Genomic DNA, 54,170 nt, shown 5'->3' with positions numbered 1-54,170 from the left:
GCAACCCGCCTCGAGCCTGGCCAGCATGGCCCGCTCCGCGGCGACCGCCGCCCTGGTGGCTGCGTCGTCCACAATGGACTGGAGGAGATGTTCGGTATCCACGTCGTCGACCCGGCACTCCACGGCCAGCGCTCCCTGCGCCGGCGCGGGAAGCACCTGGATCGGGTCGAGCACCTCGGTGATCACGTCGAGCCTGCCGAGCCGCGCGAGCCCAGCACGGGCGAGCACGACAGCGTCCAGCTCACCCTCGTGGACCTTGCGGACCCGGGTGTCGACGTTGCCCCTGATGGGCACGATCTCGAGGCCAAGGCCGAGCGCCTGGATCTGCGCCGCCCGCCGCGGCGACCCCGTGCCGACCCGGGAGCCGGGTGGGAGCTCGCCCAACGTGAGCGAGTCCCGCGCGACCAGTGCGTCCCTCGGGTCCTGCCTCGGTGGCACCGCGGCGAGGGAGAGACGGGGGTCGGGGGCGGTCGGCAGGTCCTTGTAGGAATGCACGGCCACGTCCACCGTGCCGTCGGCGAGCGCGTCGCGCAGCGCCGACGTGAACACGCCTACGCCGATCTCGGCGATGGGCGCGGACGACTTGTCACCCGGCGTCACGACGGTGACGATCTCGACCTTGGCACCCGCGGCCTCGAGCTGGGCGGCGACGGTGCCGGTCTGGGCGAGCGCGAGCGCACTGCCCCGCGTACCGATGCGGATCGTGCGGCTCACCGCGCGTCACCACCGAAGCTGTCGGTCGCCGGGTTGACGGTCTTCGCCGCGATGGCCTTCGGCGCGGCCGGGTCGAGCTGGAACAGCTCGCGCAGCGCCTCCGCGTACTCGACGCCGTTCGGGCCGGACGCGAGTTCCTTCACGCGCACGGTCGGCGTGTGCAGCAGCTTGTCCACCACGCGGCGCACGGTCTGCGCGACCTCGGCCCGGGTTGCGGTGTCCAGCTCCAGCCGGGTGTTCAGGCGCAGCAGTTCGGCGTCCACCACCTCGGCGGCACGGCGGCGCAGCGCGGTGACGGTCGGCGTGACCTCGGCCGACCGCTGGGTCGCGAGGTACGCGGCGACCTCGTCGGCGACGATCGTGGTCGCGCGGCGCGTGTCGAGGCCGCTCGGCGACTCCACCAGTCTGCGCTGCAGGCTCTCCAGGTCGACGATCGTCACGTCGTGCAGGTCCGCGACGTCGGCGGCGACATCGCGCGGCAGGCCGAGGTCGCACACGACCAGCGGGCGGACCCGGTCGGCCACCATGCTCGCGTCGATCACCGTGCCGGTCGCGCCAGTGCACGCGACCACGACGTCCGCGGCCGCGAGGTGCGCCGGCAGGTCGTCGAGACCGACCGCGCGGGCCTCGGTGCCCTGCTCGAGCTGCAGTTCGGCGAGCCGGGCGCCGGTTTGGACCGTGCGGTTGGCGATGACGATCTCGCCGATGCACGCGCGGCGCAGCGCGGCGGCGGACAACCCGCCCATCGAGCCAGCGCCCACGATCAGCGCGCTGCGGCCCGCGAGGCCGCCGAGCACGCGGCCCGCGTCGGCCAGCGCCTCGGACACCACGGAGCCACCGGCCGCGTCCAGGCCCGTCTCGGCGTGGACGCGCTTGCCGACCCGCAGCGCCCGCTGGAACAGCTCGTGCAGCGTGCGGCCCGCGGTGCCTGCCTCGCTCGCGACGTTGTAGGCGGAGCGGACCTGGCCGAGGATCTGCGCCTCGCCGACGACCATCGAGTCGAGGCCAGCGCTCACCCGGAACAGGTGCTCGGCGGCGGCCGCCGCGTAGTGCACGTAGAGGTGTTCGTACAGTTCGGCGACGTCGAGACCGGAGTGCCTGCCGAGGACGCCGACGACGTCGGCGAGCCCAGCGTGGAAAGCCTGCACGACCGCGTAGACCTCGACCCGGTTGCAGGTCGTGACCAGCGTGGCCTCGATGACGTTCTCACAGCGCATGAGCTCGTCGAGCACCTTGGAGACCTCACAGGCGGGCACCGTCGCGCGCTCCAGCACGCGTACGTCCGCCGATCGGTGAGAGACACCCACCGCCAGCACACTCATCGTCTGACCACCGCCCCATTCGGCCTGTTCTCGACACTGTGGCGCGGCGTACCGGTGACACGACCGTCACTTCTCGGCTGCGGCGCGGTCTCCCTCGGGGGAGCGCTGTCCGCGCGCCTGGCCTGGTGGAACGACAGGATCTGCAGCTCGACGGCCAGGTCCACCTTGCGGACCTCGACCGTCTCCGGCACCTGCAGCACCACCGGGGCGAAGTTCAGGATGCACTCGACTCCGGCCTGCACCAGCCGGTCGCACACGACCTGCGCGGCGGCCGGGGGTGTGGCGATGACGCCGATGGTGATCTCCTTGGCCACGCACACCGACGAGATGTCGTCGATGTGGTTGACCGGGATCCCACCGACGGGCACGCCCATCAGATCGGGGTCGACGTCGAAGAGTGCGGTCACGGGAAAGCCTCTGCCAGGGAACCCGCCGTAGTTGGCGAGCGCATGTCCGAGGTTACCGATCCCGACAACAGCCACGCTCTGTTCACGGGTGAGGCCGAGAACACGTTCAATCTGGTCGATGAGAACCTCGACCTCGTACCCCACGCCACGGGTGCCGTAGGTGCCGATGTAGGAGAGGTCCTTGCGGAGCTTCGCGGAGTTGACGCCTGCCGCGACCGACAGCTCCTCGCTGGACACCGTGGTGATGCCCTGCTCCTTCATGCCGGAAAGAACACGCAGGTAGACCGCGAGGCGCGCGACGGCGGCCTCGGGGATCGCCCGGGGGGAGAGCGCGCCCTGACCGTTGGTCAGGGGTGCCATGGGTGCGGTGACCTCCGCAGCGTTCTCAGCGGGAACTGGCCTTCTACCGTTCGCGCCAGTCTGGCCACGCTGCGCCACGCTGATACTCCTCGAAAGAATCGCCCATGGGAATGTTCATACGGTAGCCGCTTGTGAACGCAGGCACAAAGTCGCCGGTGAGCGGCTGTTTCGCGCCTCACCCGGTCAAGTCTGCTGCCGGCGGGTAACGCGCGACTGGATCGTTAGTCGACCGATACCCGTACGGAGTGCCATCCGGTGGCGCCGTCCGGCGCGGGCGGAGCCTCGGCATCGGTCTGCGTGTACCCGATGTTGTCGGTGGCCCGGACCCGGATCGTGCGCTCTCCCCGCTTCAGGTCAAGCGTGACCCGCCACATGCGCCACGTGTTGAGGCCGACCTCCGTGCCCAGCTCAGCGGGGTGCCACTCCCCTTCGCCGTCGTCTCCGTCGACGCGGACCTCGACCTGCCGGATCCCGATGGTCGGCGCCCACGCGACGCCCGCGATCGTGGTGCGGCCGCGGGCCAGGAGGAAGCCGTCGCGCGGGCTGTCGATGCGGGACTGGGTCTTGATCGGTCCCTTGGCGGACCAGCCACGCGGGATCCAGTAGCCCTGCTTGTCGGCGAACGTGGTCAGCTCCATGTCCACGACCCACTTGGTGGCGGAGACGTAGCCGTACAGGCCGGGGACGACCATGCGGGCGGGGAAGCCGTGCTCCTGCGGGAGCGGCTCGCCGTTCATGCCGATCGCGAGCATGGCGCCCCGGTTCGGGTCCAGTAGCGCGTCGACGGGCGTGCCCGCGGTGAAGCCGTCGGAGCTGGTGGAGAACAGCTGGTCCGCGCCCGGCCGCACACCCGCTTCGAGGAGCAGCTCACGGAGCGGGACGCCGATCCAGTCCGCGGTGGAGATGAGGCCGCCGCCGACCTCGTTGGACACGCAGGCGAGCGTGACAGGGCGTTCGATCAGGCGGCGGTCGCGAATGTCGGCGAAGGTGAACTCGACGGTCCTGCCGACCAGGCCGTGGATGCGAAGGCGCCAGTCCCGCGCGGTGAGGCGGGGCAGCGTGAGCGCGGTGTCGATGCGGTAGAAGTCGCGGTTGCTCGTGATGAACCTGGCCGTGCCGTCGGCCGCGAAGTCCGCGCCCCTCGGGAGCCTCGGCGCCGGGCTGGCGGGGGTCAGCCTGCCGACGTCGGCACGCGACGCCTCGACGTCGACGCGGTTGCCGGTCAGCTGCCCGATCGTGCCGAGCACTCCGGCGCCGAGCACCACACCCGCACCGGCACGCAGGAAGCTCCTGCGGCTCTCCCGGTCCTGCTCGGCGGGCCACGCCTTGCCGTGCAGCCACCTGAAGACGAGAAGGCCGACGACCATGCTCGCCGCGGGCGCGGCGAGCGCCAGCAGACCGAGGTCGGGGCGGGTGAGCACGGCGAAGAACCCGAGTACGCCCAGCACCGCGGCGAAGACGAGACCGGGGGTCGGCCGCGTGCGCGACAGCAGCCCGGCCACGGCGGTCACCCCGAGGACGACGACCGCGACGCCGATGAACAGGACGATCTTGTCGGCGGTGCCGAACGTGTCCTTGGCCCACTCGACCACGGCGTGCGGCGAGTTGTCCCGCACCCAGTTGCCGACCGCGACGAACGGGGACGCGCCGAGCCCGACGAACCCGGCGACCAGATGACCGGCGCCGAGCGCCGCGAGGAGCGAGACGACGGCGACCGAGATCGCGCGGCCTGCGGGCAGGCGGCGCGCGGGCGTTGGCACCGAGGACGAGCGGGTATCGAGCTGCACACCCATACGTTCGTCGCCGACGGCCGTGCGGTTCAACCCAAAACGGATTACGGCCTTCTTACCTCGTCAGCGCGGCGCGGAAGCGCTCCTCCTCGACGCGCCAGTAACCGTGCTCCCGGCCGTCGATCAGGATCACCGGCACCTGGTCGCCGTACTCGGCACGCAGCTCTGGGTCGGCGTCCACGTCCGTGACCTCCCACGGCACGGCCAGCTCACCACAGATGCGCGCCACGTCGGCCTCGGCCACCTCGCACAGATGGCAGCCCTGCCTGGAAACGACGGTCACCACGTCAGGCGACGCTCCCCCGCAGCGATGCGCGGCGGACCTTCCCCGTCGCCGAGTGGGGCAGTTCGTCGACGAACCGCACGGTCCTCGGCACCTTGAACCGCGCGAGCCGCTCCGCGCAGTGGTCGCGGACCTCGTCCTCCGACAGGGTCGCGCCGTCGCGCAGCACCACGACCGCGATCACCTGCTCGCCCGTGCGCTCGTCCGGCACGCCGACGGCGGCGGACTCCGCCACCTGCGGCAGCTCGTCCAGTACCCGCTCGACCTCCTTCGGGTACACGTTGAAGCCGTTCACGATGATCAGGTCGTTCGCGCGGTCGACAAGGCGCAGGTCACCGTCGGCGTCGAGGTAGCCGACGTCACCGGTGCGGAACCAGCCGTCCTCGTCTGGGCCGTGCGCGCCGTCTGGCCAGTAGCCGCTGAACAGGTTCGGGCCCCGGGCGGCGACGCGGCCGGTTTCCGTCTCGTCACCGTCGAACCACTCGGTCTCCTCCGGGTCCGACGGCACGCCGACCGGCCTGCCGTCGCTGTCGACCAGCCGCAGCTCCACGCCGGGTAACGGGCGGCCGACCGACCCCGCCTTCGCGATGCCGCCGACCAGCGTCGAGGTCAGCACCGGGCCGGTCTCGGTCAGGCCGTAGCCCTCGTACACGGGCAGGCCGGTGGCATGCGTGATCGCGGACAGGATCGCCGGGGCCAGCGGCGCGGCACCCGACGTGAGGAGGCGGACCGTGGACAGGCCCTCCGCGAGCCGCTCCGGGGTGGCGGCGGACAGGGCCTGGTACATCGCGGGCACGCCGACAAGGGCGGTCACGCGGTGCTCCGCGCACACCGTCAGCGCGCGTTCCGCGCTGAAGGTCTCCAGCAGCACGGCCGTCGCGCCCGCGGCCGCGACCTGCAGCAGGCCGGGGCCGAGGCCGTACAGGTGGAACAGGGGGACCACGAGCAGCACGCGGTCGTTCGCGGTCACCGGCGCCGGCTTGAGCTGGGCGCACTGGTCGACGTTCGACAGCAGCGCGCGGTGCGACAGCATCACACCGCGTGGCACGCCCGCGGTGCCCGACGTGTAGCAGATGACCGCGATGTCCTCGCCGCCTCGCGTGGCGGGCCGAGGGCCGGGTGCGCCGTCCGGACCAGCGTCCAGGTCCGGGGCCTCGATGTCGTCGCCCACCACGAACCGGGCGCCGCTGTCACTCAGCAGCCGGGGCAGCTCAGGGGACTGCGCGGCCGCCGGGACCACGATGCCACCCGCGCGCAGCACCCCGAACAACGCGACGCAGAATTCGGGACCGTTGGGGAGCACGATGGCCACCCGGTCGCCTTCTTCGAGGCCGGCGGCCGTGAGCCGGGCGGCGAACGCGTTCACCGCGCGGTCCGCCTGCGCCCACGTGAGTGTCCGGCCAGACCCGGTGTCGACGAAGGCGACCCGGCCCGGCACCCTCACAGCGGCGTCGGCAACCAGGCCGGCGACGTTGCCGGTCAGTATGTCGACCATGGGAAACCTCTCCTTCGACGACCCTTTGGGGCAGTGTGGCACGACTCACTCACGTCATGGTCGACCACGTCATGCGTCTCATCGAGGTAAGCATTACCTACTATTGAGTAACTACCCGTATGCTGCTCAAGTCTCCTCGGGCGGTGCGGCCCGGAGGAGGACCAGCCGAGGGAGTCGAGCATGCCGTCCGTGCGCCCAGTTCAACGGGACGCAGCGGGAGCGGAGGATGCCCGGGTCCCGCGACAGGAGTCTGCCGTGGAGCCACCGGAGGCCGGTGGGTCGTGGGAGCTCGTGCACGCCGCCCAGGAAGGGGACCGGTCGGCGTTCGCACTGCTCTACGACAAGTACGTCGATGTCGTATTTCGTTATGTCCTGTTCCGGGTCGGCGACCGGGAACTGGCGGAGGATGTCACCAGTGAGACGTTCCTGCGCGCCCTGCGCAAGATCGCGTCGGTCACCTACCAGGGCCGCGACGTCGGCGCCTGGTTCGTGACGATCGCCCGCAACCTGGTGCTCGACCACGTGAAGTCGAGCCGGTACCGCCTCGAGGTGACCACCGCGGAGGTGGACGACTCGCGGCCGGTCGAGGTCGGGCCCGAGCAGCAGGTGCTCGCGGGCGCGACGCGGGACGCGCTGCTGGCGTGCGTCCGCCAACTGGGTGATGACCAGCGAGAATGTATTGTGTTGCGGTTCCTGCAAGGGTTGTCGGTGGCCGAGACCGCGACCGTGATGGAACGCAACGAGGGGGCGGTGAAGGCGTTGCAGCACCGTGCGGTGCGCAGACTCGCACAGCTCCTGCCGCCTGAGCTGCGCTGAGGCGTAACTTCAACCACCACGGATTCGTTTCCCAGACGTGAACGGCGAGACTATGGATGAGCACGACCGCACCGTCGTGCGTGCCATGAACTCGCTCGCGCCACTGATCGCGCCGACCGGGGACGAGCGAAGGCGCATGCGCGACCGCGTCCTGCTCGCACTGGACGACGAGGACGCGCCGCCGCCCGCTCCGGTGATGCCGGACAGACCGGACAGACCAAGAACGGGCCGGGCCGTCAGAGCCGGGGAGAGACCCGGCGGCAGGAGACCGGCTACCAAGCCGGGGCCGTCCAGCCCCCACAGCCGAGCGACCGGCCGCGCGTCCCGCCGCGCGGCGTTGTCGGGGGTGCGCGGCCGGTTCGCCGTCGCCGCGGTGGCCGTGCTCGCGCTGGTCGGGTCGCTTGCCGGGATGAGCCTGTTGCTGGCGAGGGACGCACTCCCCGGCGAGGCCCTCTACGGCGTGAAGCGCAGTGCCGAGGCCGCGGCCATGGGCCTCACCTTCGGCGAGGAGTCGAAGGCGCTCAAGCACCTGGAGTTCGCCGCCGCGAGGGTCAGCGAGATCGAGTCCCTCACGCGCCGCTACCCCAACCCCGACGACGCACCCGTCGGGGCCTACCTCACCGCGCTCACCGACTTCGAGAACGACGCCACGGCGGGCTCCCGCCAGCTGATCGCACTCGCCACCGGTGCCAACGGCAGCCTGCTCGACGCCCTCCACGACTGGTCGGCGCAGCAGGCCGGCAGGCTGGCGGACGTCGCGCCCCGCCTGCCAGCGGCCGCGCGCAACCGGGAGAGCGCCACCCAGGCACTCCTCGACAAGATCACCGCCAGGGCACAGGCACTGTCCGCCCGCATGGGCTGCCTCCAGATCACCTCCGGCACCTACGACGACATCGGCGCACTCCCCGCCACCGGCACGTGCGAGCAGCCGCCGCCCGCACCCACCTCCGGCGGCGCGCCTGCCCCGAGCGTGCCCAGCCCCACCGGAGGTGCCGTGCCGTCGCCCGGCACAGGGACCCCCAGCACGGCGCCGCCGCCCGCCACACCGCCCCAGGGCCTGCCCCCGGTCCCCCTGCCGGGGGCGACCGTGTCCGTCCCCGCACCGGCGGACACCCAGGTCCCCGCGCCGGGCACCGAAACGCCGGAACAGCCACCACTCATCGAACTGCCCCCGCTCCTGCCCGGCCTCCCGGGCCTGAGCATCGGCTGACACCCGACCCGCCGGTCATGTCGGTGATCGCCGGTAGTGTCGAACCCGGGGGTCCTCCCTGACCGCGCGAATGGACCGTTCGTTCGGTGAATGCGGAAAGCGGGCACCGAATGAGGCGAAATTCCAGGCAGGCGCGCTCGCTACGCTGTTGGATGGAGTAACTGGTTTCGATCGATCGCGGAGGCGATGCCGTGTCCATGTGGCGTGGCCGTGGGAAAGGACCCGCGCTCGAGCAGATCGCCACCATCGCGGGTGAGGCGTCTGCCGAGGCGGCTGTCGCGCTGGAGCGCGCCGATCGCACGTTGGACCGGCTCCCGCCGCCGGTCGACCTGACCGCCGCGGCCTTCTTCGACGTGGACAACACGATGATGATGGGCGCGTCGATCTTCCACTTCGCCAGGGGGATGGCCGCGCGGAAGTTCTTCACCACCTCCGACCTGGCCAGGTTCGCGCTGCAGCAGGTGGCGTTCCGGATCGGTGGCCGCGAGACCCACGACGGCATCCGCAACGCCCGCGAGTCCGGCCTGTCGTTCGTCGCCGGGCACTCGGTGGCCGAGCTGATGTCGCTCGGCGAGGAGATCTACGACGAGCTGATGGCCGACAAGATCTGGCCCGGCACGCGTGCGCTCGCCCAGATGCACCTCGACGCTGGCCAGCGGGTCTGGCTCGTCACCGCGACGCCCGTCGACCTGGCCACGATCATCGCCCGCCGTCTCGGGCTGACCGGCGCGCTCGGCACCGTCCTCGAGAGCGAGAACGGCGTGTACACGGGCAGGCTGGTCGGCGAGATGCTGCACGGACCGGCCAAGGCGCACGCGGTCCGCGCGCTCGCCGCCCGCGAGGGGCTCAACCTGCGCCGGTGCGCGGCGTACTCGGACTCCGCGAACGACGTGCCGATGCTGTCGGTGGTCGGCACCGCCGTGGCCGTCAACCCGGACGGCAGCCTGCGGGAGGCGGCCCGCAAGCGGGGCTGGGAGATCCGCGACTTCCGCACGGGCCGCAAGGCCGCCAAGATCGGGGTGCCATCCGTGCTCGGCGCGGGTGCGCTCGCCGGAGCCGTCGCGGCTGGCCTCGCCTACCGGAAGCGGGCGACATGACCGGGTTCCTGATCCTGATCGTGGCGGTCGTCTGCCTCGGCGTCGGCTTCTACATGGGCCGCCGCAGCGGCATCGAGTCGGAGATCCGCAGGCAGCTACGCGAAGACCGCAGGGACTAATTGGGGCCTGTCCGAATGGTCTTTGTGCGAGGGTCTGGACCTGACCATCAGCGACCTCAGGGGAACGTGACGGCACCCAGCCACCAACCACCTCGATGACTGGCGCCTGCGCTGGGTCGGAACCAACACATTGAAATTCCGGGGAGGCGGGCTAGCGACGGCACCCAGCCACCAACCACCTGCGATCCGCAGGCGTCGCTGGGTCGGAACCAACACATTGAAATCCCGGGGAGGCGGACTAGAAGACCGACTCGCGTTCGGCGACCATGGTGTCGAGCGTCTTCTGGATCGTGGCGCGGACCTCGGCCGCCATCTCCAGCACGAAGCCGTGGTCGTCCGCGGCGTCCGGCGAGGCGAGGTCGGTGCGGATGGGCGAGCCGAAGTCGATGCGCCACTTGGTCGGCAGCGGGATCGCGCCGAGCGGGCCCAGCAGTGGGAAGAACGGCGTGACCGGGAAGTACGGCAGGCGAAGCAGCTTCGCGAGCGGCTTGAGCTCGCCGATCTTCGGGTGGATCTCCTCGGCACCCACGATCGAGCACGGGATGATCGGCACGCCCGCCTTCACGGCGTTGGCGACGAACCCGCCGCGGCCGAAGCGCTGCAGCCGGTAGCGCTCGCTGAACGGCTTGCCGATGCCCTTGAAGCCCTCCGGCCACACCCCCACCAGCTCACCGGACCGCAGCAGCCGCTGCGCGTCCGCGCCGCACGCGAGGGTCTGGCCGGTGCGGCGGGCGAGCGTGCCGAGCACCGGCACCTTGAACACCAGGTCGGCGCCGAGCATCCGCAGGTGCTTGCCGCGCGGGTGGTTGTCGTGGACCGCGATCGAGGTCATCACGGCGTCCCACGGCAGCGTGCCGGAGTGGTTGGCGACGAGCAGCGCACCGCCGTCGACAGGCAGGTTGTGCTTGCCGGTGACCTCGACGCGGAACCACTTCTCGTAGATCATCCGCAGCGGCGGCAGGACCACGGTGTCGGTGAGCTGCGGGTCGAACCCGAAGTCGTCGACGGGGTAGTCGCCGGTCAGGCGGCCACGGACGAAGTCGCCGAGCCGGTCGGCGAGCGACTCGGGCTCGCGGCGCTGGCGGAGTTCGGTGACGGAGGCGAGGCCGCGGCTCGGGCGCGTTGGCACGTCGCCCCGCGCCGGGCGCAGCGGAATGACCTGGGCTTCCTGGACCGGCACTGTCTTTCCCCTCAACGGTGCGTACTGCCGCGGACGTAGTCGTCGAACGCGGTGGTGGTGGTCCACTTCGGCGTGAACCCGAAAGCCGTCTTGAGACGGGTGGTGTCGATGACGCGGCCGTAGCTGAGCAGCCGGGACAGGCTCGGCGACAACTCGACCCCTCCGCCGGTGAGCCGGGTGGCGGGCCCGATGGCGGCCTTCGGCATCGGCAGCGGGATGCGACCCGCACGGCGGATGGCCTGAGACAGCATGAGTACCCCGTCCCCGCCGACGTTGAACACGCCGGGCAGGTCGTGGGTGGTGGCGCGCTCGAGCACGGCGAGCGCGTCGTCGATGTGCAGGAACTGCACGCGGGCGTCGAAGCCGAGCACGGTCGGCACGACCGGCAGGGAGAAGTACCTGGTCAGCGCGTTGTCCACGTGCGGCCCGATGATCTCGGCGAGCCGCATGATGGTCAGCACGACCTCCGGGCGCCGACGTGCGAGCCCCAGGGCGTAGCCCTCGATCTCGGCCGCGTCGCCCTTGGCGGCCGCGTCCTGCTCGGTGAAGACGGCAGGCGCGTCCGCGCCGCCGCCGTAGACCTCGGCGGTCGACTTCACGACGAGCTTGCGCACCGTCTCCGCGCGCTGGCAGGCGGCCAGGAGCTGCATCGTGCCGATGACGTTGCGTTCCTTGGCCCCCGGCCCGGGACGCGGTGCGGCGTGCACGACCGTGTCCACCCGCGCCGAGGTGAGCACCTTGGCGATCCTCGGGTCACGGATGTCGGCGCGCACGAACTCGACGCGCGTCGAGCGCGGCACCGAGGACGGAGCCGTGTCCACGCCCAGGACCCGCTCGATTTCCGGGTCGTCGGCCAACCGCGCGGCCAGCCGGCCGCCGAGCTGGTCGGCGACTCCGGTGACGAGAACGATTCTGGGCGCCATACGACTCCGATGACAGATCACGAACGGGAGGCGATCCGGCTAGCACAGTGGCGGACCCGGTGGCGACTCTACATCCAAATCGTGATTGTCTCGTCGCAGGCAACGAGTAGTTAACGCAGGTCACATGCCGTAATGGTGGATGTCACACTTGGCGGACATCCACCACGGCACCCGCGGAACTACTTCTTGAGCTTGCGACGCTGAACGCGCGTCTTGCGAAGCAGCTTGCGGTGCTTCTTCTTGGACATGCGCTTGCGGCGCTTCTTGATGACCGAGCCCATGCGGAACCTCAGCTTCATTCGGTGGTCGGTACAACCTGGAACGGCAACGACCACTCGACCAGTTCCGGCCACCGGACGCGCCCCATGACACCAGGCAACGAGCATCAAGATTACCTGGGCGTCACTGGGCGGTCGGCACCGGTGTCCTAGCCCGCGTCGAAATACGCGCTACGCAGGTAGTCGTGCACTGCTTGTTCCGGTACCCGGAACGATTTGCCCACTCGCACCGCGGGTAGCTCTCCGTTGTGCACCAACCGGTACACCGTCATCTTCGATACCCGCATCATCGTGGCCACCTCGGCCACAGTGAGGAACTGCACCTGTGCGAGGCCAGGCGGCTCCGGATCTTTCTTGTTCGCCGGCATGCTCACCGCGTCCTTCGACACGTGTCGCGCCGTCGGCTTCCCCACCGACGGTATCGACACGCACGTGCTTCTCCCGAGACTAGCGGGACTGGTGTGACGAATGCGATCCCGCGAGCGATATTCGCCTGGAAAGATCAACCGGCCTCGTGCTGGCGGCCAAGCTCCTGCGACCGGTCCCTTGCGGCCTCGATGGCGGCCAGCAGCGCGGCCCGCACGCCGTGTTTCTCCAGTTCGCGGATGGCCATGATGGTCGTCCCCGCCGGCGAGGTGACCGCCTCGCGCAGGATCACCGGGTGCTCCCCGGTCTTCGCGAGCATCGCGGCGGCGCCGACGGCCGACTGGATGATCAGCTTCTCCGACACCGCGCGCGGCAGCCCGAGCAGGATGCCGGCGTCGATCATGGCCTCGACCAGGTAGAAGAAGTAGGCGGGCCCGGAGCCGGACAGTGCGGTCACGGCGTCCTGCTGAGACTCGGGCACCCGCACGACCATGCCGACGACCGACAGCAGCTCCTCCACGATGGCCAGGTGGTCGCCGGAGGCGTGCCTGCCGGGTGAGATGGCCGACATCGCCTCGCCGACGAGCATCGGGGTGTTCGGCATGACCCGCACGACGGGCACCCCGTCGGGCAGCCGCCGCTCGTACAGCGAGGTCGGCAGCCCGGCGCACAGCGAGACGATGAGCGTCTTCGTGTCGATGTTCGGCGCCAGCTCGTCCAGCAGCGGCTCGATGTCCTGCGGCTTGACGGCCACCACGAGGACGTCGGCCTCCTTGGCCGCGGTGGCGACGTCCACCGCGCGGAAGCCGTAGCGCGTGGTCAGCTCGGCGGACCGCTCGGGATGGCGTTCGGTGAACATGAGCTCGTCGACCCGGCGGCCGCCGTTGAGCAGCCCGGAGAGGAGCGACTCACCGATCTTGCCGGCCCCGAGCACCGCGATGGAATAGGTCATGCGGGACAGCGTCCCACGCTAGCGTCTAGCGGCATGTCCACTGGCACGCAGATCCTGTACGGCGTCGTCATCGCCATTGGCCTGTTCCTGGGCCTGATGGCCCTGCGACGCCGCCGAGGGCCGGTCGAGCGACGCCCGGTGACCGGGGACCTCACCACCCGGCTGCGCGAGCTCGTGGCCGACGGCAAGACGGTCCTGGCGATCAAGGAGCTGCGCCAGGCGACCGGCATGGGCCTGCGCGAGGCCAAGGAGTACGTGCTCGGCCTGACCCCGGCCCCGCGCAGGCGCGACGACGACCGGGTGCAGGCGCTGGCGGCGGAGGGCAAGACGATCCTCGCGATCAAGGAGCTGCGCGAGCGGACCGGCATGGGCCTGCGCGAGGCGAAGGAGTACGCGGACGCCCTGACCGCCACCGGCGAGCCGCCCGCGCCACGCGGGGAGGTCAGCGAGGAGACCATGGCGCGGGCCCGTGAGCTGGCGGCGGCGGGCAAGGTCGTGCTCGCGGTGAAGTCCATCCGCGACGAGACCGGCTGGGACCTCCGGCGCTGCAAGGACGTCGTGGACCGCATGCCGAAGAAGAACAAGGGCGGTGGCCTGGATGGTTACTTCCGGGGCCTGAACTAGGCCTTCGCCGACAGGGCGAGCTGGCGGGACTGGCAGATCAGGCGGCCCGTGGCGTCCACGACGGTCGCGTCGGCGTCGAACCACGGGCCGTGCACCGCGCGGCATTCGACGTGGATGCGGAGCCAGCCGGGGGCGGGGCGCGAGCGGAGCAGCGCGGTGATCTGGACGGTGGGGGTCCAGCCGAAGCGGCCGAGGTTGAACGTGACCGGCATCGAGATGTCACCCGCCATGAGCGCGAACAGCGGGTCGACCTGTTCGCTGCGCGGGCGGGCCCACAGGCGCAGGCGCGGCGGGTCGTTGGTCTGGCCGTGCAGGAAACCGGCGCCGTTCGGATCGAGACGGATGTCGCAGCCCTCGGTCAGGCGGAACACCGACGCCAGCGGCAGGGCGGCCAGGTCGAGCGCGTTGCCCGGCGGCTCGGCAGGCTGGTTGGGCAGGTCCGACCACACCGCCCGCTCCCGGGGCAGGCGGCCGGTGGTCACCACACCCTCCACACACGACTGGCCGCGCTGCTCCAACTGCACCGCCACGACCGTCGCCTGGCGACCGATCTTGCGCACCTCGGTGCGTAACAGCACGGGGCCGGGTTCTGGCGCGCGAAGGAACTGCGCGCTGACGGACAGGGGGTCCGCGACGGGTGAACCGCTGCCCGCCGCCGCCGTGGCCGCGCGGGCCAGCATGGCGACGAGGAACCCGCCGTGTGGCTTGCCGCCGATCGTCCACGGGCCCGACAGGTTCGCGGCGAAGGTGCCGTCACCCAGCGACCGCACGCGCGACGCGGTCGTGAAGGGACCGGCGCCGCCGTGTCCCGGACGCGTGTCGCCCTGGCCCGCAAGACTGCTCATGATTATTACCCTGCCACGTCCGGGGATACTTGATCAGATCGCGGTACCCGAAGCGCGACTACTTGCGGGATACCAAGGCACGTAAGAAGAACGCCGTGTTCGCGGGCCGTTCGGCGAGCCTGCGCATGAGATAGCCGTACCACTGCACGCCGTAAGGAACGTACACGCGGACCGTGTGCCCGAGTCCCGCCAGCCGTAGCTGCTCGTCCGGGCGGATGCCGTACAGCATCTGGAACTCGAAGCCGCCAGGCTTGCGGTCCAGCGCCTCCGCGCGCGCGTTCACGATCTCGACCAGCCGAGGGTCGTGGGTGGCGAACATGGGAAAGCCCTCGCCGCGCAGCAGCGCGTTCGCGCAGCGCACGTAGCTCCGGTCCACCTCGTGCGCGTCGGCGAACGCGACCTCCGACGGTTCCGCGTACGCGCCCTTGCAGAGGCGAACCCGGGAGCCATCGGTCGCGAGCCGCACGCAGTCCTCCTCGGTGCGGCGCAGGTAGGCCTGCAGCACCGCGCCGACCCACGGCCAGGTGGCACGCAGTCCGGCGAGGACACGCAACGTGGAGTCGGTGGTGGTGTGGTCCTCCATGTCGAGAGTGACCGTCGTGCCGCACTCCTGCGCCTTGGCGCAGATGCGGGCGGCGTTCTCGGCCGCGAGGTCCTCGTCGAGCGCCTGGCCGACCGCGGAGAGCTTGACGCTCACCTCGGCGTACTTGGCGAGGCCGTCGCGGTGGAGGCCGTCGAGCAGTTCCAGGTAGGCCTGGACGGTCTGCTCGGCGAGCAACTTGTCGGTGGTGTCCTCGCCAAGGTAGTCGAGGGTGACGGTCAGCCCCTGGTCCACGAGGGTCCTGGTGGCCTCGATCGCGTCGGCGGTGGTCTCGCCTGCCACGAAGCGACGTACGACGTCCCGGCTCACCGGGGCGGTCGCGACCAGCCGACGGGTCACGTCGTTGCCGGCCGCGGCCAGGATCAGGCTACGAAGCGGGTGCACGTGCGGGACTTTACGGCCCGGCGGTTGTCGATGGGTGGCTTCCGGCTGGTGGCCGGCCAGTTATGACGTGATAGCGCGAGGACCGAAATTGGGCGGGTCCACTCGGGAGGCACTCACTGTCCAAGGTGCAGACGAGCGAAGAGCAGCGCCTCCGCAAGGTCCTTCGCGCGTTCGGCCGCCGTCCGCGCGCGACGGGTGTTGATCTCCAGCACCACCTGGCCCGAGAACCCGTCCCTGGTCAGCGACTCGCACACCTCGGCGCACGGCTGGGTGCCGTGGCCGGGGACCAGGTGTTCGTCCTTCGGCTGGCCCGTCCCGTCCGCGAGGTGGAGGTGCGTCAGGCCGCGTCCCATCCTGGACCGGAGCGCCATCGCGTCCTCACCGGCCGCCGCCGTGTGCGACAGGTCCAATGTGTAGTGCCGGTAGCCGACATCCGTGGGGTCGATCGACGGCTCGAACGCCGACACCTGCCCGCCGAACCGGCGCACCGGGAACATGTTCTCCACGGCGATCGCGATCCCGGACGACTCCTCCAGCTCCGACACGAGGTCCGCGAAGCCCTCCGCGTACCTGCGCTGCCACCGGAACGGCGGGTGGATCACCACGGTCGACGCGTCGAGGTCCTGCGCCGCCTGCACCGACCGGCGCAGCCGCTCCTCCGGCCTCGGCGACCACACCCGCTGCGTGATCAGCAGGCAGGGCGCGTGCACGGCCAGCACCGGCACCCGGTACTGCCGGGACCGCCTGCGTATCGCGGCCGGGTCCTGGCTGATCGGGTCGGCCCACACCATCACCTCGACACCGTCGTAGCCCAGCGTCGCGGCCAGCTCGAACGCGGTGGTCGCCGTCTGCGGCCACACGGAAGCGGTCGAGACGCCGACAGGAACTCTCACTTGTTCAGCAGCAGCAACGCGGCAGGCGACACGGTCACGACCAGGCCGACCAGCACCGCGAGGAACGTCGTCTGCAGGTCCTCCGCGCGGCGGATCTTCCTGACGATCAGCACGAGCCCGACGATGACGGCGAGCGCGACGACCAGTGCGGCCTGCGGCATGAAGCCCCACAGCCAGTTGAACCCGAGCCAGATCGCGGCACCGCCGATGACCCCCAGCGCGAGCTGGCCGCCCATGATCGCCCACTCCTTGGCGGGCGACCGGACGCGGTCGTCGTCGAGGTCGTCGTCCTCGAGGTCGTCCAGGTCGCTGTCGAAGTCGCGGACGCGGTCGTCGTCCTCGTCGATCAGGTTGTCGTACTCGGCCGAGTCGTACCGGTCGTTCTGGCCGGTCGCCGGGTAGGAGGACCGGTAGTCCTCCTTCTCGTCCGGTACGTCCGCGTACGGGTCGTGCGGCGGCGGGTACACCGGCGAGATGCGGGTGCGGCTGTCGGCACCGGGCACGACCGGGCGGCGGCCGGTCATCGAGCCGTCGACCGGGACGCGGCCCGACACCCTCGGCAGCTCCTCCGTCGTCGGCTCCTGCGACGCCGACGGCATCGGCGGCGGTGGCGGCGGGGCCGAGTCGGTCAGGCCGTCCAGGCGGGACCGGAGCGACGGCTGGATGCCGCTGCGTTCGCGGTTGCCGCCCGTGCGTTCGCGGTTGCCGCCCGGCGGTGGCGGCAACGGCATGCGCTGCGACGGCTGTGGGCGCGGCGGCTGCCGGTCCGGGGGCGGACCCTGGATCGGCCTCGGCGTGCCGCGGACGGGGGTGGTCGGCTCGTTCGGCCGCGAAATGGCGGGCAGGCGGCCCGACGACGGTGGCCCGACGGGCGGCGGCCCGGGATGGTGCTGCGGCGCGGGCCTTGGCAGCTGCTGGGACGGCTGCGGCGGCTGATGCGATGGCAGCGGCCTCGGCAGCTGCTGGGAGGGCTGCGGTGGCTGGCGGCGCAGCGGCGGCTCCTGCGGCTGCGGCGGCGGCTGCAGGCGCGGGTACTGGCCGGTCGACGTGCCCCGTCTGTGCGAGGTGCGCTCCGGCGGCGGCATGTCGTCGCGGATGGCCCGCATCTCGCCGGACTCCGACAGGACCCGGTCGATGATCGCCTGCGCGCCGGTGTCGTCCATGTCGTCCGCGCGCCGACGACGCCGCCGGGGGGCACGTTCGCCCGACTCGGCGCCGTACTTGGCGAGCAGCTCGGCGACCGTGCGCTGCGGCTGCTCAGGTCCGCCTTCGTGACTCATCGACTCCACCGTGCCTGGCGCCGGCCAAATCGTCCAGCGGCGACGCTTGACTGCCCTTCATGCTCGCAGGGATCGCCAAACATTATGAACTGCCTTCCGGCGGGGTCGTCGGCGAGCATCAAGACTCCTCCCCATCGGCGGTTCCGTCGACCGTGTCCAGCCGGCGCAGGATGACTCCCTCTCGCAAGGCCCACGGACAGATCTCCAGTTCCTGCCGTGACAGAGCACGCATCGTGGCCTGTGCCACCAGGGCACCGGCGACCAGCTGGTGTGACCGGCTCGCGCTCACGCCCTCCAACTCTGCCAGGTCGGCCGCGTTCATACGCGAGATGAACGCGATGAGCTGCCGTAACCCCGGTTCGGTCAGCACCCGGCGTACCCTTGGACCCGCCGACGACGGCGCGGCGCCGGTCAGCCGGGCGAGCGTGCGGAACGTCTTCGAGGTGGCGACCACCCGGTCCGGTTCGCCCCGTTTCGCGACCTTCTTCGCGACCGGCGCGAGCTGCTCGGCCAGCCAGTCGGCGGTCGCGGCCACCTCGTCCCGGTCCGGCGGGTCGGCCGAGAACCGTTCCCTGGTGAGGCGGCCCGCGCCGAACGGGACCGACTTCGCGTAGTCGGGTGCCTCGTCGATGCCGATGGCCAGCTCCAGCGAGCCGCCGCCGATGTCGAGCACCAGCAGCCTGCCCGCGGACCAGCCGAGCCAGCGCCGGGCGGCGAGGAAGGTCAGCTTGGCCTCGTCCGCGCCGGTGAGGACCCGCAGTTCGACGCCGGTCTCGGCACGGACCCTGGTAAGAACGTCGGCGACGTTGCCGCAGTCGCGGACGGCCGAGGTCGCGAAGGCCATCAGGTCCTCGCAGCCGAGCTTGCGCGCCGACTTCTTGGCCAGCGCGACCGTGTGCACCAGGTCGTCGACACCCGATGCGGACAGGTCTCCGTTGCTGGTCAGGCGCTCGGCGAGACGCAGCACGGTCCGCTCTGAGCTGGCCGGCATCGGGTGCGCGCCCCGATGCGCGTCCACGACGAGCAGGTGGACCGTGTTCGAGCCCACGTCCAGAACCCCAAGGCGCACGGGGCGCAAGGTTACCGGGCGGTCGCGTTATGGGAAGAGTTTCTTCACGATTCGAACTTGTAGCCGAGACCACGCACGGTGACGAGGTGCCTCGGCGATGCCGGGTCCGGTTCGATCTTGGACCGCAGCCGCTTCACGTGGACGTCGAGCGTCTTGGTGTCGCCGACGTAGTCCGCGCCCCACACCCGGTCGATCAGCTGACCGCGCGTGAGCACCCGCCCGACGTTGCGGAGAAGGTACTCGAGCAGGTCGAACTCCTTCAGCGGGAGCGGGACCTCGCCGCCGCCGACGGTCACCACGTGCCGCTCGACGTCCATCCGGACCGGGCCCGCCGCGAGCACCTGCGGCAGCTCACCGTCCGGGGACTCGCCGCCCCGGCGCAGCACCGCACGCACCCGCGCGATCAGCTCACGCGCCGAGTACGGCTTCGTCACATAGTCGTCTGCGCCGATCTCCAGGCCCACGACCTTGTCGATCTCGCTGTCGCGGGCGGTCACCATGATCACCGGCACGGCGGAGCGCTGCCGCAGCGCCTTGCACACGTCCGTGCCGCTCATCCCGGGCAACATCAGGTCGAGCAGCACGATGTCGGCACCGTTGCGGTCGAACTCCGCCAGCGCCTGCTGGCCGGTGCTCGCGACGGCGGCCGTGAAGCCCTCCTTGCGCAGCAGGAAGGCGAGCGGGTCCGCGAACGACTCCTCGTCCTCGACGATCAGCACCCTGGTCACTGGTTGCCTCCTGCACCGTTGGGGCTACTGCCATGGGAGTTCGGGTGGGCCGGTATGCGCAGCGTGAACGTGGAGCCGGTGCCCGGGCGGCTCCACAGCCTGACCTCACCGCCGTGGTTGGCGGCGACGTGCTTGACGATCGCGAGCCCGAGGCCGGTACCGCCGGTCGCGCGCGAACGCGCCCTGTCGAGGCGGTAGAAGCGCTCGAACACGCGCTGCTGTTCCTCCTCCGGGATGCCGATGCCGCGGTCGGTGACCGCGATCTCGACGAAATCGCCGGCGCGACGGCGGCTGATCGAGACGGGACTGCCCGGCGTGGAGTAGGCGACGGCGTTCTCCAGGAGGTTCGCCAGGGCCGTGACCAGCAGTGTCCGGTCTCCCTCCACGAGCAGGCTCGAGTCGGCGTCGGTCGCGATGTCGATGCCGGTGGTCTCCGCGGACAGCTTCGCGCGGCCGAGCGCGTCGCGCACGACGGCGTCGATCTCCACCGCGTTCAGCTCCGGCAGCCGCTCCGCACCCTGCAGGCGGGACAGCGCGATCAGCTCGGTGACGAGCCTGCCGAGGCGGGTGGCCTCGTGGTGGACCTTGCCGGTGAACCGGCGGACGGACTCGGGGTCGTCTGCCGAGTCCAGCAACGCCTCGGCCAGCAGCGCCATGGCGCCGACCGGGGTCTTCAGCTCGTGGCTGACGTTGGCGACGAAGTCGCGGCGGGTGGCCTCCAGGCGGACCGCCTCGGACTCGTCGGCGGCGTCCACGGCGAGGAACCCGTCGCCGAGCGGACGGATCTCGCCGCGGACCGCCTCCGGGCCTCGGCCGTAGGAGCGTTCCAGGGGGCGCAGCTCGATCTCGACCGGCTCACCGGTCTCCTTGGCCAGCTCCGCGGCCTTCTTGAGGTGGGCGTCGACCCGGCGGTTGCGGACCACCCCCAGCTCCTCAGCGCGCGGGTTGTGCTGCACGACGTCGCCGAACTCGTCGAGGATGACGACCGCGTTGTGCGAGGAGTGCACGAGCTTCTCGAGCAGGGCGGCAATCGTCGGGCCGGCCGGGGGCTGCGCCGCCGACCGCTGTCGCGCTCTGGTGATCGCTCCGCCGACGACGAGGCCGACGACCAGCGCTCCGGCTGTCAGGATGATCCAGACCAAGTCGGTCACCGGCGAATCGTAGGCAGGTCAGGGGTGGCGCGGACCAGTCCGCCACGGGCTTAGGTGATTGTCCTGACACCCAAATCGCCGTTGTTCGCCCGAGCGAAAGCCGGAGTTCACCCGATCGTGTCCAAGCGGGACAGCTCCTCCTCGCTCAGGCGCAACCCGGCGGCGGCCACGTTCTCCTCGAGGTGCGCCGGGTTGCCGGTGCCGGGAATGGCAAGCACGTTCGGCCCCTTGTGGAGGGTCCAGGCGAGCCGGACCTGCGCCTCGCTGACGCCACGGGCCGTGGCGACCTCGCTGACCACGGCCTGCTCCGTGCCGCTGGCGATGGCGAAGAACGGCACGAACGCGACGCCGTGCTCCGCGCAGAGGTCGACCAGCGCGTCGTCCTCACGGCGCACGGTCAGTCCGTACTGGTTTTGGACGCACACCACCGAAGCGATTCCCAGCGCCTCTTTCAGGTGGTCAGCGGTGACGTTGGAGATACCGAGGTGACGAATGAGACCTTCCCGCTGAAGCTCGGCGAGTGCGGTGAACGGCTCGGCGAGTGAGCCCTCACCACGATCGAGGGCCTGCCCGATGCGGAGGTTGACCACGTCGAGGTGGTCGAGGCCGAGCTGGCGGATGTTCTCCTCGACCTGCCCGCGCAGCGCCTTCATCGTGCTCACGTGGTGCCAGTCGCCCGCCGGGTCCCGTCCGGGGCCGACCTTCGTGGTGATGACCAGGTCCTCCGGGTAGGGCGCGAGCGCGGAGTTGATCAGTTCGTTGGCGGAGCGGACCGGGGAGAAGTAGAACGCGGCGGTGTCGATGTGGTTGACGCCCAGCTCGAGGGCCCTGCGGAGGACGGTCATCGCCTGGTCGCGGTCGCTGGGCGTGCCGTCGGCGTGCTGCATGAGGCGCATGGCCCCGAAGCCCATGCGGTTGACGGTGCGGTCACCCAGCCGCCACGTACCCGCGGCGGTGGCGTCGATCGAAGTGGTCATGGCGCCAGCTTGTCCGCGCCGTGTTTTCGCTGCCGGCATTGGCAACTTCTTGCCTGATTCGGCCGCCCGGGTTGCGGTTTCGGGGACACTGGTGGCATGAGCTCCGACCAGGTGACGGTTGTCCGCGGCGAGGAGGAACTGTTCGCCCGCACGGCCCACCTCTTCGCGACGGCGAGCGAGATCACGTGCGCGGCGCGGGACCTGAACACGTGGGCGGCGACCAGACCGGCACCGGACACGCCGGTACAGGAGAAGAGGCCACGGCTGCGAAAGCTGTACCAGCCGGCCGCGCTGCTGAACCCGTCGACCGCGCAACACCTGCGCACGGTTGCCAGAACCAACGGCGCGACCGTCCGCATCACACAGGACGACGTCAACGAGACGATCATCATCGACCGCCGCTTCGCGATCCTCGCGGGCGACCTCGCCGACGGGCGACGCAGCTACGGCGTGGTCACCGAGCCGGCCGTGGTCCAGAACGTGTCGTCACTGTTCGACGCGGCCTGGCGCTCGGCAACGGACCTCGCCGCATACGACGCCCAGCACGCGGAACTGACCACCTTCGCCCCCCGCGTACTGGAACTACTGGCGACCGGCTGCAAGGACGAGACCGCGGCACGCACCCTGGGCCTCGGCGTCCGCACCTACCGCCGCCGCGTGGCCGAACTGATGACCGCCCTTGGCGCCGAATCCCGCTTCCAAGCAGGCATCCGAGCCCACGAACTTGGCCTGATCTAAGCCCTGAGAACGCCAAGCCCCACCACACCGGTCCCGGGGCTGCCTGCCATCCCGGAGTCCTGTCCTCCGGCGAGGAGCCCCCGGAGGACAGGACCCGCGTGCCAGTTCGACTCGCAGGTCGTGCGAGTCGAACTCGCGGGTCGTGCGGGTTGGACTCGCGGGGTTAGCGGCCTTGGTTGGCTACCGCTTTCGCGGCGGCTTCCGCGGCCGTCGGGTCGAGGTACTGGCCGCCTGGTTTGAGGGGTTCCAGCTGGTCGTTCAGGTCGTAGCGCAGGGGGATGCCCGTCGGGATGTTCAGCGACGCGATCGCGTCGTCCGAGATGCGGTCCAGGTACTTGACCAGGGCGCGGAGCGAGTTGCCGTGGGCGGCGAGGAGCACCGTCTTACCCGCGCGCAGGTCGGGGACGATCTCGTCCTCCCAGTACGGGAGCACGCGCGCGACCACGTCCTTCAGGCATTCCGTGATCGGCGCGTCGATGCCCGCGTAGCGCACGTCGCCGTCCTGGCCGTACTCGGCGCCCGGCTCGATCGGCGGGGGCGGGGTGTCGTAGGACCGGCGCCAGAGCATGAACTGCTCCTCGCCGAACTCCGCGAGGGTCTGCTTCTTGTTCTTGCCCTGCAGCGCGCCGTAGTGCCGCTCGTTCAGGCGCCAGTCGCGCTTCACCGGGATCCAGTGGCGGCCCGCCGCGTCGAGTGCGATGTTCGCGGTCGAGATGGCGCGGCGCAGCAACGACGTGTGCACCACGTCCGGCAGCAGGCCCGCGTCACGTAGCAGCTCGCCGCCGCGCTCGGCCTCGGCCTTGCCCTTCTCCGACAGCGCCACGTCCACCCAGCCGGTGAACAGGTTCTCCGCGTTCCAGAGGCTCTCGCCGTGACGGAGCATGATCAGCGTTCCGACCGAGGGGTCGTGCATCGATCCAGACATGTCGAGCAGACTGCCAGAGAATTCGGAGCTACACGGTCCGGGCCACCCATTCGGGTCAACCTGAGTGCTCCAAACAACCCTGTGTCGAGATTACAACTAAGGGTCGTCACCAAATTGTTACCTACGGAGTGCAATTACCCCGTCGCGGCCCGGTTCGTGGCCTTGTGTAACCGCCCGACTTCTGACAGGTTGACACCGCCCTTGCGGATCAGCTCCCACGCACTCCCTGATCCGTTGGGGCAGCAGTACGGCTCGACTCCCCTGCCGAGCCGTACCCCGCCCGGATTCCCATGGGTGCCCCCCGCTCAGGGCTCCGACGCGGCGGGAACCTAACGCGGGGCGGCTCGGGATCGCGACTCCCCCCTCGCCCGAGCCGCTCCGCGAACCTGCATACAAAATCAAACCTCGGGGGTCGAGGGCGTCAGCATGTGCTCGAACGCCTTGAGGTTCGCGAGCGACTCGCCGCGAGACACCCGCCACTCGTACTCCCGCCGGATCGACGACGCGAAGCCGATCTCCAGCAGCGTGTTGAAGTCGCCGTCCGCCGTCTCGAGCACCTGTCCGAGCAGCCGGTCCAGCTCGTCCGGCGTCACCGACTCGTGCGAGACGCGCCCCACCAGGTAGATGTCGCCGAGCTGGTCGATCGTGTACGCGACCCCGTAGAGCTTCGCGTTGCGCCGCAGCATGAACCGGTACACGTCCTCGAACGCCTCGTCCGGCCGCCTGCACACGAAGGCCTCCAGCACCAGCGCGTGCGGGTTCACCCGCAGCCACACGTTGGTCTGCAGCTTCTTCGTGCCGGGCAGCGTGACGAAGTACCGCCCGGCCGCGGGGCTCTGGTACGTCAGCTCCCGCTCGGCGAGCGTCGCCTCGATGACGTCGCTGACCTCGGTGTTCAGCCCACTCACACCGCCACCCCCGTCTCGAACAACGCGCGCCGGAACGCGGTCGCGGCGTCGGCGTACCCGGACACCAGCGCGTCGGTCGTACGGTCCCACGAGAACCGGTTGGCATGCTCGACGGCCCCGAGCGACAGCCGCGCCCGCACGTCCGGCCGCAACGCGGCATGTGACAGCGCCGACGCCCAGGTGCCAGGGTGGTGCCCGGTCACGAGCAGCCCCGACCTGCCGTTCGCCACCGCGACCGGCAGCCCGCCGACGGCCGCCGCGACGACGGGCGTGCCGCAGGCCTGCGCCTCCAGCGCGACCAGGCCGAACGACTCGTTGTGACTGGGCACGGCGACCACGTCCGCGGCCTGGTACACGTCACGCAGCGCGGCGCCCCCGCGTGGCGGCAGGAACCGCACCACGTCGGCGATGCCCAGCGTCGCGGCCAGCTCCTGCAGCGCGGTCGGTGCTTCGAGCCCGGACCCCGACGGCCCGCCGACGACCACCACGACCAGGCGGTCCCGTGCCACCGTGCCCCTCGCGAGCAGCTCGGCGGCCGCACGCAGCAGCACGTCGGGGGCCTTCAGCGGCTGGATGCGGCCGACGAACGCGAGCACCGTGTCGCCCGGCGCGACGCCGAGCGCCTCCCGTGCCGCGGCCCGGGAGCCCGGCCGGAACATGTCCAGGTCGACGCCCGGCGCGACCGTGCGCACCGTGCCCGGCGCCGCGCCGTACAGGTCGATGAGCTGCGCGGCCTCGACGTCGGTGTTCGCGATCAGCTGGTCGGCCTCGTCCACCACCTGCTGCTCGCCGAACTCGCGGGTGCGTGGCTCCGGGGTGTCACCGTCGGCGAGCGCGGCGTTCTTGACCTTCGCGAGCGTGTGCGCGGAGTGCACGAGCGGCACGCCCCACCGGTCCCGCACGAGGTAGCCGACCTGGCCGGACAGCCAGTAGTGCGAGTGCACGAGGTCGTAGTAGCCGGGCTCGTGCCGGGCCTCCGCCCGCAGGACACCCGCGGTGAACGCGCACAGCTGGGCAGGCAGCTCGTCCTTGCCGAGACCTTCGTACGGACCCGCCGTGACGTGCCTGACCAGCACACCCGGCGCCAGCTCGGCGACCGGCGGCAGGTCGGACGAGGTGGCACGCGTGAACACCTCGACCGCGATGCCTCGGCGGGCCATCCGGGTCGCGGTCTGGGTGATGTAGACGTTCATCCCACCCGCGTCGCCGGTGCCCGGCTGTTCCAGCGGCGAGGTGTGCAGTGACAGCACCGCCACTCTGCGTGGTAACTGCCGCATGCGCAGCACCGACCCCACGGAATCCTCATCGACCGTCAACATCCACTCCCGACTAGTGGTTGGCGACCGGCCCCGCGAACTCGAGCAGGGCCGCGTTGAACTCCGCACGGCGTTCCACGAACGGCATGTGTCCCACCTCTTCGAACCAACGCACGATGGAGGTGGAAATCTTCCCCGCCGCGTATTCGGCACTCGCCGGGGTGACGACCGTGTCGGCCGTCCCGTGCGCCACCAGCACCGGGACGTCGATCGCCGCGAGCACCTCCGCGCTGCCGATGTCCCGCCTGAACAGCGCTTTCCGCACCGAAGGCGGCACGCGGAGCATGTCGCCGACGTACCGCTGGATGTCGGGTCCGGACAGCGGCTCCTCGGTCATCCGCCTGGCGAGCGTGGTCAGCGCCGGGATCGCCTCGTCGGGGTCCTCGGACAGCGCGGGCCGCATGATCCCGTCCCACGCCGAGCCGACCCCGCCACCCGGCCGGTCCCGGCCCATCTCGGTGAGCCCGCCGACGAGCACCACGCCCCCGACCCCGTCCGTGCCGCGTTCCCGCAGGTAGTCGGTGACGACGAGGCCGCCGTAGGACCATCCGACGAGCACCGGGGGACGGCCGCAGTACGCCAGCACGGCGGCGAGGTCCGCCGCCCACACCGCAGGCTGGTCGTAACCGTCCTGCGGAGTGTCGGAGGCGCCGTGGCCGCGCAGGTCGACGGCGACCAGCCGGTGCCCGGCGAGCGCGGGGTCACCCAGCTGGCCGGACCACACCGCACTGGACGCGGCCCAGCCGTGGACGAAGACGATCGGCGGCCCCTGCGGATCACCGGCGGTGCGTAAGGCAAGGCGCGTGCTGCCCGCGCCGGTGACGCGCGCCATTCAGTTCAGCGCCGACATCGACTGCCACTGGCCCCACGGGATCAGCCAGTCGAACACGTCGGAGGTGGTCGGGTAGTTGGCCCTGGAGCCGGTGACCTCGACCGGGTCACCGATCAGCGCGCTGTCGAAGTACGCCTTCGCGTCGGCCTCCAGCAGGTTGACGCAGCCGTGCGAGCTGTTCTTCTTGCCGATGTTGGCGGCGTTGTCGTTGTTCTCGTGGATGAACTCGCCGTGGTTGGAGATGCGGACGGCCCACTTCTTCATCACGTTCGTGTACCCGTAGCGCGGGTTGGAGAAGTCGCCGACCGGGTCCTTCGCCATGACGATGACCGTGCCGTTGGGCGTGTTCAGGTTCGGGTCGTTGTCGTCGCCGTTGCTCGACGGGTAGGCCGCGAACAACTGACCGTCGCGGTAGACGTTCATCACGTGGTCCGGCGTGTTGATCTTCACGACCTGGTTGCGGCCGATGCTGAACTGCGTCGACAGGTCGGACTTGCCGTACGCGCCGCCGCCGTAGGCCAGGCCGTAGAGCTTCGCGTTCACCGTGACCTGCGTGTTCGCGGGCCAGTACTCCTTCGGCCGCCAGTCGACCTGGTTGTCGCTGATCCACGCCCACGAGCCCTCGACGGGCTGGGAGGTCTCCACGACCAGCGCCTTCTCGACGGCGGCCTTGTCCTCGGGGCCGCCCTCGGGGAACTTGACGCTGACCGGCATGCCGACGCCGACCGTCGCGCCGTCGCCGGGGTTGATCGTGGCGCGCGGGGTCGCGGCGGGGGCGAGGGTGTTGAAGGCGCCGGTCTTCTCGGTCACCCTGCCCTCGGAGTTCTTCGCCTTGACCGTGTACGTGTAGGCCTTGCCGTAGCCGAGGACCTCGGCGCTGGTCCAGCTCTTCTTGTCCTCGGCGAGCTGCCCGGTGAGGGGCGCGCCCTCGGGATTGGCGACAGCCGCCTCGGTCAGCTCACCGTCGGCCACGGTGATCTTCACCGGGGTGGTCGGCGGGACGTCGACCGCGCCGATCTCCGGCGCGAACACGAGCTTGGCAGCGGGCGCCTTCTTCTCGAACGGCCCGCTGCTCTTCCCGTCGTCACCTTCCGACGTGCACGACGCGAGCAAAGTGAGGGCGGCGACCAGGGTCGCGACCGTACCGATTACCCGCCGTCCGGATCTCACCGTTCAAACCTCCGCCTGGCTCGAGTCCCTCTTTGTATTGACGCCCCAGCACCGTCACGGTGCGCGGATGCGAGTGTGACACTCGTCACCCGACACCCTCTCACCGGCTGGGTTACCCGCGTGTGCAGGATCGGCAACATGAACAACCTCGGCACAGCGATTGTTACCGGCGCCAGTTCCGGCATCGGCGCCGCCACCGCCCGACACCTGGCCGATGCCGGATTTCGGGTGGTTTTGGGCGCCCGCAGGCTCGATCGGCTGACCGAATTGGCCGATTCCGTGGGTGGTGTGGCGCTGCCGCTGGATGTGACGGATCCCTCGTCAGTTCACTCGTTCGTGGCCGACGCTGGCCCGTGCCGGGTGCTGGTGAACAACGCGGGCGGCGCCCGTGGCCTCGCGCGGGTCGCGGACGCGGACGAGGACCACTGGCGCTGGATGTGGGAGACGAACGTCCTCGGCACGCTGCGGATGACCAAGGCGCTGCTGCCCGCGCTGGTCGAGTCCGGCGACGGGCACGTCGTGACGATCACGTCGATCGCGGCGACGGAGGTGTACGACAACGGCGCCGGCTACACCAGCGCCAAGCACGCGCAGTCGGCGCTGCACCGGACGCTGCGCGGTGAGCTGCTCGGGCAGCCGGTGCGGTTCACCGAGGTGCTCCCGGGGATGGTGGAGACCGAGTTCTCCCTGGTCCGCTTCGACGGGGACACCGACCGCGCGTCGTCCGTGTACGACGGCATCGAGCCGCTGACCGCCGACGACGTTGCGGAGGTGGTCGCGTTCGCGGTGACCCGGCCCGCACACGTGAACCTGGACCAGATCGTCATGAAGCCCCGCGCACAGGCCTCGGCTTCACGAGCGTTCCGGGCCTAGAGCGCGCAGCCCACCAGCACCGGTTCCGGATGGAGGGCCACGCCGAACCTCGCGTCGACGCCGTCGCGGATCTCCTTGGCCAGGGCCAGCACGTCGGTGGTCTTCGCGGCGCCCCGGTTGGTCAGGGCGAGGGTGTGCTTGGTCGACAGGGTGACCGGGTTCGCCGCGTCGGGGTAGCCCTTCGCGAAGCCAGCGCGTTCGATCAGCCAGGCGGCCGACAGCTTCGACGTGCCGACACCCGCCGGGTACCTCGGCACCGGGGTGTCCGCGCCGACCACCGACGTGATGCGGGACAGGACACCGGTCAGCTCGCTGTCCGCGACCACCGGGTTGGTGAAGAACGAGCCGACGCTCCACGTGTCGTGGTCGTCGACGTCGAGGACCATGCCCTTGCCGCGCCGCAGTTCCAGCACCGCCGCGCGGGCGTCGGCCGCCGGGACCTGCCGCCCCTGCCGGACGCCGAGGAGCCGCGCCAGTTCGGTGTACCGGATCGGCGCGGACATGCCGCCGTCCGCCAGTTCGAAGCGGACGCGCAGCACCACCGCGCGTTCGGTGTTCTTCAGCATGCTCGTGCGGTAGCCGAGGCCCAGCTCCGCCGAGGACAGGGTGCGAACCTCGCCGGACGCGCGGTCGAGCAGGTCTACCGAGATCAGCAGCTGCGAGATCTCCACGCCGTACGCGCCAACGTTCTGCACGGGGGTGGCACCGACCGAGCCCGGGATGCCGGACAGGCACTCGAGACCGCCGAGTCCCGCCTCGACGGTGCGGCACACGACCGTGTCCCAGTCCTCGCCTGCCTCGACGGTCAGCGCGACGCGGCCGTCGCCGAGGGAGTCGATCTTGCTGCCGGTGTTGGCGACGCGGACGACCGTCCCGTCGAACCCGTCGTCGGAGATCACCAGGTTGGAGCCGCCGCCAAGGACGAGCAGGCGGTCCTGCGCCGCCCGTACGGCGGCGACCACGTCCTCCGCCGACTCGGCCGACACGAACCGGGTTGCGGGGCCGCCGACGCGCAGCGTCGTGTAGCCGGACAGCGGCACGGCGGCGAGGGGGAGGCTCGTCATGGGCGCCAACGGTAACCTCCCGGTCATGCCCAGCCGCTTCGAGCACCGCGCCACCTTCGCCGCGAAGGCCGACGACGTCTTCTCGACCCTGGTGGACAAGGCCTTCCTCACCGCGCGCCTGCGTGACATCGGCGGCAAGTCCGCCGCGCTGCTCGACCACCGGCTCGATGGCGACACCGCCGCCTTCCGCCTCCGCCAGGGCGTGGACGCGAGCAAGCTACCCAGCGCCGTGCGGTCGATCCTGAACGGCGACCTCGTGGTGGAGCGCGAGGAGCGCTGGCGAGGGCACGAGTCGGCGGGCAAGGCGACCATCAACGGCGTGCCTGCCAACATCACCTCGCGCGGGAGGCTGACCGAACGTGGCGGCGGCAGCACGGAGCTGCTGGTCAGCGCCGAGGTGAAGGTCAGCATCCCGCTGATCGGCGGGAAGATCGAGAAGGTGGTCGCCGAGCAGGTCACGAAGCTGCTCGCCGCCGAGGCGGAGTATGCCGAGAAGTGGCTGGCCGAGCACTGAGGCCACTCGGCACCCCCACCCGCGGCACCACCAACCCCAACCGGCTGCGGCGCTCCGACCGCTGGGCCGCTTCGACACCACGAGTACGCGACGCACTCCTCGGGGCGGCCGACCCGCTGGTCGTCGACCTCGGCTACGGCGCGACCCCGGTCACGACCGTCGAGCTGGCGCGCCGTCTCGGCGGAGTCCGCGCGGATGTCCGGGTGCTCGGGCTGGAGATCGACCCCGAGCGGGTCACGGCCGCCGCACCCGCCGCCGACCCGCCGCGGCTGGAGTTCCGGCGGGGCGGGTTCGAGCTGGCCGGCACGCGGCCCGCGCTGGTGCGGGCGTTCAACGTGCTGCGCCAGTACGACGAGGCCGAGGTCGCGGCGGCCTGGACCGCGATGCGGAAGCGGCTGGCACCCGGCGGCCTGATCATCGAGGGCACGTGCGACGAGCTTGGCCGCCGCTGCTGCTGGGTCACCCTCGACGCCGACGGGCCCCGCACGCTCACGCTGGCCTGCCTGCCGAGCGACCTCGATCAGCCCTCCGACCTGGCGGAACGACTGCCGAAGGCGCTGATCCACCGCAACGTGCCCGGCGAGCGGGTGCACGCGTTGTTCGCCGCGCTCGACCACTGCTGGGCCCGCGCGGCCCCGTTCGCGATCTTCGGCCCCCGCGCCCGCTGGACGGAGGCGGTGGCGCTGCTCGCACGCGAATGGCCTGTTCAGGACCGGCGCAAACGGTGGCGCCTCGGCGAAGTGACGCTGGACTGGGCCGCCGTCAGACCCAGCTAGTGTCCCGAACCGGAAATCTGGCACCCGATTCGGCGGCCCAGCTTCCTTCTGGCGGCGTTGCCGATCCACCCAAGTACAACCCGGTACGAGAGAGGATCGGCGCCTTGCCGGCAGAAACCTGGATCCACCGACTCACGCACCGCATTTCCAGTTCGGGACACTGGGCAGGGGCTCCACCGACTCACGCCACAGCTGGGGGATGCCCGCCTCGCCGACGCGGGCCGCGATGATCCCGCCGACGATCGCGCACAGCGTGTCGACGTCCTCGGCCAGCGCGGCGACCTCCCAGACGGCCTCCTCGTAGTCGGCCGGGTGCCGGGCCACGACCCACAACGCGAGCGGCACGGTGTCGGGTGCACTCACCCGGCCCCCGGTGCCCAGCTGCGCGGCGGCGTCCTCCGGTGTCCCGGCCAGCGTCGCCGCTTTCTCGATACCGGACCGCACCTCGCCGGGCGGAGTGTGCCGCAGCACTTCGGCGAACAGGTTCTCCGGCGCCACCGCGGCGGCGACCGCGACGGCCACGGCGCCCGCGACGCCCTCCGGGTGCGTGTGCGTCACGGCGGCGGCGACCGCGGCCTCCGCCGCCGCGCGTGCCGGGTCACCGGCGAACCACGCCCCGAGCGGCGCGATCCGCATCGCAGCGCCGTTGCCCCACGAACCCGTGCCGCCGAACGCCGACGCGGCCAGGGTGCGCAGGTCCTCGCCCCGGGCCACCATGCGCATCATCGCGTCGATCCCGGCGCCGTAGCCGCGGTCGACGTCGTAGCGCGCGACGAAGCTCGCCGCCAGCGCGTCCGGCTCGACGCGGCCGTGCGTGGAGAGCACGTCGTACACCGAGCACGCCATCTCCGTGTCGTCGGTCCACCGCCACGGCGCGGCCGGCAGCCGCCGGTGGATCGCGTTGTCCCGCAGGTGGAGGCCATCGCCGAGAGCGTCTCCGACGGCGGTGCCCACCAGGCTCGCGTAAGCGTGTTCGCGCACGCCGTGCTTCTACCACACGACGAGTTCGGGCTAACCCCTTCAGCAAAGACTGCATTCTGTACCCGCGTCGCGGCCTTAGCGTTACCGTCGCTTCCAACATGTCGGCCCACAGGTGCTTCTCCTCGGTGGTGAAATCTTGGGGTCCTTGTTCACGACGTGTCCATGCCGACCGTGGGCGGAGTGGGCTCCGTTCACGGTGGACAGAGAAGAACCCACCCCCAGCGGTTGAAGCCGCGGCTAGCCCCGGCTTGATCTAGCTACCGGCTGAAGCGCGACTAACCCCGCTGGGGGTGGGTCCTACCGGCCCGGTCCAACTGGGGTCTGTTCGGAACCCGGGCCTTCCGAACACGCGCCTCATCGGGGGGTTAGGTGCGCGTCCGGGGCATCGTCAGGTTCTCCCAGCTCGGGCAGCTAGGGGAGGGGACACCTTAGACAAAGGCCGAACTACGAGGGGCTTCGGAAGATCCGTGGGCACCAAGCATGCGCGAGACGGGGTCTGGATGCGTGTAGGTGCATCTGGGTGCCCTGGCGGATCCATGATGAGGATCATTCGGAGTGCCCACAGCCAAGAACTCTCGAACTCGAACACCACTGCGTCAGGCCGGAACGGGTCCGGAACCTTGGCCGGACATCTGTAGGCACACCCGAGCCCGTTGGAGCGGAGGAGCACCGTGTCAAGGACGTCAGCCCAGCGGTATTGCCCTGCAACCAGATGCGGGGCGTTCTGGGGTCCCCACGTGAACAGGGTCCACTTGCGCGCCCGCAACTCGTTCATCATGTCGTCGAGTCCGAGCTGGGCTACCACCACTGCGCACCTCCTCTTTGTCCTCAGGTTTCAGGCCGACGGGGTGCGGAGCGGCGGTAAGAATGATCAACCGTCGTACCGACGACTCATGTGGAAGACACACCCCGTCGACATCTGCAACAGTAACTTACAATTGTAGGTTGTAGTTGTTGAACATGGTGGATTACATCAAACGGAGTAGGACAGTGCACGTTGCGTGACCCGGACGGCAGAATGCCGCGCATGACAGACCCTGATCTCGGCTCGGCAGTACAGAGAGTCATCCTCGGCGCGGAGCTGCTCGCAGCCAGGACGTCGGCCGGGTTGCTCACCACCGCGGCTACCGCTGCGCTTGGTTGGCACGCGGGCAAGCTCACTCGCGTCGAGCAAGGCGCTGTGCCAGTGCGTGACGCCGACCTTGATCAGTGCTTCAGGATCTATCAGATCCCGGAGTCAGAACAGCAGCGGTTGCGCGACCTGGCGGCTCTGGGTCGCGCCAAGCTCCCGCCGTCACGCGTGCAGGAGTGGGCAGCTCGCTACGTGCACCTGATCTCGGGCGCTGCCTCGCTGAAGCTGTTCTCGGAGTCCTCGTGGCCTGGCAGCGTTCAGACCGTCGACTACGCACGGGCGCAGTTGGGCAAGTCCGCGACTGTGACGCTGGTCGATGTGGACAGGATGGCTGAGGAGCGCTGGGAGCGGGTTGAGCGTCTAAAGTCGACTGGCCGCCCGCATCTCTGGCTGATCGTTGGTGAAGGCGCACTTCAGAAGGAGGTCGGCGGACCGAAGACGCTCCGTGGCCAGCTCGAACTGATCCGTGACCTCCACAATCTGCCCAATGTCGACATTCAGGTGATCCCTAACGACGCGGGCACGCACGCCTCGGACAACATCTCGTTCTCGGTCATCAACGTGATCGAGGGCCTGCCCGGCATCGTCTACGTGGGGCATCTGTCAGGTGCTGACTACCTTGGCGGGGAGCACGTCCGCACCTACAACGCGGTGTTCGACAACCTCCGCGCCACCGCGCTGAGCCCGGAGCGGACAATCGACCTGATCAACCGTCGTATCGATGAGCTGTGAGGAGGTGCACTCCGTGCGCCCTCTGGAGCCTGATATCGCTGAGTGGCGCAAGTCGTCGTTCAGTCAGGATGGTGGGGAGTGTGTCGAGCTGACCTGGCAGGGTGGTCAGGCGTTCGCTCGGGACTCGAAGAACCCCGCTGGACCTGTGGTCCCGGTCGACTTGCTGGGACTGGCTAGGTTCGTTGCCAAGGCTGGGCGTAGCGACTGCTGAGCCGTGCGGGAAAGCCCCTGGTTGGCTCGCTGACCAGGGGTTTTCTACGTTGTGGGCGCTCGACCGTAGGCGGCAAACGGTTCGTCGAGGTCTTGGTGGTCGGTATGGCGTGGTCGATCGCGCAGGTCGCGAAGATGTCCAAGGTGACGTCCCGCACCCTGCGGCACTACGACGAGATCGGGTTGCTGCCGCCTGCATGGGTCGGCGGCAACGGCTACCGCTACTACGAGCAGGAACAGCTGCTGCGGCTGCAGCAGATCCTCGTGATGCGGGAGCTGGGCGTCGGGCTGGACGCGATCAAGGAGATCGTCCAGCAGGGCCGGGACCGGGTCGAGGTGCTCGAGGATGCACCGTCGTTGGCTGCGGGCGGAGCGGGACCGCTTCGCGCGGCTGGCGCGCACCGTCACCCGCACGATCGAGGAACTGGAGGAGGGTGACAACGTGACACAGGGACGATCGATGGACCACTGGTTCGAGGGCTTCGACGCCGCCAAGCAGGAGGAGTTGCAGGAGGAGGCGCGGCAGCGGTGGGGCGCCGAGCAGGTGGACGCCGCGGGCGCACGCGTCAGGGACAAGTCCAAGGAATGGTGGCAGTCACAGGGCAAGCAGTGGGCCGAGCAGCTCGACGCGCTCCTCGCCCTGATCGACGCTGGGCACGAGCCGGGCGACACCGAGGTGCTGGACGTGCTCGACGGCCACTACCGCTGGCTGTCCTCCGGGCACTGGACGCCGGACCGCGAGTCCTACACCGGTCTCGGCGACCTGTACGCCGACGACCCGAGGTTCCGAGGGAACTTCGACAGGACGGACCCGCGCCTGGCGGAGTTCCTGCGCACGGCCATGGCGGCCTACGCACAGGCCCGCTTGTAGATCCCCCGACCGCGCCGCCTGCCACTAGGGTATTTCCCGTGGAGTTTCACTATTTCCTCGAACAGACACGGCAGCAGGCAACGGCGTTGCGTGCTGCGGCGGTGACCGCCGGGCCGGACGCCGGGGTGCCCACGTGTCCCGGGTGGACGGTGCACCGGCTGGTGCGGCACATCGCCCGCGTGCAAGCCCAGGTCGTGCTGGCATTGGACGCCGAAGCGTCGGGTGACGCGCCGAGGACCGAGCGCCCGCCCGAGGACTGGGACGAGCTGCTCGCCTTCTGGGACGAGCGGCTGGACACGATGCTCACCGAGCTGGCGGAGCGCGGGCCGGGCGCACCAGCGTGGGCGTTCGCCGGCAACTCGGGCACCGGGTTCTGGGCGCGGCGGCAGGCCCACGAGACCGCGATCCACCGGCTCGACGCCGAACACGCCGCCCACGGCAACGAGGTGCCACACCTCGTGTTCGACCCGGAGTTCGCCGCCGACGGCGTCGACGAGGTGCTCACGATCATGGTCGCCCGCTTCCCCACCGACGTCGCGGGCACCGTGCTCGTGCACGCCGCCGACGCGGGCCGCGCGTGGCTGGTCACGCTCTCCGAGGACGCCACGCCGGAGATCGGCAAGCCAACGGAGCTCGACACGACCGCGTCCCTGGTCGGTACCGCGGACGCGGTCTACCGTGCGTTGTGGAAGCGGCCGAGCACCGCGGTGGTCAGCGGGGACCCGGCGTTCGTCGCCGCACTGCGTACTCCATGAGAGGACGGCCATGGCCCGCCGATACGTGATCACCTTCGGCTGCCAGGACCAGATCGGCATCGTCGCGACGATCGCGTCCTTCCTCGCCGAGGCGGGCGGCACGATCGTCGAGGCCGCCTACCACACCGACCCGGACACCGGCTGGTTCTTCACCCGCCAGGAGGTCGCCGCCGACTCGCTGCCGTTCGAGGCGGCCGAGCTGCGCGACCGGTTCGGGGCGGCCGTCGCGGCGCTGGGCGGGGAGTGGCACATCCTCGACACGGGCAGGCGGCGCCGGGTGGTGATCCTCGTGTCGCGGGAGGGGCACTGCCTGTACGACATCCTGGGCCGGGTCGCCGCGAGGGAACTGGACGTGGAGGTGTCGGCGGTGATCGGCAACCACGCCGACCTCGCCACGATCACCGAGGCGCACGGCATCCCGTTCCACCACGTGTCATTCCCCAGGGAGGACAAGGAAACCGCGTTCGCGAAGGTGGCGGAGCTGGTCGACGCCGCGGCCCCGCACGCGATCGTGCTGGCGCGCTTCATGCAGATCCTGCCCGCCGACCTGTGTGCGCGGTGGTCGGGCCGGGCACTGAACATCCACCACAGCTTCCTGCCGTCGTTCGTCGGCGCGAAGCCCTACCACCAGGCGCACCGGCGCGGCGTGAAGCTGATCGGCGCGACCTGCCACTACGTGACCGCGGAGCTGGACGCGGGGCCGATCGTCGAACAGGACGTGATCCGCGTCGACCACGGCGACTCGGTGCCGGACATGGTGCGCAAGGGCCGTGACATCGAGAAGGTCGTCCTCTCCCGCGGCCTGCGGTGGCACCTGGAGAACCGGATCCTGGTGCACGGCAACAAGACGGTGGTGCTGTGATGCTGCCCGTGATCGACCTGGCCGGACCGGACGTGCCGGAGAAGATCGAGGCGGCGTGCCGCGAGACGGGGTTCTTCTACGTCGCCGGGCACGGTGTGCCTCAGGTGCTGCAGCACTCGCTCGACGCCGCGGCCCGCGCGTTCTTCTCCTTGCCGGACAACGAGAAGGACCAGATCTCGATGGCTCGCGGCGGGAAGGCGTGGCGGGGCTGGTTCCCGGTGGGCGCCGAGCTGACCTCGGGTGAGCAGGACCGCAAGGAGGGCCTGTACTTCGGCACGGAACTGCCCGCCGAGCACCCGCTCGCACTGCACGGGCCCAATCTCTTCCCGCGCCAGGTACCGGAGATGCGCGCGCTGGTGCTGACCTACCTGGACGAGATGACCCGCGTGGCACAGGAAGTCCTGCGTGGCGTGGCATCGAGTCTCGGCCTCGCGGACGACTACTTCTCCGCCGGCTACACCGCGAACCCGACCACGCTGTTCCGGATCTTCCACTACCCGCCCGCACCGGCTGGCGACCCGGGCTGGGGCGTCGGCGAGCACACGGACTACGGGCTGCTGACGTTGCTGCTGCAGGACGACAACGGCGGCCTGCAGGTCCACACGCCGGACGGGTGGATCGACGCGCCGCCGCTGCCGAACACGTTCGTGTGCAACATCGGCGACATGCTCGAGCGGCTGACCGGCGGCTGGTACCGGTCCACCCCGCACCGGGTGCGGAACACGTCCGGCCGGGACCGGCTGTCGTTCCCGTTCTTCTTCGACCCGGACTTCGGCGCCGAGGTGCCGCCGCTGCCCGACCGCGCCGCGGTCGCCGGGGACGGGCGGCGCCGGTGGGACGGCCAGTCACCGCTCGCGTTCGAAGGCACCTACGGCGACTACCTGACCGCGAAGGTGGCGAAGGTGTTCCCGCAGCTGCGATCCGAACTGGATCGGCAACCTTTCTGACCGTTGCGACGTCTTACTTCCTGGGCCCTTTGAGCAACTCATCCAGGGCGGGGAGTCCACACACGCGGACTCCCCGCCCGTCCATTACCGGCCGAGACCGAGCGTGCTCTGCCTCGGCAGCAGACCGGTCTTCACCGCCGCCATGGTGACGGGCATGACGAGCTGCGCGAGCCGTCCCACCTGTTCCGCGCCGAGCGCCCGGTAGGCGGGCGCGGCCAGTTCGTCGGTCAGCCTCTCGACCTCGTCCCGGCCCGCGTGGCCCGCCTCGGTTGCGGTGCCGTCCTCGGTCAGCCAGCCCCGCTCGACGAGCCGCCGTGTGGCGGCGTCCCACTCGTGGTCCGACCAGCCCCGGCTCGCGAAGACCTCGCGTGAGGCGGCGCCGACCCCCGCGAACGAGACCAGCGACTCGACCGGGTCGAGGCCCGCGGTGAGCAGTGCGGCCACATGACCGTCGCCGCGGACCTCGCGCATGATCGTGGCCGCGTGCCACAGCGCGAGGTGCGGCTCGTCCGGCCACGGCAGGTCGGCGTTCGCCGCGCCGAGTGGCCTGCCGACCGTGCTCACGCCGTCGACCAGGCGGCGGGCCAGGTCGACGGCCTCCCGCAGCTCCAGGTCGGCGGTGATCGCCCCCAGCGCCTCGTCGACCCCGTCGCGGCGGGCGGCGAGAACCTCCTCGGGGGTGGCGGTCTGCCAGACGGCCGGGACGTGCGCACGGACCATGGCCGGGTCGAAGCTGTAGAACACGGCGGCCACCAGCTCCGGGCCGACCGCGCCGAGCGGCGCCGCACGAAGCGGGAAGTAGCTTGGCCAGCGCGTCTCCGTGTCGAAACCAAGCTTCGCGACGCGCGCGAACACCTCGGGCGCGTAGTACAGGATCGCGTGGACGGGCTCCATGAGCCGCCACATCTGCCGGACCAAACCCAGGTCGACACTCATCGGTCACGCTCCAGTCTTGTCATTGACAAGATAGCCACACGGATAGCCGGTGGCAAGATCGCGGAGGCCGGATCAGCGGCCGAGGCCCTCGATGACCTCGGCGTTCGGGAGCATGGCCAGCGTGGCGCCGGTGACCAGGAGCTTGCTGCCGCGGACGCCGCTGCCGATGACCAGCTCGGGCGCGGCCGCGACGGCCGCGTCTACCAGCACGGGCCACTCCGGCGGCAGGCCGAGCGGTGTGATGCCGCCGTACGCCATGCCGGTCAGCTCGACCGCGGTGTCCATGGGCGCGAACGACGCCTTCCGGACGTCGAGTCGCTTGCGCACCACACCGTTCACGTCCGCACGCGTGGTCGCCAGCACCAGGCACGCCGCGAACCGTTCCTCACCGGCCCGCTTGCCAGCGACGACGACGCAGTTCGCGGACGCCGTCAGCGGCGAGCCGTACGCCTCGCAGAACGCGGCCGTGTCGGCGAGTTCCGGGTCGATCGCGGCGACACCGACATCGGCGGGATCGGGCAGCGCGGCGAGCGCCTTCACGACCGGGTCGGCCAGCAGGCCGGGATGCTCGGCGGCGGGCTCGACGGTCAGCGAGCCGGCGACGGTCCATCTCACCATCGGTTCCCGCGTTGCACCTCGATGAGCCGCGGCCGCACGTCGACGATGTAGACGAGCACGGCGACAAGACCGGCGATCCAGAACATCAGTCCGATACTCGCCGCGTCGAAGAGGATCAGCGCCACGGTGCCACCCGCGGTGATGCCGAGCCAGGCCGGTTTCGTCATTCTGTCGATCGCGGCGTAGGCGTCCGGTCGCTGCATCAATGCGTGGATGAACGCGTAGACCCCGACGGGGACCGCGAGCCACTTGATGATCCAGAGGATCCACAACGCTTCTGCCGGCACGCGCCCCAGACTACGTGCGGAGGCACGGGTGTTTCCAGCGGACTACCCATACGCCGCTTTGCGGACACGAAGAACCCCCGGCGCCGCAATGGCTGTCCGGGGGTTCTGACCTGCGTTGTTACTTGGTGGTCTTGGTGGTCTTGGCGGACCCGTTGGTCTTGCGGGTCGTCGACGCGGTGCGCGGCGCGGCCTTGCGGGGAGCGGTCCGGTTGGCGGCCTTGCGGCTCGCGCTGCGGACCTCGTGCGCGACGTCGTCGCCGAGCTCCTCGACGGCCACGGCGGCCTCGTCGGCGGCCTGGGTGACCTTGCGGGCGGTCTTCTCGCCGACCGAGCGGGTCCGGCGGGTCACCTTCGAGAGCACCTCGTCGGCGAGCTCGCGGGCGTCACCGGCCGCGTCGCCGACGCGGTCCTGCAGCGCGGCGATGGCCTCCTCGAGCTGGTCGATCGCCTTGCCGACACGCGGGTCGGACTTCAGCTTCGTCAGCGCGTCCTCGCCTTGACCGGCCAGCTTCTGGTAGAGCTTCTGCGCGGCCTCGGCGTACTCGTCGACGAGCTTGCGCAGCTCGGCAGGGTCGACCTTCTCGCGAAGACCCGCCAGGTCCTTGGGCAGCGTGTCGACGGTCTCCCTGGCCGAGGTGGTGCCCTCGTTGACCCTGGTGCGGGCCTTGTTGACGGCGTCGATCACGGCCTGCGTGGCGAGGTCGCCCGCACCGAGCGCGGCGAGCAGCGGCGTGCGGATGCCGTCAGCGGCGGTGTTGAGCACGGCGACGGCCTGCTCACGGGCCTTGCGTACGTCATCGGTCTTCGGCATCGAAACCATGGGTGTTCACTCCTTGTTGTCAGGCTCAGGCTGTTCGGTGGTGGCCGCGTCCTCGGCCGTGCTTGCGGCGTTCTCGCGGCGGAACGACTCGTAGACGTCGAGCAGCACCTGCTTCTGACGTTCGGTGAGCGTCGTGTCCGCGCGCACCGCGTCGACCACCGGTCCGCCCTGCGGCAGGTCGAGGATCCCGGCCTGTACGTAGAGCGCCTCCGCCGAGATCCGCAGACCCTTGGCGATCTGCTGCAGGATTTCCGCGCTCGGCTTGCGCAGTCCCCGCTCGATCTGGCTGAGGTACGGGTTGGAGACCCCGGCGAGCTTCGAGAGCTGGCGCAGCGAGATCTTCGCGTTGCTGCGCTGCTGTTTGATGTAGTCGCCGATGTCCCGTCCGAGGTCGGCGACCTTGTCCATCGGGTTCTCGTTCACCGGGCCACCTCCTCGTGACGTCTTCGACCGTACGCCCGAGTGCTAGCAGTTGCAAGCGCTCTGCTTGCGGTCGTGGCGCACGTCGCAAGTAGGACCTGATCTGACCTACATGCCCGGTAGCGTGGTCGTCATGAGCGAAGTGAACGAGCGCCAGCCGCTGGGTACGCCCACGTGGCTGGACCTGCGGGTGCCCGGCGTGGCCGAGTTGGCCAAGGCCAAGGACTACTACGGCGGGGTCTTCGGCTGGACGTTCGCCGACGGCGAGCTGGGCACCATGTGCTTGCTGAGAGGCGTGCCGGTGGCCGGGATGCGGACTGGCGACGGCGGCTGGACGGTGCACCTCGCCACCGACGACTGCGACACCACCGCGAAGGCCGTCGTGGCGGCGGGCGGCACGATCGTCGAGCAACCGCACGACGTCGGCGACCTCGGCCGGGCGGCGCTGGCGACCGACCCGACGGGTGCCGTGTTCGGGTTGTGGCAGGGCGGGACGTTCCCCGGCTGCCGCCTGGTCAACGAGCCGGACACGTTGGTACGCAACGACCTCGTGACCGGCGACCCCGGGAAGGCCCGCGAGTTCTACCCCGCGGTCTTCGGCTTCACCCTCGATCGCAACCCGGACCTGCCGGGGTTCGACTTCACGTTCCTGCGCCGCCAGGACGGCCACGAGGTCGGCGGCATCATGGGCATGCCGGGCGCGAAGTCCGCGTGGGGCACGTGTTTCGAGGTCGCCGACACCGACGCGACGCTCGCGAAGGCAGGCGGCGGCACCGTGGACGACACGCCCTACGGCCGCTCAGCCGTGTTCCGCGACCCCTTCAGCGTGGAGCTGTCGATCATCGCGCGTCCCTAGGCGGGACCGGACCCACGCCTCGACGTCGGCGGCCGTCTCGGACACTGGCCGCGTCGTGGTGTCCAGCCTGGTCATCATCGGCTCGGTCCGCGCGGTGCGCATCCACTCCGCGAACTCGATCATCTCGTCGATGCGGCCGGCGTCCCAGCCGCGCCAGGCCGGGCGGGCCATCAACCGCGCACGCAGCACGTCCGCGTCGCACACCAGGGCCAGGTAGTGGATGTCGTCGAACAGCACGCGTTCCGGCCAGGTCTCGAACTGCGGTGGCGCGACCGTGCCGCACAGCACGACGGGACGGCCCGACTGCTGCAGGCTCGCCGCGAGCCGCAGCCACGTCTGCCGGAACGCGGCGGAGTCACCCGTCGGGTCACGCAACGCGCCGACCCACAGCAGATCCTGCTCTGCCACCACGCAGGTGTCGGCGAGCCGGGCGGCCAGCACCCGCCCCACCGTCGACTTGCCAGTGCCGCTCGGTCCGGTGACCGCGAACAGAGGCAGGCGCCGGTACGGCTCTCGGTGTCCACATGCGACACACACGAGAACCGTACCGGCGCCGTCGGTCTCGACCCGCGGTTCGTCGGTCCAGCGACCGCATCCCGCGCAGATCATGGGATTCACGGACGGGACATCAGTCGAACAGTTGCTCGATGAAGCTCTTGCGGCGCCGGTGGCCGTGGCCACCGTGGCCACCGTGCCCGCCGTAGCCGCGCGGGGAGTCGGAGTACCCGCCGCCTTGGTAGCCACGCGGGGAGTCCGAGTAGCCGCGAGGCGAGTCGGAGTACCGCCCCGGCGGCGCACCCTGGTACGGCTGCGGGACCGCACCACCCTGGTACGGCGGCGGCGCGGCCTGGGCCGAGTACTGGCGCTCGGCGTTCAGGATGGCCTCCAGCTCGCCGCGGTCCAGGAAGATCCCACGGCAGCTGTCGCACTGGTCGATGTGGATGCCTTGGCGGTCCACGGTGCGCATCGTGTTCTGACACTTCGGGCAAATCACGCTCGCAACAGTAGCCAGATCCGGTGCACCCAAGCCACCTGTGGCCCCCGTCACCACTTAAACGCCACGTGATATGTCCAGTTCACACATGGTTCACGGGCCGGTGCGAAACCTACCGTTTTTGTTCATGACCAGTGGCCCTGCGCACAATCCCCGCTCCCTCGCCAGGATCGTGTCGGCGAGCCTCGTCGGCACGACCGTCGAGTGGTACGACTTCTTCCTCTACTCCTCAGCCGCCGCGCTGGTGTTCAACAAACTGTTCTTCCCCACCGCCGACCCGCTGACCGGCACGCTGCTCGCGTTCACCACCTACGCGATCGGCTTCCTCGCCCGGCCCATCGGCGGGCTGATCTTCGGTCACTACGGCGACAGGATCGGCCGCAAGAAGCTGCTCGTGATCAGCCTGCTGATGATGGGTGGCGCCACGTTCGCGATGGGCCTGCTGCCCACCTACGCGACGATCGGTATCGCGGCACCGATCCTGCTCACCCTGCTGCGACTGGTCCAGGGCTTCGCGCTCGGCGGCGAGTGGGGTGGCGCGGTGCTCATCGTGTCCGAGCACGGCGGCGCCTCCCGGCGGGGTTTCTGGGCGTCGTGGCCGCAGTGCGGCGCGCCGGGCGGCAACCTGCTCGCGACCGCCGTGCTCGCGGTGCTGGCCGCCGTGCAGACCGACGAGGCGTTCCTTTCGTGGGGCTGGCGGATCCCGTTCCTGCTCTCCTCGGTGCTCGTGGTGATCGGCCTGTGGATCCGGCTCGCCGTCGCCGAGTCGCCGGTCTTCCTCGCCGCGCAACGGAAGGCGGCCGAGCGCGGGGTCGAGGAGAAGGCACCGATCGTGCAGGTCTTCAAGCACAGCTGGCGCCAGGTGCTGATCGCGATGGGCGCGCGGATGGGCGAGAACGTCTCGTACTACGTGATCACCGCGTTCATCCTCGTGTACATCACCGAGTCGCTCGGCCTCGCGAAGTCCGTCGGGCTCAACGCGGTGCTGATCGGCTCCGCCGTCCACTTCGTGTCGATCCCCTTGTGGGGCATGCTGTCCGACCGGATCGGGCGGCGCGTGGTGTACCTGTTCGGCGCGGTCGCGATGGGCGCGTGGGGCTTCGTGTTCTTCGCGTTGCTCGACACGAAATCGTTCGGCGTGATCGCGCTGGCCACCACGATCGGGCTGGTGCTGCACGGCGCCATGTACGGCCCGCAGGCGGCGTTCTTCTCGGAGCTGTTCGGCACGCGGGTGCGCTACTCGGGCGCGTCGGTCGGCTACCAGCTCGCGTCGATCCTCGCGGGCGCGCTGGCGCCGCTGATCGCGGTGGCGCTGCTCGACGCGTGGGACTCGACCCTGCCGGTGTCGCTGTACCTGGTCGCGATGTGCCTGATCACGGTGGTGGCCGTGCTGGTGGCCAAGGAGACCAGGGGCTCGGCGCTCGACGACGACGACGCCAGCCCGCCTGTTCGTGCGGAGGTGGCGCAAGTGACACGATGACCAGCGTGGATGTGGCTGTCAACGACGCGGTGCGCAAGCTGCTCGACCTGCTCGCCAGTGACGCGAGCAGCGAGCAGCTCGCGCACGTGCCGGTGGCCGCGCGCTCGGCGGGACTGTCCGACGAAGAGCACACGGCGCTGGCGCGGGCGACCGAGGTGGCGCTGCGGATCCGGCACACGCTGACCGAGCACCGGCGCCGCGAGGCCGAGCTGCGGGCGTTGTTCGACACGGCGAGCGACCTGTCGAAGCTGCGGGACCTCGACGCGGTGCTGCGGTCGATCGTGCACCGCGCGCGGATGCTGCTGCGGGTGGACCTGTCGTACCTCTCGCTCAACGACGAGGCGGCCGGGACCACGTACATGCGGGTCACGGACGGTTCGGTGTCCTCGCTGCTGCCCCGGCTGCGGATCGGCCACGGCGAGGGTCTCGGCGGTCTCGTCGCGCAGTCGGCCCACCCGTACGCGAGCGCCGACTACCTGTCCGACCCCCGGTTCGCGCACACGTCGTCGATCGACGACGCGGTGTCGGCGGAACGCATGGTCGGCATCCTCGGCGTGCCGCTCATGCTGGGCAGCAAGGTGATCGGCGTGCTGTTCGCCGCCGACCGGCAGCGCCGCGAGTTCACGGCGGAGGAGGTCGCGCTGCTGTCGTCGCTGGCCGACCACGCCGCGATCGCGATCGACAACGCGCAGCTGCTGGACGAGACCCGGCGCGCGAACGAGACGATCAGCGCGGGCAACGAGTCGATGCGCCGCGCCGAGGACGCCCACGACCGGCTCATGGAGCTGGTGCTGCGCGGCGGCGACGTCGCGGAGGTGGCGGCCGAGGTGGCCGTGGTCCTCGGCGGCGGCATCGTCTTCTTCGACGCGACCGGCGCGGAGCTGGCGCGCGTGCCAGCCGCCGCCCCACCGGTCGTCGGCACCGGCAATGCCGCCACCCGGTCCGGTTTCGCGGGCGCGGTGGCGTCGGCGATCTCCTGGCCGGAGGAGGCGGCCGCCGCCTCGCGGGTGGCGGGCCGGGCGGTGCGGGTCGGCGACCAGTGGGTGTGCGCGGTGCTGGCGGGTCCCGAGCTGCTCGGCAGTCTCGTGCTGACCGGCCGGGCGGCACTCGACGAGGCGGACCGGCGGCTGTTCGAGCGGGCGTGTGTGGTGGCGGCGCTGCTGTTGCTGCTGCGCCGGTCCGTCGCCAAGGCGGAGGACGAGGTGCGCGGCGAGTTGCTCACCGACCTCCTCACCACGCCGGACCGCAACCCGGCCGCGCTGCTCGCCCGCGGCGCCAGGCTGGGCATCGACCTCGCGGCGCCGCACGCGGTGCTGATCGCGCACGTGGACGGCGTGCCGAGGCGCAGGCTGGCGATGGCGTGCGGCCGGTTCGCGACGCTCGTCGGCCTGCACGCCGAGCAGGTGGTGCTCCTGGTGGCGGACGGCGACCCGTCCGAGCTGGCCGGACGGCTGGCGACGGCGCTGAGCACGTCCGTCGAGGCGCCGGTGACGGTGGGCGCGTCCGGCCCCGCGGCCGGCCCGGCCGCGCTGGCGTCGGCGGCCGACGAGGCACGCCGGTGCGTCCGGTCGCTGCTCGCGCTGGGCCGGTCCGGGCACGGTGCCGCGCTGGCGGACCTGGGTTTCGTCGGTCAGCTGATCGGCGACCGCACCGACCTGGCCGGGTACGTCGGCGCCACGCTCGGGCCCGTCCTCGACTACGACCAGCGCCGAGGCACCGACCTGGTGACGACGCTGCAGGCGTACTTCGAGTGCGGCACCAACCTGACCCGTGCCAAGGAGGTGCTGCACGTCCACGTCAACACGGTCGTCCAGCGCCTCGACCGCATCGCGTCCCTCCTCGGTGAGGACTGGCAGACCCCGGCACGCGCACTCGAGATCCAGATCGCGCTGCGCCTGCACCAACTCCACGGGTAAAGCGCTCAGTCGGTGAGCACTTTGACCGGGAGCATCGGCCGCATGGACATCATCGAGGTACGCGACGCGGGCGAATGGCGCGAATGGCTGACCAGGAACGGCCGCTCGGCCGACGAGGTCTGGCTTGTGCTGCCGCACAAGGGGATTCCCGGCGTGCGGTACCAGGAAGCCGTCGAACAGGCCCTGTGCTTCGGGTGGATCGACGGACTGCACCGCAAACACGACCCCGGGCACTCGCGGCTGCGGTTCACGCCCCGGCGCAGGCGCAGCTCGTGGAGCGCGCTGAACCGGGCACGCGCCACCCGCCTGACCACGGCGGGCCTGATGACCGACGCCGGTCAGGCGGCCATCGACCAGGCAAAGGCAACCGGCGCCTGGTAGCGCCGCGCCCGGAACTGATCATGCGGTTCCGGACCATGGCCGGTGCGGGAGCTGGCACAGTGGCCGGGTGCTGCCGCTGTTGATCGCATTGGGGGTCGACAACTTCGGGTCGGGCCTGTTCCTGCCGCTCACCCTCGTCTACGTGACCCGCGAGGTCGGGTTGCCGCTCGCCGTCGCCGGCGTGACGGTGACCGCCGGGACCGTCGTCGGGCTGCTCGTGCCGCCGGTGGCGGGGCGGTTCGTCGACCGGGTCGGGCCGCGGCCGGTGGTGATCGCGTCGCAGGTGGTGCAGGCCCTCGGGGCAGCCGGGTTCCTCGTCGCGGACGGCGTGTTCACGGTCGCGGTCGCCGTCTGCCTGCTCGCGGCCGGGCAGCAGCTGTTCTACAGCTCGCTGTTCGCGTTGATCTCCGACGTCGTCGGGGACCGCCAGAAGGACCACCCGTTCGCGGTCGTCGGCATGGTGCGGTCGGCGTGCTTCGGCGTCGGCGCGCTCGCGGCAGGCGGCCTGCTGACGTTCGGCGGGCTGCGGGCGGCGGTGGCGCTGAACGCGGTGAGCTTCGCGGTCTGCGCGCTGCTGCTCGCGTGGCGGGTCCGGGCGCCGCACACGCCCGTGGCCCGCACGTCCGGCCGGATCTCCCGGCGGTTCGTCGGGATCGTGGTCGTCACCGGGCTCGTGGCGCTCGGCACGGACTTCTTCCTCGTCGGCATGCCCGTTTACGTGCTGGACCTCGGCAGCCCGGTGTGGCTGCCGGGCGTGATCCTGGCGCTGCACACGGCGGTGACGAGCACGTGCGGGACGTTCGCCGTCCGTGTCACCGGGCACCTGCCGCGCACCACCACCCTGGCGAACGCGGCGGTGCTGCTGGCCGTGTGGTGCGCGCTGTGCCTGGTGGCCGTGGCACTGCCCGCGGGCTGGCGCCCGGCGTGGTTGCTGGTGACGGCGCTGGTGCTCGCGGCGAGCAGCACCCTGTTCGGGGCACGGTCGAACGCTCTCGCCGTGGCGATGGCACCCGCCGAGTCGCGGGGCCGTCACCTGGCGGCGTTCCAGTACGCGTTCACCGTGCCCGTTGTCCTTGCCCCCGCGGTGGTGGCTCTGTTCGCGGCGGGAGTGTGGGTGCCGTGGGCCGTGGTGGCCACGTGCGCGGCGGCGGGCGCGATGGCGTTCCAGTGGCTCGGCACGCGCCTGCCCGAGGAGGCACTCAGCACACGGTGAGCATTATTCCGTGGCCTTCGGATGACCCGTGCCGGCCGCCTGAACCCACACCGTGTGGCGCTGCTCGTCGTCCTCGCGCTGGGTCACGACGTGGGCGGAGCGGGCACCGGCCCGCGGTCTTCACCGTCTTCGGTGAGCGCGGCGAACAACTCGGGATCGGCGTGGACCTCGGCGGTGTGCCGCCACTCGGTGATCACCTGGACCACCGGGGCGGGGCTGTCCAGCTCCTCGATCGCGCGCAGGGTGCCGATCAGCTCGATGAGGAACGCCTGCACATCCTCCCTGGGGAGGAACCGCACCCACGGGAACGCTTCGGGCATCACGTCGAGCAGCAGCGACCGCGCCTGCTCGTCGTGCTGCATGAGCGCGACGAACATGCGTGTCGTCGCCGAGATCATCTCGGTGTTCTGCTCGGCTCGGGCAGCAGTGGTGAGCATGAGATCCTCGTCGTCGCGGCGACGCAGCCGCAGGTCCCGCGACCGGCCCAGCTTGGCCACGGTGTCCTTCGGCTTGTTCACCAGTTCAGAGAACAGCACCTCGGTCATGACTTTCAAAGTACTTGAAAAGTCTGCGGGTGTCCACGCCTCAGCGGAGCCAGTTCTCCAGTTCGGTGACCGCCTTCTGGAACTCCGGGGCCAGCGGGACGAGCTTGTCCGGGAAGGTGTCGACCAGGCCGTCGGTGTGGTTGCCGCCTTCGATGCGGTGGTAGTGGTGCAGCCGGGAGCGGCCACGGTCGCGGATCATCTCGGCGTACACGTCGCTGCTCTGGCTGATCGGGAGCAGGGTGTCGAGGGTGCCGTGCAGCGTGATCAGCGGCTTGCCGATGCGGCCGGTCAGCGCGACCTTCGCCACCGCGGCGTGGACCGTCCTCGGGACGGACGCGTAGTCGTAGTCCGCGTCGCAGGCCGGGGTGCCGCTCGCGCAGTACGGGGTGCCCGCGTCCAGCGCGCCGTCGAAGGCCGGGTCGAACTCCTCGCGGTACGTGCGTTGCGTGAGGTCCCAGTAGACCTGGTTGTGGAACGGCCACAGGAACTCCGAGCCAGGCGCGTACCCCGCCGCCAGCATCGCGTCGTGGGCCTGCGGCGAACCGGCCGCGTAGGCCGGGTAGTTCCGCAGCGCGGCGGGCAGGAACGTGAACAGGTTCGGCCCGTCGGTGCGCCACAGCGTGCCCTCCCAGTCGATGCCGCCGTCGTACAGCCACGGCACGTTCTCCAACTGCCAGCGCACCAGGTAGCCGCCGTTGGAGATGCCCGCCATCACGGTGCGGTCGGGGAGGCGGCCATATCGTTGCGCCACAACGGCTTTCGCGGCGATCGTCAGCTGGGTGACGCGCTGGTTCCACTCGGCGAGCGCGTCGCCGGGGCGTCGGCCGTCGTGGTAGAAGGTGACGCCGGTGTTGCCCTTGTCGGTCGCGGCGAACGCGTATCCCTTGGACAGCACGAAGTCCGCGATCGCGCGGTCGTTCGCGTACTGGCGCCGCGAACCGGGCGAGCCCGTCACGACCAGGCCGCCGTTCCACCGGTCGGGCAGCCGCAGCACGAACTGCGCGTCGTGGTTCCACCCGTTGTTGGTGTTCGTGGCGGAGCTGTCCGGGAAGTACCCGTCGACCTGGATTCCCGGCACGCCACTGGGTTGCGGCAGCGACGCCTGTGTGAGACCCGCCCAGTCGGCGGCGACGGTGTGGCCGGACGCGACGGTGCCCGCGGTCGTCAGCTCACCGAGACACGACACCACCTGCCGCTGCGCCATCGGCACATGGAGCCGGGCACAGGACTCCGCCGCGGCGGTGGACACGGGCGAGACGACGGCAGCGACCAAGGCTACGACGACCAGTGCAGCACGCATACCGCAGAACGTAGAAGCCTTCCATGCGCACGGAAATGAGCACAGCCACCACAAACCGGTCCGCGAATGTGGTGCCGGCCACCCTCAACACACCGCAAGCGCCCACCTACCGTGAGTGAGGTACGCCGAAACACAACGAGGTGGTGACGGCATGTTTCGACCAGCATCCGTGGCCGTGGTGGCCACGCTCCTGCTCACGCTCATCGGCGCGACCCCCGCAGCGGCCGCCATCGAGCCGGTGCCGAGCTTCGGCAGCAACCCGGGCAACCTGAAGATGTTCCGTTACGTCCCAACGGGTCTGCCCGCGGGCAGACCCGTTGTCGTCGCACTGCACGGCTGCACGCAGAACGCCTCCGGGTACGGCACCGGTGCCGGGTGGACGGAACTGGCGGACCGGATGAAGTTCACCGTGGTGTTGCCGGAGCAGCAGAGCGGCAACAACTTCAACAAGTGCTTCAACTGGTTCGAGCGGGGGGACACCACCCGCGGCCAGGGCGAAACCGAGTCGATCGCGCAGATGGTGCGGACGACGATCACCGACACCGGCGCGGACCCGGCGCGGGTGCACGTGACCGGGCTGTCGGCGGGTGGCGGGATGACGGCGGTCATGCTGGCGACGTACCCGGACATGTTCGCGGGCGGCGGCGTGGTGGCGGGCATCGCCTACCGGTGCGCGGCGAGCATGGTCGACGCGTTCTCGTGCATGAACCCCGGCAAGAACCTGACTCCCGCAGCGCTGGGCGACGCGGTCCGGGCGGCCTCGCCGCACACGGGCCCGTGGCCGACGGTCAGCGTCTGGCAGGGCAGCGCCGACTACACGGTGGCCCCGGCGAACGCGACCGAGCTGGTCGAGCAGTGGACGAACGTGCACGGCATCCCCGCGACCCCGACCAGCACCGACACCGTCGCGGGCTACCCGCACGCGGTCTACGCGGCGAACGGGCGACCGGTCGTCGAGACGTACACGCTCACCGGCATGGGCCACGGCCAGCCGCTCGACCCGGGCACCGGTGAGCAGCAGTGCGGCACCGCGGGTGCCTACCTGCTGGACGTCAACATCTGCGCCGCGTGGCACATGGGCACGGCCTGGCACCTGGCCGGGTGACCCTCCGCCGGGAGAGGCGGCCACGCCTCTCCCGGCGGACCCCCGGCCTACTCGGTCCGCAGCGCCGACAGGCGGGTCGCGTTGCGGAGGAACGGCATGGTCATCGCGCTCACCATGAGGCTCAGGGCGATCGCGCCCGCGCACAGGACCGCGACACCGGCCCAGTCGACGACCAGCGGGTCCTTCGACAGCCGCATCACCAGCGCCGCGAGACCGACGCCGGTGATCACCGCGACCACCACGCCCAGCACGATCGGCAGCGCGACCTGCCACAGCAGCGACCGGCCGAGCACCCCGCGCGGGACACCGCTCGCCGTGAGCATGGCAAGGGTGCGGCGCCGCTCCCGGATGTGTTCCAGCGCCAGCACCAGCAGGCTCACCCCGGCCAGCAGCAACGTGAAGATCGACCCCGCGTACAGCCCGGTGCGGATCGCCACATACATCCGCTGGTCGCCGTTGAGGTCCGGCCCCGTGTTGTACGAGTACAGACTGGTCTCGATGCGGTACGCAGCGACCGAGTTGCGGATGCCTTCCAGCTGGTCCGCCGAGAGATCGGGGTCGACCATGGCGTACAACGTCGACGAGTCCTCGTCCCGCTGCGGCGAGTTGGGGAGCGCGGCAGGGGTCAGCACGACCTGCGAGTAGACGTTCGAGTTCTGCGGCCGGTCGAAGTACTGCGCGTCCTCTGGGATGGACCACGAACCGGTGACCCGGTAGTTCTCCGGATCCCACTCCTCGTCCGGCTTGTTCAGGTACTCGCGCTCCTCGAGCGCCATGCCCGGCTCGAGCGGCGGCTCGTAGTCGTCGTTCATCAGGAACACGTCGCCGTCGGCGCACCCACGGACGCCGATCAGGTCCCGAATCGCGGCACAGTCCAGCACGACCCCGCCGACCGAGTTGTCCCGCCGGTCCTTCTCGTAGAAGGACGTGAAGCGCATGGCGTGCACGTCCCGCACCCCGTCCGCGGCGGCCAGGTCCCGCGACACCGCGTCCGCGATCTCCGGGCTGGAGTACACCTCGACCGCGCCGGGCGGCTGCTCGGTGCCGCCGGGGAGCCCGACCGCACCCTCGACCGACATCAGCACGGTCTGCAGCGTGATGGCGCCGGCCAGCACGACCGCGACCCCGCCGACGACCCGCGCGGACGTGCCGCTGTCCAGCTGCAGCCTGCGGATCGCGAGCAGCCACGACGTCGGCCCGCCCGACACCCGCCCCGCCACCCGCTCGACCAGCCACGGCAACAGCACCGGCACGCCGACCAGCAGCAGCGCCGCGCCGCCGCTCACCGCCATCGCCCACGTGTCGCTGGACTCGTCCGCGCCGAGCTGCGTGGTCAGCAGCACGACCCCCAGCACGATCAGCGCCAGCCGCCACCACAGGCGCCTGCGGATCGGCTTGCTCTGCCGCACGACGCCGAGCGGCTCGATGATCGTGCGCCGCAACGCGAACAGCGCGGTGAGCACCGACAGCGCGGGGATCAGCAGCACGATCAGCACGGTCAGCGCCGGGTCGGGCACCACGTCGGAGACGTAGGCCCTGGCGCCGAACAGGTCGACGCCGTCGGCGAACCGGCGGGCCACCAGGAACACCGCGAAGCCGAGCACCAACCCGGCGAAGGCGCCCGCCAGCGACTCCGCGGCCGCGATCCGGCGGACCTGCCGCGAACCGGACCCGACCAACCGCAGCGCGGAGAGCCTGCGGTCCCGCTCGGCACCCGCGATCCGGCTGGCGGAGGTCACGAAGATGAACACCGGCAGCAGCAGCACGACCGCTCCCACCAGAATGAGCGCCAGCATCCCGGCGTCCAGGTCGTTCGGGGTGGGTGGGGAGCCGAACCCGTAGGCCGAGGTCACGCTGGGCACGCTCTCGAGGACCGCCAGGTCGGCGCCGACCCACGCCGTGAGGTTCCCCGGCATCTGCACCAGCCCCTGGGGGAGCGTGCCGACGATCTTCTCCGGCAGCCGAGGCGCCAGCAGTTCACCCTCCGGTGACGCCAGCAGCTCCGCCAGCGCGGGCGAGGCGTACATCTCGCCCTCGGCAGGCAGCGCGGGCAGCGCGTCCGGCTTGGGCGACGCGGGCCCGCTCGCCGCGACGTAGGTGATGTTCAGCCCGTCGCCGAGGAACTCGGAGTACTTGCGCTCGGTGAAGGTCGGGTCAACGCCCTCGATGGGCTCGGTGCTCGCGAAGTCGGCCATCTGCCGCTGCTGGCGTTCGGCCTGGATGTTGCCCACCGACGCCCCCACCAGCAGCGTCGCGGTCGCGATCGCGATCCCGACGGCGCTGAGTGCGAGCCTCGCCCACGAGGTCCGGCCACCCCCGACGGCCAGCCGGACCCCGAGGACGAGGTCGCTCATCCACCCCCCGGCGATCACGCGAACTCCACCTGCCTCGTGTGCCCGTCGCGCACGATGACCTCGCGGTCGGAGTACGCGGCGACGCGGGGCTCGTGGGTCACGAGGATCACGGCCGCGCCGGTGTCCTTCGCGGCCTCGGTGAGCATGCGCATCACGTGCTCACCGTTGAGCGAGTCCAGCGCGCCGGTCGGCTCGTCGGCGAAGATCACCTTCGGGCCGGTGACCAGCGCGCGGGCGACCGCGACCCGCTGGCCCTGACCACCGGACACCTCGCCGGGCCGCTTGCTCGCGACGTCGCCGACCTCGAGGCGGTCCAGCCACGTGCGTGCCATGGCCTCGGCCGCGCGGCGCTTCATGCCACCGAGCCGCATCGGCAGCGCCACGTTCTCGATGCACGACAGCTCCGGCACGAGCTGCCCGAACTGGAACACGAAGCCGAACTCGGTGCGCCGCAGCGCGCTGCGGGGCTGGTCCGGCATGGCGGACAGCTCCTTGCCGTCGTAGGTCACCGTGCCGGCGTCGGGCTGGATGATGCCGGCGAGGCAGTGCAGCATCGTGGACTTGCCGGACCCGGACGGGCCCATCACGGCCACGACCTCACCGGCGCGGACGGACATGTTCGCGCCGTCGAGTGCCTTGGTCGGGCCGAAGGACTTGACGACGCCGGTCGCCACGAGCAGGGGCTCAGTCATGGGTCACCTGTTTCCTCAGTTCGTCGATGCGAGCGGCCGTCAGCTCCAGCCAGCGCAGGTCGGCCTCGAGATGGAAGAGTGCGTGGTCGCAGATCAGCTGGTCGGCGAGGTCGCCGCCGGACTTGCGGGAGGTGAGCTCGCGCATGGCGCGCAGGTGCGCGTGCCGCTGGGTGTCGAGCACGTCCTGGGCGTCACGCGCGGACATGAGCGCGATGACGATCTTCGTGTAGAGCGTGCTCTGCAGGTACGGCTCTGGCTTCTCCGGCGTCGTCAGCCACGTGCCGACATCGGTGACGCCCTCCGCGGTGACCGCGTACCGCTTGCGGTCCGGACCGCCGCCGTGCTCGACCCCGCTCTCCTCGATCAGCCCGTGCTTCAGCAGCCGCGAGAGGGTCGCGTAGACCTGCCCGTAGTGCAGTGGCCGGTCGTGCCCGAAGTGCTCGTCGTAGGCCCGTTTGAGGTCGTAGCCGTGTCTCGGCCCGCCTTCGAGCAGTCCTAACAGAGTGTGTCCGATCGACATGCCCGCGAACTGTACATGCGGTGTATAGCCACTGTCTATACACCGCATGAATAGCGTTCTGAACAGGCGTTTTTCCGCAAGAACCGGTGTCGGGCCTACAGTGGTTGCCGTGGCAGACGTGGACCTGGTGGTCGACTTCCTGAACACGGTCGACCACGAAGCGCACACCGACGTCCTGTCCGATCCGGGCGCATGGGGACGGTGGCTCGCCGGCCGGGGACTGGCCGACGGGGCGGACGTCCGTGCCGTGCGCACGGCGCTCC

General features: G+C 70.6%; 61 protein-coding genes (1 of these 61 running past the window's edge). 23 read left to right on the top strand and 38 right to left on the bottom strand.

Annotated features, from left to right (window positions below; all coding sequences use genetic code 11):
- The 6 genes from hemC to WBA97_RS01785 form a co-directional block, all read right to left on the bottom strand.
- A protein-coding gene (gene hemC / locus WBA97_RS01810; protein WP_424228857.1) for a hydroxymethylbilane synthase crosses the window boundary here: on the bottom strand, positions 1-714 show its 5' portion. Its footprint begins 252 nt before the window's first position; 714 of the gene's 966 nt are visible here — the first part of the coding sequence; it begins with the start codon at positions 712-714; the stop codon falls past the left edge of the window.
- Complete coding sequence (locus tag WBA97_RS01805) at positions 711-2,036, bottom strand: glutamyl-tRNA reductase (protein WP_424228856.1); 1,326 nt, start codon at positions 2,034-2,036, stop codon at positions 711-713. Before WBA97_RS01805 ends, hemC begins: the two co-directional genes overlap by 4 nt.
- Positions 2,033-2,803, bottom strand: coding sequence for a redox-sensing transcriptional repressor Rex (locus tag WBA97_RS01800; protein WP_424228855.1), 771 nt, complete (start codon positions 2,801-2,803; stop codon positions 2,033-2,035). Before WBA97_RS01800 ends, WBA97_RS01805 begins: the two co-directional genes overlap by 4 nt.
- 221 nt (positions 2,804-3,024) lie before the next feature.
- On the bottom strand, positions 3,025-4,596 hold the full coding sequence (locus WBA97_RS01795; protein ID WP_424228887.1) for a molybdopterin-dependent oxidoreductase: 1,572 nt from the start codon (positions 4,594-4,596) through the stop codon (positions 3,025-3,027).
- 52 nt (positions 4,597-4,648) lie between these two features.
- Positions 4,649-4,876, bottom strand: coding sequence for a glutaredoxin family protein (locus WBA97_RS01790; protein WP_424228854.1), 228 nt, complete (start codon positions 4,874-4,876; stop codon positions 4,649-4,651).
- A gap of 4 nt (positions 4,877-4,880) precedes the next feature.
- The gene (locus WBA97_RS01785; RefSeq protein ID WP_424228853.1) at positions 4,881-6,371 is read right to left on the bottom strand and encodes an AMP-binding protein; all 1,491 of its coding nucleotides are present in this window, start codon (positions 6,369-6,371) and stop codon (positions 4,881-4,883) included.
- Positions 6,372-6,551: 180 nt separating this feature from the next.
- Between WBA97_RS01785 and WBA97_RS01780 the strand changes: the two genes are divergently transcribed.
- The 4 genes from WBA97_RS01780 to WBA97_RS01765 all read left to right on the top strand — a co-directional run bounded on the left by WBA97_RS01780 (position 6,552) and on the right by WBA97_RS01765 (position 9,613).
- Positions 6,552-7,187: a sigma-70 family RNA polymerase sigma factor gene (locus WBA97_RS01780; protein ID WP_424228852.1), complete on the top strand. Its 636-nt coding sequence runs from the start codon at positions 6,552-6,554 to the stop codon at positions 7,185-7,187.
- Positions 7,188-7,224: 37 nt separating this feature from the next.
- On the top strand, positions 7,225-8,397 hold the full coding sequence (locus WBA97_RS01775) for a DUF5667 domain-containing protein (protein WP_424228851.1): 1,173 nt from the start codon (positions 7,225-7,227) through the stop codon (positions 8,395-8,397).
- Positions 8,398-8,594: 197 nt separating this feature from the next.
- On the top strand, positions 8,595-9,494 hold the full coding sequence (locus WBA97_RS01770) for an HAD family hydrolase (RefSeq protein WP_424228886.1): 900 nt from the start codon (positions 8,595-8,597) through the stop codon (positions 9,492-9,494).
- On the top strand, positions 9,491-9,613 hold the full coding sequence (locus WBA97_RS01765; RefSeq protein WP_424228850.1) for a hypothetical protein: 123 nt from the start codon (positions 9,491-9,493) through the stop codon (positions 9,611-9,613). Before WBA97_RS01770 ends, WBA97_RS01765 begins: the two co-directional genes overlap by 4 nt.
- Before the next feature lie 238 nt (positions 9,614-9,851).
- On the opposite strand, the gene WBA97_RS01760 is transcribed toward WBA97_RS01765, so the two are convergent.
- The 5 genes from WBA97_RS01760 to proC form a co-directional block, all read right to left on the bottom strand.
- A complete protein-coding gene (locus WBA97_RS01760) occupies positions 9,852-10,793 on the bottom strand; it encodes a lysophospholipid acyltransferase family protein (protein ID WP_424228849.1) in 942 nt (313 codons plus the stop codon).
- Between the two features lie 11 nt (positions 10,794-10,804).
- Positions 10,805-11,716 (bottom strand): NAD-dependent epimerase/dehydratase family protein, encoded by a 912-nt coding sequence (locus tag WBA97_RS01755; RefSeq protein WP_424228848.1) that lies wholly within the window; start codon positions 11,714-11,716, stop codon positions 10,805-10,807.
- Positions 11,717-11,895: 179 nt separating this feature from the next.
- Positions 11,896-11,997, bottom strand: a complete 102-nt coding sequence (locus tag WBA97_RS01750) for a 30S ribosomal protein bS22 (RefSeq protein ID WP_018684825.1) — start codon at positions 11,995-11,997, stop codon at positions 11,896-11,898.
- 146 nt (positions 11,998-12,143) lie between these two features.
- Positions 12,144-12,362, bottom strand: coding sequence for a helix-turn-helix domain-containing protein (locus tag WBA97_RS01745; protein WP_424228885.1), 219 nt, complete (start codon positions 12,360-12,362; stop codon positions 12,144-12,146).
- 134 nt (positions 12,363-12,496) lie between these two features.
- Positions 12,497-13,312, bottom strand: coding sequence for a pyrroline-5-carboxylate reductase (gene proC / locus WBA97_RS01740; RefSeq protein ID WP_424228847.1), 816 nt, complete (start codon positions 13,310-13,312; stop codon positions 12,497-12,499).
- A 33-nt stretch (positions 13,313-13,345) separates the two neighbouring features.
- Between proC and WBA97_RS01735 the strand changes: the two genes are divergently transcribed.
- A complete protein-coding gene (locus WBA97_RS01735; protein WP_424228846.1) occupies positions 13,346-13,936 on the top strand; it encodes a hypothetical protein in 591 nt (196 codons plus the stop codon).
- Here WBA97_RS01735 and WBA97_RS01730 read toward each other — a convergent pair.
- From WBA97_RS01730 to WBA97_RS01695, 8 genes are all read right to left on the bottom strand, one after another.
- Positions 13,933-14,781 (bottom strand): thioesterase family protein, encoded by an 849-nt coding sequence (locus WBA97_RS01730; RefSeq protein WP_424228845.1) that lies wholly within the window; start codon positions 14,779-14,781, stop codon positions 13,933-13,935. The two genes, WBA97_RS01735 and WBA97_RS01730, sit on opposite strands and share 4 nt — an antisense overlap.
- Positions 14,782-14,839: 58 nt before the next feature.
- A complete protein-coding gene (locus tag WBA97_RS01725) occupies positions 14,840-15,766 on the bottom strand; it encodes a proline dehydrogenase family protein (RefSeq protein ID WP_424228844.1) in 927 nt (308 codons plus the stop codon).
- 113 nt (positions 15,767-15,879) lie between these two features.
- Positions 15,880-16,659 carry a sugar phosphate isomerase/epimerase family protein gene (locus WBA97_RS01720; protein WP_424228843.1) on the bottom strand — a complete coding sequence of 260 codons (780 nt, stop codon included), beginning with the start codon at positions 16,657-16,659 and terminating at the stop codon, positions 15,880-15,882.
- A complete protein-coding gene (locus WBA97_RS01715) occupies positions 16,656-17,939 on the bottom strand; it encodes an NfeD family protein (protein ID WP_424228842.1) in 1,284 nt (427 codons plus the stop codon). The genes WBA97_RS01720 and WBA97_RS01715 overlap by 4 nt, the downstream gene beginning before the upstream one ends.
- 118 nt (positions 17,940-18,057) lie before the next feature.
- A complete protein-coding gene (locus WBA97_RS01710; RefSeq protein ID WP_424228841.1) occupies positions 18,058-19,008 on the bottom strand; it encodes a hypothetical protein in 951 nt (316 codons plus the stop codon).
- Between the two features lie 44 nt (positions 19,009-19,052).
- Positions 19,053-19,736: a response regulator gene (locus WBA97_RS01705; RefSeq protein WP_424228840.1), complete on the bottom strand. Its 684-nt coding sequence runs from the start codon at positions 19,734-19,736 to the stop codon at positions 19,053-19,055.
- On the bottom strand, positions 19,733-20,887 hold the full coding sequence (locus WBA97_RS01700) for a sensor histidine kinase (protein ID WP_424228839.1): 1,155 nt from the start codon (positions 20,885-20,887) through the stop codon (positions 19,733-19,735). Before WBA97_RS01700 ends, WBA97_RS01705 begins: the two co-directional genes overlap by 4 nt.
- A 107-nt stretch (positions 20,888-20,994) precedes the next feature.
- The gene (locus tag WBA97_RS01695) at positions 20,995-21,864 is read right to left on the bottom strand and encodes an oxidoreductase (RefSeq protein ID WP_424228838.1); all 870 of its coding nucleotides are present in this window, start codon (positions 21,862-21,864) and stop codon (positions 20,995-20,997) included.
- 96 nt (positions 21,865-21,960) lie between these two features.
- Here WBA97_RS01695 and WBA97_RS01690 point away from each other — a divergent pair, with 96 nt between their 5' ends.
- The gene (locus WBA97_RS01690) at positions 21,961-22,602 is read left to right on the top strand and encodes a DNA-binding response regulator (protein WP_424228837.1); all 642 of its coding nucleotides are present in this window, start codon (positions 21,961-21,963) and stop codon (positions 22,600-22,602) included.
- A 163-nt stretch (positions 22,603-22,765) separates the two neighbouring features.
- Here WBA97_RS01690 and WBA97_RS01685 read toward each other — a convergent pair whose 3' ends face one another.
- From WBA97_RS01685 to WBA97_RS01665, 5 genes are all read right to left on the bottom strand, one after another.
- The gene (locus tag WBA97_RS01685) at positions 22,766-23,527 is read right to left on the bottom strand and encodes a phosphoglyceromutase (RefSeq protein ID WP_424228836.1); all 762 of its coding nucleotides are present in this window, start codon (positions 23,525-23,527) and stop codon (positions 22,766-22,768) included.
- Between the two features lie 398 nt (positions 23,528-23,925).
- Positions 23,926-24,402, bottom strand: coding sequence for a YbjN domain-containing protein (locus tag WBA97_RS01680; RefSeq protein ID WP_424228884.1), 477 nt, complete (start codon positions 24,400-24,402; stop codon positions 23,926-23,928).
- A gap of 29 nt (positions 24,403-24,431) precedes the next feature.
- Positions 24,432-25,754, bottom strand: a complete 1,323-nt coding sequence (mshA, locus tag WBA97_RS01675; protein ID WP_424228835.1) for a D-inositol-3-phosphate glycosyltransferase — start codon at positions 25,752-25,754, stop codon at positions 24,432-24,434.
- Positions 25,755-25,764: 10 nt separating this feature from the next.
- Positions 25,765-26,583: an alpha/beta fold hydrolase gene (locus WBA97_RS01670; RefSeq protein WP_424228834.1), complete on the bottom strand. Its 819-nt coding sequence runs from the start codon at positions 26,581-26,583 to the stop codon at positions 25,765-25,767.
- Positions 26,584-27,753 (bottom strand): L,D-transpeptidase, encoded by a 1,170-nt coding sequence (locus WBA97_RS01665; protein ID WP_424228833.1) that lies wholly within the window; start codon positions 27,751-27,753, stop codon positions 26,584-26,586. It lies immediately after the preceding gene.
- 138 nt (positions 27,754-27,891) lie between these two features.
- Here WBA97_RS01665 and WBA97_RS01660 point away from each other — a divergent pair, with 138 nt between their 5' ends.
- Entirely contained in the window at positions 27,892-28,626 is a 735-nt protein-coding gene (locus tag WBA97_RS01660) for an SDR family NAD(P)-dependent oxidoreductase (RefSeq protein WP_424228832.1), read from the top strand.
- Here the strand turns inward: WBA97_RS01660 and WBA97_RS01655 are convergent.
- Entirely contained in the window at positions 28,623-29,690 is a 1,068-nt protein-coding gene (locus WBA97_RS01655) for a UDP-N-acetylmuramate dehydrogenase (RefSeq protein ID WP_424228831.1), read from the bottom strand. The genes WBA97_RS01660 and WBA97_RS01655 overlap by 4 nt on opposite strands.
- Positions 29,691-29,715: 25 nt before the next feature.
- Here WBA97_RS01655 and WBA97_RS01650 point away from each other — a divergent pair, with 25 nt between their 5' ends.
- Positions 29,716-30,204: a DUF2505 domain-containing protein gene (locus WBA97_RS01650; protein ID WP_424228830.1), complete on the top strand. Its 489-nt coding sequence runs from the start codon at positions 29,716-29,718 to the stop codon at positions 30,202-30,204.
- The gene (locus WBA97_RS01645; RefSeq protein WP_424228829.1) at positions 30,186-30,980 is read left to right on the top strand and encodes a class I SAM-dependent methyltransferase; all 795 of its coding nucleotides are present in this window, start codon (positions 30,186-30,188) and stop codon (positions 30,978-30,980) included. The genes WBA97_RS01650 and WBA97_RS01645 overlap by 19 nt, the downstream gene beginning before the upstream one ends.
- Positions 30,981-31,112: 132 nt before the next feature.
- Here WBA97_RS01645 and WBA97_RS01640 read toward each other — a convergent pair whose 3' ends face one another.
- Entirely contained in the window at positions 31,113-31,961 is an 849-nt protein-coding gene (locus WBA97_RS01640) for an ADP-ribosylglycohydrolase family protein (protein ID WP_424228828.1), read from the bottom strand.
- A gap of 1,027 nt (positions 31,962-32,988) precedes the next feature.
- Between WBA97_RS01640 and WBA97_RS01635 the strand changes: the two genes are divergently transcribed.
- From WBA97_RS01635 to WBA97_RS01605, 7 genes are all read left to right on the top strand, one after another.
- A complete protein-coding gene (locus WBA97_RS01635; protein WP_424228827.1) occupies positions 32,989-33,825 on the top strand; it encodes a DUF5753 domain-containing protein in 837 nt (278 codons plus the stop codon).
- Positions 33,815-34,036: a DUF397 domain-containing protein gene (locus WBA97_RS01630; protein ID WP_424228826.1), complete on the top strand. Its 222-nt coding sequence runs from the start codon at positions 33,815-33,817 to the stop codon at positions 34,034-34,036. Before WBA97_RS01635 ends, WBA97_RS01630 begins: the two co-directional genes overlap by 11 nt.
- Positions 34,037-34,140: 104 nt before the next feature.
- Positions 34,141-34,473, top strand: coding sequence for a MerR family transcriptional regulator (locus WBA97_RS01625; protein WP_424228825.1), 333 nt, complete (start codon positions 34,141-34,143; stop codon positions 34,471-34,473).
- Positions 34,382-34,906, top strand: a complete 525-nt coding sequence (locus WBA97_RS01620; RefSeq protein WP_424228824.1) for a TipAS antibiotic-recognition domain-containing protein — start codon at positions 34,382-34,384, stop codon at positions 34,904-34,906. Before WBA97_RS01625 ends, WBA97_RS01620 begins: the two co-directional genes overlap by 92 nt.
- A 38-nt stretch (positions 34,907-34,944) precedes the next feature.
- Positions 34,945-35,661 (top strand): maleylpyruvate isomerase N-terminal domain-containing protein, encoded by a 717-nt coding sequence (locus WBA97_RS01615; protein ID WP_424228823.1) that lies wholly within the window; start codon positions 34,945-34,947, stop codon positions 35,659-35,661.
- 10 nt (positions 35,662-35,671) lie between these two features.
- Positions 35,672-36,523, top strand: a complete 852-nt coding sequence (gene purU / locus WBA97_RS01610) for a formyltetrahydrofolate deformylase (protein WP_424228822.1) — start codon at positions 35,672-35,674, stop codon at positions 36,521-36,523.
- Positions 36,523-37,470 (top strand): isopenicillin N synthase family dioxygenase, encoded by a 948-nt coding sequence (locus tag WBA97_RS01605; protein ID WP_424228821.1) that lies wholly within the window; start codon positions 36,523-36,525, stop codon positions 37,468-37,470. Before purU ends, WBA97_RS01605 begins: the two co-directional genes overlap by 1 nt.
- An 84-nt stretch (positions 37,471-37,554) precedes the next feature.
- On the opposite strand, the gene WBA97_RS01600 is transcribed toward WBA97_RS01605, so the two are convergent.
- The 5 genes from WBA97_RS01600 to WBA97_RS01580 form a co-directional block, all read right to left on the bottom strand.
- Positions 37,555-38,406, bottom strand: coding sequence for an SCO6745 family protein (locus WBA97_RS01600; RefSeq protein ID WP_424228820.1), 852 nt, complete (start codon positions 38,404-38,406; stop codon positions 37,555-37,557).
- A gap of 72 nt (positions 38,407-38,478) precedes the next feature.
- Positions 38,479-39,024 (bottom strand): YbaK/EbsC family protein, encoded by a 546-nt coding sequence (locus tag WBA97_RS01595; RefSeq protein ID WP_424228819.1) that lies wholly within the window; start codon positions 39,022-39,024, stop codon positions 38,479-38,481.
- Positions 39,018-39,311: a DUF2516 family protein gene (locus tag WBA97_RS01590; RefSeq protein ID WP_424228818.1), complete on the bottom strand. Its 294-nt coding sequence runs from the start codon at positions 39,309-39,311 to the stop codon at positions 39,018-39,020. Before WBA97_RS01590 ends, WBA97_RS01595 begins: the two co-directional genes overlap by 7 nt.
- Positions 39,312-39,429: 118 nt before the next feature.
- Positions 39,430-40,122, bottom strand: coding sequence for a hypothetical protein (locus tag WBA97_RS01585; protein ID WP_424228883.1), 693 nt, complete (start codon positions 40,120-40,122; stop codon positions 39,430-39,432).
- A gap of 15 nt (positions 40,123-40,137) precedes the next feature.
- Positions 40,138-40,539 (bottom strand): helix-turn-helix domain-containing protein, encoded by a 402-nt coding sequence (locus WBA97_RS01580; RefSeq protein WP_424228882.1) that lies wholly within the window; start codon positions 40,537-40,539, stop codon positions 40,138-40,140.
- Between the two features lie 145 nt (positions 40,540-40,684).
- Between WBA97_RS01580 and WBA97_RS01575 the strand changes: the two genes are divergently transcribed.
- The gene (locus WBA97_RS01575) at positions 40,685-41,407 is read left to right on the top strand and encodes a VOC family protein (RefSeq protein ID WP_424228817.1); all 723 of its coding nucleotides are present in this window, start codon (positions 40,685-40,687) and stop codon (positions 41,405-41,407) included.
- On the opposite strand, the gene WBA97_RS01570 is transcribed toward WBA97_RS01575, so the two are convergent.
- On the bottom strand, positions 41,351-42,016 hold the full coding sequence (locus WBA97_RS01570) for an AAA family ATPase (protein WP_424228881.1): 666 nt from the start codon (positions 42,014-42,016) through the stop codon (positions 41,351-41,353). The two genes, WBA97_RS01575 and WBA97_RS01570, sit on opposite strands and share 57 nt — an antisense overlap.
- A gap of 19 nt (positions 42,017-42,035) precedes the next feature.
- A complete protein-coding gene (locus WBA97_RS01565; RefSeq protein ID WP_424228816.1) occupies positions 42,036-42,401 on the bottom strand; it encodes a zf-TFIIB domain-containing protein in 366 nt (121 codons plus the stop codon).
- Between the two features lie 127 nt (positions 42,402-42,528).
- Between WBA97_RS01565 and WBA97_RS01560 the strand changes: the two genes are divergently transcribed.
- The 4 genes from WBA97_RS01560 (at position 42,529) to WBA97_RS01545 (ending at position 47,391) form a co-directional block, all read left to right on the top strand.
- On the top strand, positions 42,529-43,881 hold the full coding sequence (locus WBA97_RS01560) for an MFS transporter (RefSeq protein WP_424228815.1): 1,353 nt from the start codon (positions 42,529-42,531) through the stop codon (positions 43,879-43,881).
- Entirely contained in the window at positions 43,878-45,797 is a 1,920-nt protein-coding gene (locus WBA97_RS01555; protein WP_424228814.1) for a helix-turn-helix domain-containing protein, read from the top strand. The genes WBA97_RS01560 and WBA97_RS01555 overlap by 4 nt, the downstream gene beginning before the upstream one ends.
- A gap of 42 nt (positions 45,798-45,839) precedes the next feature.
- Complete coding sequence (locus WBA97_RS01550) at positions 45,840-46,178, top strand: YdeI/OmpD-associated family protein (protein ID WP_424228813.1); 339 nt, start codon at positions 45,840-45,842, stop codon at positions 46,176-46,178.
- A gap of 67 nt (positions 46,179-46,245) precedes the next feature.
- The gene (locus WBA97_RS01545) at positions 46,246-47,391 is read left to right on the top strand and encodes an MFS transporter (protein WP_424228812.1); all 1,146 of its coding nucleotides are present in this window, start codon (positions 46,246-46,248) and stop codon (positions 47,389-47,391) included.
- 83 nt (positions 47,392-47,474) lie between these two features.
- Here WBA97_RS01545 and WBA97_RS01540 read toward each other — a convergent pair whose 3' ends face one another.
- Both WBA97_RS01540 and WBA97_RS01535 read right to left on the bottom strand, forming a co-directional pair.
- A complete protein-coding gene (locus WBA97_RS01540) occupies positions 47,475-47,936 on the bottom strand; it encodes a hypothetical protein (RefSeq protein ID WP_424228811.1) in 462 nt (153 codons plus the stop codon).
- A 40-nt stretch (positions 47,937-47,976) separates the two neighbouring features.
- Entirely contained in the window at positions 47,977-49,236 is a 1,260-nt protein-coding gene (locus WBA97_RS01535) for a tannase/feruloyl esterase family alpha/beta hydrolase (RefSeq protein WP_424228810.1), read from the bottom strand.
- Positions 49,237-49,387: 151 nt separating this feature from the next.
- Here WBA97_RS01535 and WBA97_RS01530 point away from each other — a divergent pair, with 151 nt between their 5' ends.
- Positions 49,388-50,341, top strand: a complete 954-nt coding sequence (locus tag WBA97_RS01530) for an alpha/beta hydrolase family esterase (RefSeq protein ID WP_424228809.1) — start codon at positions 49,388-49,390, stop codon at positions 50,339-50,341.
- A gap of 47 nt (positions 50,342-50,388) precedes the next feature.
- Here the strand turns inward: WBA97_RS01530 and WBA97_RS01525 are convergent, their stop codons facing one another.
- From WBA97_RS01525 to WBA97_RS01515, 3 genes are read right to left on the bottom strand one after another with little or no spacing between them, the layout of a single operon-like run.
- Positions 50,389-52,713 (bottom strand): FtsX-like permease family protein, encoded by a 2,325-nt coding sequence (locus WBA97_RS01525; protein WP_424228808.1) that lies wholly within the window; start codon positions 52,711-52,713, stop codon positions 50,389-50,391.
- The gene (locus WBA97_RS01520) at positions 52,710-53,387 is read right to left on the bottom strand and encodes an ABC transporter ATP-binding protein (protein WP_424228807.1); all 678 of its coding nucleotides are present in this window, start codon (positions 53,385-53,387) and stop codon (positions 52,710-52,712) included. Before WBA97_RS01520 ends, WBA97_RS01525 begins: the two co-directional genes overlap by 4 nt.
- Positions 53,380-53,907 (bottom strand): PadR family transcriptional regulator, encoded by a 528-nt coding sequence (locus WBA97_RS01515; RefSeq protein WP_424228806.1) that lies wholly within the window; start codon positions 53,905-53,907, stop codon positions 53,380-53,382. Before WBA97_RS01515 ends, WBA97_RS01520 begins: the two co-directional genes overlap by 8 nt.
- 46 nt (positions 53,908-53,953) lie before the next feature.
- Here WBA97_RS01515 and WBA97_RS01510 point away from each other — a divergent pair.
- Positions 53,954-54,170: ABATE domain-containing protein (locus WBA97_RS01510; protein ID WP_424228805.1), on the top strand; the 217-nt coding region annotated here is incomplete at its 3' end.

The organism is Actinophytocola sp., from assembly GCF_049647105.1.
Lineage (GTDB): Bacteria > Actinomycetota > Actinomycetes > Mycobacteriales > Pseudonocardiaceae > Actinophytocola.
The sequence above is the reverse complement of the archived record's forward strand: the minus strand, read 5'-3'. Positions and strand labels throughout refer to the sequence as shown.

Excerpts from the sequence above, each read along its gene's own strand:
- WBA97_RS01805 (WP_424228856.1), bottom strand. The coding sequence starts at position 2,036 with ATGAGTGTGCTGGCGGTGGGTGTCTCTCACCGATCGGCGGACGTACGC.
- WBA97_RS01800 (WP_424228855.1), bottom strand. The coding sequence starts at position 2,803 with ATGGCACCCCTGACCAACGGTCAGGGCGCGCTCTCCCCCCGGGCGATC.
- WBA97_RS01795 (WP_424228887.1), bottom strand. The coding sequence starts at position 4,596 with ATGGGTGTGCAGCTCGATACCCGCTCGTCCTCGGTGCCAACGCCCGCG.
- WBA97_RS01785 (WP_424228853.1), bottom strand. The coding sequence starts at position 6,371 with ATGGTCGACATACTGACCGGCAACGTCGCCGGCCTGGTTGCCGACGCC.
- WBA97_RS01780 (WP_424228852.1), top strand. The coding sequence starts at position 6,552 with ATGCCGTCCGTGCGCCCAGTTCAACGGGACGCAGCGGGAGCGGAGGAT.
- WBA97_RS01770 (WP_424228886.1), top strand. The coding sequence starts at position 8,595 with ATGTGGCGTGGCCGTGGGAAAGGACCCGCGCTCGAGCAGATCGCCACC.
- WBA97_RS01765 (WP_424228850.1), top strand. The coding sequence starts at position 9,491 with ATGACCGGGTTCCTGATCCTGATCGTGGCGGTCGTCTGCCTCGGCGTC.
- WBA97_RS01755 (WP_424228848.1), bottom strand. The coding sequence starts at position 11,716 with ATGGCGCCCAGAATCGTTCTCGTCACCGGAGTCGCCGACCAGCTCGGC.
- WBA97_RS01750 (WP_018684825.1), bottom strand. The coding sequence starts at position 11,997 with ATGGGCTCGGTCATCAAGAAGCGCCGCAAGCGCATGTCCAAGAAGAAG.
- WBA97_RS01745 (WP_424228885.1), bottom strand. The coding sequence starts at position 12,362 with ATGCCGGCGAACAAGAAAGATCCGGAGCCGCCTGGCCTCGCACAGGTG.
- proC (WP_424228847.1), bottom strand. The coding sequence starts at position 13,312 with ATGACCTATTCCATCGCGGTGCTCGGGGCCGGCAAGATCGGTGAGTCG.
- WBA97_RS01735 (WP_424228846.1), top strand. The coding sequence starts at position 13,346 with ATGTCCACTGGCACGCAGATCCTGTACGGCGTCGTCATCGCCATTGGC.
- WBA97_RS01730 (WP_424228845.1), bottom strand. The coding sequence starts at position 14,781 with ATGAGCAGTCTTGCGGGCCAGGGCGACACGCGTCCGGGACACGGCGGC.
- WBA97_RS01715 (WP_424228842.1), bottom strand. The coding sequence starts at position 17,939 with ATGAGTCACGAAGGCGGACCTGAGCAGCCGCAGCGCACGGTCGCCGAG.
- WBA97_RS01695 (WP_424228838.1), bottom strand. The coding sequence starts at position 21,864 with ATGACCACTTCGATCGACGCCACCGCCGCGGGTACGTGGCGGCTGGGT.
- WBA97_RS01690 (WP_424228837.1), top strand. The coding sequence starts at position 21,961 with ATGAGCTCCGACCAGGTGACGGTTGTCCGCGGCGAGGAGGAACTGTTC.
- WBA97_RS01685 (WP_424228836.1), bottom strand. The coding sequence starts at position 23,527 with ATGTCTGGATCGATGCACGACCCCTCGGTCGGAACGCTGATCATGCTC.
- mshA (WP_424228835.1), bottom strand. The coding sequence starts at position 25,754 with ATGTTGACGGTCGATGAGGATTCCGTGGGGTCGGTGCTGCGCATGCGG.
- WBA97_RS01670 (WP_424228834.1), bottom strand. The coding sequence starts at position 26,583 with ATGGCGCGCGTCACCGGCGCGGGCAGCACGCGCCTTGCCTTACGCACC.
- WBA97_RS01660 (WP_424228832.1), top strand. The coding sequence starts at position 27,892 with ATGAACAACCTCGGCACAGCGATTGTTACCGGCGCCAGTTCCGGCATC.
- WBA97_RS01655 (WP_424228831.1), bottom strand. The coding sequence starts at position 29,690 with ATGACGAGCCTCCCCCTCGCCGCCGTGCCGCTGTCCGGCTACACGACG.
- WBA97_RS01650 (WP_424228830.1), top strand. The coding sequence starts at position 29,716 with ATGCCCAGCCGCTTCGAGCACCGCGCCACCTTCGCCGCGAAGGCCGAC.
- WBA97_RS01635 (WP_424228827.1), top strand. The coding sequence starts at position 32,989 with ATGACAGACCCTGATCTCGGCTCGGCAGTACAGAGAGTCATCCTCGGC.
- WBA97_RS01630 (WP_424228826.1), top strand. The coding sequence starts at position 33,815 with ATGAGCTGTGAGGAGGTGCACTCCGTGCGCCCTCTGGAGCCTGATATC.
- WBA97_RS01625 (WP_424228825.1), top strand. The coding sequence starts at position 34,141 with ATGGCGTGGTCGATCGCGCAGGTCGCGAAGATGTCCAAGGTGACGTCC.
- WBA97_RS01620 (WP_424228824.1), top strand. The coding sequence starts at position 34,382 with ATGCACCGTCGTTGGCTGCGGGCGGAGCGGGACCGCTTCGCGCGGCTG.
- purU (WP_424228822.1), top strand. The coding sequence starts at position 35,672 with ATGGCCCGCCGATACGTGATCACCTTCGGCTGCCAGGACCAGATCGGC.
- WBA97_RS01605 (WP_424228821.1), top strand. The coding sequence starts at position 36,523 with ATGCTGCCCGTGATCGACCTGGCCGGACCGGACGTGCCGGAGAAGATC.
- WBA97_RS01600 (WP_424228820.1), bottom strand. The coding sequence starts at position 38,406 with ATGAGTGTCGACCTGGGTTTGGTCCGGCAGATGTGGCGGCTCATGGAG.
- WBA97_RS01595 (WP_424228819.1), bottom strand. The coding sequence starts at position 39,024 with ATGGTGAGATGGACCGTCGCCGGCTCGCTGACCGTCGAGCCCGCCGCC.
- WBA97_RS01585 (WP_424228883.1), bottom strand. The coding sequence starts at position 40,122 with ATGCCGAAGACCGATGACGTACGCAAGGCCCGTGAGCAGGCCGTCGCC.
- WBA97_RS01580 (WP_424228882.1), bottom strand. The coding sequence starts at position 40,539 with ATGGACAAGGTCGCCGACCTCGGACGGGACATCGGCGACTACATCAAA.
- WBA97_RS01575 (WP_424228817.1), top strand. The coding sequence starts at position 40,685 with ATGAGCGAAGTGAACGAGCGCCAGCCGCTGGGTACGCCCACGTGGCTG.
- WBA97_RS01570 (WP_424228881.1), bottom strand. The coding sequence starts at position 42,016 with ATGATCTGCGCGGGATGCGGTCGCTGGACCGACGAACCGCGGGTCGAG.
- WBA97_RS01560 (WP_424228815.1), top strand. The coding sequence starts at position 42,529 with ATGACCAGTGGCCCTGCGCACAATCCCCGCTCCCTCGCCAGGATCGTG.
- WBA97_RS01555 (WP_424228814.1), top strand. The coding sequence starts at position 43,878 with ATGACCAGCGTGGATGTGGCTGTCAACGACGCGGTGCGCAAGCTGCTC.
- WBA97_RS01550 (WP_424228813.1), top strand. The coding sequence starts at position 45,840 with ATGGACATCATCGAGGTACGCGACGCGGGCGAATGGCGCGAATGGCTG.
- WBA97_RS01540 (WP_424228811.1), bottom strand. The coding sequence starts at position 47,936 with ATGACCGAGGTGCTGTTCTCTGAACTGGTGAACAAGCCGAAGGACACC.
- WBA97_RS01535 (WP_424228810.1), bottom strand. The coding sequence starts at position 49,236 with ATGCGTGCTGCACTGGTCGTCGTAGCCTTGGTCGCTGCCGTCGTCTCG.
- WBA97_RS01530 (WP_424228809.1), top strand. The coding sequence starts at position 49,388 with ATGTTTCGACCAGCATCCGTGGCCGTGGTGGCCACGCTCCTGCTCACG.
- WBA97_RS01520 (WP_424228807.1), bottom strand. The coding sequence starts at position 53,387 with ATGACTGAGCCCCTGCTCGTGGCGACCGGCGTCGTCAAGTCCTTCGGC.
- WBA97_RS01515 (WP_424228806.1), bottom strand. The coding sequence starts at position 53,907 with ATGTCGATCGGACACACTCTGTTAGGACTGCTCGAAGGCGGGCCGAGA.